This window comes from Clostridium saudiense, assembly GCF_000577815.1.
Lineage (GTDB): Bacteria > Bacillota > Clostridia > Clostridiales > Clostridiaceae > Clostridium > Clostridium saudiense.
Map to the genome: position 1 here is coordinate 1 of NZ_CBYM010000012.1, position 57,671 is coordinate 57,671.

At 28.4% G+C, this 57,671-nt stretch carries 45 protein-coding genes and 1 other annotated feature (1 of these 46 running past the window's edge); of the genes, 8 read left to right on the plus strand and 37 right to left on the minus strand.

The annotated features are described in order from the left end of the window. Positions 1–86: 86 nt before the first annotated feature. The 7 genes from TY07_RS07795 to TY07_RS07825 form a co-directional block, all read right to left on the minus strand. Positions 87–1,541, minus strand: a complete 1,455-nt coding sequence (locus TY07_RS07795; RefSeq protein WP_042397727.1) for a glycoside hydrolase family 1 protein — start codon at positions 1,539–1,541, stop codon at positions 87–89. 252 nt (positions 1,542–1,793) lie between these two features. Further along, complete coding sequence (locus TY07_RS07800; RefSeq protein WP_042397730.1) at positions 1,794–2,531, minus strand: DeoR/GlpR family DNA-binding transcription regulator; 738 nt, start codon at positions 2,529–2,531, stop codon at positions 1,794–1,796. A gap of 259 nt (positions 2,532–2,790) precedes the next feature. Then, the gene (locus tag TY07_RS07805) at positions 2,791–3,105 is read right to left on the minus strand and encodes a PTS sugar transporter subunit IIA (protein WP_042397734.1); all 315 of its coding nucleotides are present in this window, start codon (positions 3,103–3,105) and stop codon (positions 2,791–2,793) included. Between the two features lie 24 nt (positions 3,106–3,129). Further along, the gene (locus TY07_RS07810) at positions 3,130–3,432 is read right to left on the minus strand and encodes a PTS sugar transporter subunit IIB (RefSeq protein ID WP_042397737.1); all 303 of its coding nucleotides are present in this window, start codon (positions 3,430–3,432) and stop codon (positions 3,130–3,132) included. Positions 3,433–3,459: 27 nt separating this feature from the next. Continuing rightward, positions 3,460–4,776 carry a PTS sugar transporter subunit IIC gene (locus TY07_RS07815; RefSeq protein WP_042397740.1) on the minus strand — a complete coding sequence of 439 codons (1,317 nt, stop codon included), beginning with the start codon at positions 4,774–4,776 and terminating at the stop codon, positions 3,460–3,462. A 32-nt stretch (positions 4,777–4,808) separates the two neighbouring features. Continuing rightward, positions 4,809–7,139: a family 78 glycoside hydrolase catalytic domain gene (locus TY07_RS07820; protein ID WP_042397742.1), complete on the minus strand. Its 2,331-nt coding sequence runs from the start codon at positions 7,137–7,139 to the stop codon at positions 4,809–4,811. 227 nt (positions 7,140–7,366) lie between these two features. Then, positions 7,367–9,145 (minus strand): CE1 family esterase, encoded by a 1,779-nt coding sequence (locus tag TY07_RS07825; RefSeq protein ID WP_052330647.1) that lies wholly within the window; start codon positions 9,143–9,145, stop codon positions 7,367–7,369. Between the two features lie 249 nt (positions 9,146–9,394). Between TY07_RS07825 and TY07_RS07830 the strand changes: the two genes are divergently transcribed. Then, complete coding sequence (locus tag TY07_RS07830) at positions 9,395–10,453, plus strand: AraC family transcriptional regulator (protein ID WP_052330648.1); 1,059 nt, start codon at positions 9,395–9,397, stop codon at positions 10,451–10,453. 90 nt (positions 10,454–10,543) lie between these two features. Here TY07_RS07830 and TY07_RS07835 read toward each other — a convergent pair whose 3' ends face one another. The 5 genes from TY07_RS07835 to TY07_RS07855 form a co-directional block, all read right to left on the minus strand. Then, positions 10,544–11,158, minus strand: coding sequence for a sugar O-acetyltransferase (locus TY07_RS07835; protein ID WP_042397745.1), 615 nt, complete (start codon positions 11,156–11,158; stop codon positions 10,544–10,546). A gap of 218 nt (positions 11,159–11,376) precedes the next feature. After that, positions 11,377–13,143, minus strand: coding sequence for a 1-deoxy-D-xylulose-5-phosphate synthase (locus TY07_RS07840; protein WP_042397748.1), 1,767 nt, complete (start codon positions 13,141–13,143; stop codon positions 11,377–11,379). 342 nt (positions 13,144–13,485) lie between these two features. Then, a complete protein-coding gene (locus TY07_RS07845) occupies positions 13,486–14,370 on the minus strand; it encodes a carbohydrate ABC transporter permease (protein WP_042397752.1) in 885 nt (294 codons plus the stop codon). Next, positions 14,370–15,233 carry a carbohydrate ABC transporter permease gene (locus TY07_RS07850; protein ID WP_042397755.1) on the minus strand — a complete coding sequence of 288 codons (864 nt, stop codon included), beginning with the start codon at positions 15,231–15,233 and terminating at the stop codon, positions 14,370–14,372. The genes TY07_RS07845 and TY07_RS07850 overlap by 1 nt, the downstream gene beginning before the upstream one ends. Before the next feature lie 19 nt (positions 15,234–15,252). After that, complete coding sequence (locus TY07_RS07855) at positions 15,253–16,506, minus strand: ABC transporter substrate-binding protein (protein ID WP_042397758.1); 1,254 nt, start codon at positions 16,504–16,506, stop codon at positions 15,253–15,255. Positions 16,507–16,727: 221 nt separating this feature from the next. Between TY07_RS07855 and TY07_RS07860 the strand changes: the two genes are divergently transcribed. Next, a complete protein-coding gene (locus TY07_RS07860; RefSeq protein WP_042397761.1) occupies positions 16,728–17,585 on the plus strand; it encodes an AraC family transcriptional regulator in 858 nt (285 codons plus the stop codon). A 64-nt stretch (positions 17,586–17,649) separates the two neighbouring features. On the opposite strand, the gene TY07_RS07865 is transcribed toward TY07_RS07860, so the two are convergent. From TY07_RS07865 to TY07_RS07875, 4 genes are all read right to left on the minus strand, one after another. Further along, positions 17,650–19,008: an MFS transporter gene (locus TY07_RS07865; RefSeq protein WP_042397764.1), complete on the minus strand. Its 1,359-nt coding sequence runs from the start codon at positions 19,006–19,008 to the stop codon at positions 17,650–17,652. 223 nt (positions 19,009–19,231) lie between these two features. Beyond that, positions 19,232–21,421: an alpha-galactosidase gene (locus TY07_RS07870; protein ID WP_042397767.1), complete on the minus strand. Its 2,190-nt coding sequence runs from the start codon at positions 21,419–21,421 to the stop codon at positions 19,232–19,234. A 261-nt stretch (positions 21,422–21,682) separates the two neighbouring features. Further along, complete coding sequence (locus TY07_RS18875) at positions 21,683–21,757, minus strand: hypothetical protein (protein ID WP_242858424.1); 75 nt, start codon at positions 21,755–21,757, stop codon at positions 21,683–21,685. A 153-nt stretch (positions 21,758–21,910) separates the two neighbouring features. Further along, on the minus strand, positions 21,911–24,697 hold the full coding sequence (locus TY07_RS07875) for a glycoside hydrolase family 3 protein (protein WP_042397771.1): 2,787 nt from the start codon (positions 24,695–24,697) through the stop codon (positions 21,911–21,913). Positions 24,698–24,892: 195 nt separating this feature from the next. On the opposite strand from TY07_RS07875, the gene TY07_RS07880 reads away from it, so the two are divergent. Beyond that, positions 24,893–25,849: a carbohydrate kinase family protein gene (locus TY07_RS07880; protein WP_042397774.1), complete on the plus strand. Its 957-nt coding sequence runs from the start codon at positions 24,893–24,895 to the stop codon at positions 25,847–25,849. Between the two features lie 22 nt (positions 25,850–25,871). Further along, the gene (gene gtfA / locus TY07_RS07885) at positions 25,872–27,335 is read left to right on the plus strand and encodes a sucrose phosphorylase (protein WP_042397777.1); all 1,464 of its coding nucleotides are present in this window, start codon (positions 25,872–25,874) and stop codon (positions 27,333–27,335) included. Positions 27,336–27,493: 158 nt separating this feature from the next. Here gtfA and TY07_RS07890 read toward each other — a convergent pair whose 3' ends face one another. The 9 genes from TY07_RS07890 to TY07_RS07930 all read right to left on the minus strand — a co-directional run bounded on the left by TY07_RS07890 (position 27,494) and on the right by TY07_RS07930 (position 37,915). Further along, on the minus strand, positions 27,494–28,480 hold the full coding sequence (locus tag TY07_RS07890; RefSeq protein ID WP_042397781.1) for a LacI family DNA-binding transcriptional regulator: 987 nt from the start codon (positions 28,478–28,480) through the stop codon (positions 27,494–27,496). Positions 28,481–28,685: 205 nt separating this feature from the next. Beyond that, positions 28,686–29,843, minus strand: a complete 1,158-nt coding sequence (locus TY07_RS07895) for an alpha/beta hydrolase (protein ID WP_042397783.1) — start codon at positions 29,841–29,843, stop codon at positions 28,686–28,688. A 128-nt stretch (positions 29,844–29,971) separates the two neighbouring features. Beyond that, positions 29,972–31,138, minus strand: a complete 1,167-nt coding sequence (locus TY07_RS07900; protein ID WP_042397786.1) for an aminotransferase class I/II-fold pyridoxal phosphate-dependent enzyme — start codon at positions 31,136–31,138, stop codon at positions 29,972–29,974. Next, the gene (locus tag TY07_RS07905) at positions 31,135–31,617 is read right to left on the minus strand and encodes an Lrp/AsnC family transcriptional regulator (RefSeq protein ID WP_042397789.1); all 483 of its coding nucleotides are present in this window, start codon (positions 31,615–31,617) and stop codon (positions 31,135–31,137) included. The genes TY07_RS07900 and TY07_RS07905 overlap by 4 nt, the downstream gene beginning before the upstream one ends. A 169-nt stretch (positions 31,618–31,786) precedes the next feature. After that, positions 31,787–32,128: a binding site (T-box leader), on the minus strand. A gap of 199 nt (positions 32,129–32,327) precedes the next feature. After that, positions 32,328–33,935 carry a family 20 glycosylhydrolase gene (locus tag TY07_RS07910; RefSeq protein ID WP_042397916.1) on the minus strand — a complete coding sequence of 536 codons (1,608 nt, stop codon included), beginning with the start codon at positions 33,933–33,935 and terminating at the stop codon, positions 32,328–32,330. 255 nt (positions 33,936–34,190) lie between these two features. After that, a complete protein-coding gene (fliB, locus tag TY07_RS07915; RefSeq protein WP_042397791.1) occupies positions 34,191–35,438 on the minus strand; it encodes a flagellin lysine-N-methylase in 1,248 nt (415 codons plus the stop codon). A gap of 221 nt (positions 35,439–35,659) precedes the next feature. Then, positions 35,660–36,139 (minus strand): NUDIX hydrolase, encoded by a 480-nt coding sequence (locus TY07_RS07920; RefSeq protein WP_042397794.1) that lies wholly within the window; start codon positions 36,137–36,139, stop codon positions 35,660–35,662. A 92-nt stretch (positions 36,140–36,231) separates the two neighbouring features. Next, positions 36,232–36,879, minus strand: coding sequence for a YeeE/YedE thiosulfate transporter family protein (locus TY07_RS07925; RefSeq protein ID WP_341349575.1), 648 nt, complete (start codon positions 36,877–36,879; stop codon positions 36,232–36,234). A 220-nt stretch (positions 36,880–37,099) separates the two neighbouring features. Beyond that, positions 37,100–37,915 (minus strand): 4Fe-4S binding protein, encoded by an 816-nt coding sequence (locus TY07_RS07930; RefSeq protein ID WP_078061311.1) that lies wholly within the window; start codon positions 37,913–37,915, stop codon positions 37,100–37,102. A 175-nt stretch (positions 37,916–38,090) separates the two neighbouring features. Between TY07_RS07930 and TY07_RS07935 the strand changes: the two genes are divergently transcribed. From TY07_RS07935 to TY07_RS07945, 3 genes are all read left to right on the plus strand, one after another. After that, positions 38,091–38,762: a Crp/Fnr family transcriptional regulator gene (locus TY07_RS07935; RefSeq protein ID WP_042397800.1), complete on the plus strand. Its 672-nt coding sequence runs from the start codon at positions 38,091–38,093 to the stop codon at positions 38,760–38,762. 91 nt (positions 38,763–38,853) lie between these two features. Then, positions 38,854–39,174, plus strand: a complete 321-nt coding sequence (locus TY07_RS07940) for a rhodanese-like domain-containing protein (RefSeq protein ID WP_042397803.1) — start codon at positions 38,854–38,856, stop codon at positions 39,172–39,174. A 76-nt stretch (positions 39,175–39,250) separates the two neighbouring features. After that, a complete protein-coding gene (locus tag TY07_RS07945; RefSeq protein ID WP_042397807.1) occupies positions 39,251–40,951 on the plus strand; it encodes an FAD-dependent oxidoreductase in 1,701 nt (566 codons plus the stop codon). Positions 40,952–41,018: 67 nt separating this feature from the next. On the opposite strand, the gene TY07_RS07950 is transcribed toward TY07_RS07945, so the two are convergent. Both TY07_RS07950 and TY07_RS07955 read right to left on the minus strand, forming a co-directional pair. Further along, complete coding sequence (locus tag TY07_RS07950; RefSeq protein WP_042397808.1) at positions 41,019–42,458, minus strand: PTS transporter subunit EIIC; 1,440 nt, start codon at positions 42,456–42,458, stop codon at positions 41,019–41,021. Positions 42,459–42,471: 13 nt separating this feature from the next. Then, positions 42,472–44,658 carry an alpha-galactosidase gene (locus TY07_RS07955; RefSeq protein WP_042397812.1) on the minus strand — a complete coding sequence of 729 codons (2,187 nt, stop codon included), beginning with the start codon at positions 44,656–44,658 and terminating at the stop codon, positions 42,472–42,474. Positions 44,659–44,790: 132 nt separating this feature from the next. On the opposite strand from TY07_RS07955, the gene TY07_RS07960 reads away from it, so the two are divergent. Continuing rightward, positions 44,791–45,618 (plus strand): AraC family transcriptional regulator, encoded by an 828-nt coding sequence (locus TY07_RS07960; protein ID WP_042397814.1) that lies wholly within the window; start codon positions 44,791–44,793, stop codon positions 45,616–45,618. Positions 45,619–45,766: 148 nt separating this feature from the next. Here the strand turns inward: TY07_RS07960 and TY07_RS07965 are convergent, their stop codons facing one another. From TY07_RS07965 to TY07_RS08010, 10 genes are all read right to left on the minus strand, one after another. Beyond that, positions 45,767–46,669 carry a GNAT family N-acetyltransferase gene (locus TY07_RS07965; protein WP_042397816.1) on the minus strand — a complete coding sequence of 301 codons (903 nt, stop codon included), beginning with the start codon at positions 46,667–46,669 and terminating at the stop codon, positions 45,767–45,769. 141 nt (positions 46,670–46,810) lie between these two features. Then, positions 46,811–47,299: a hypothetical protein gene (locus TY07_RS07970; RefSeq protein ID WP_042397818.1), complete on the minus strand. Its 489-nt coding sequence runs from the start codon at positions 47,297–47,299 to the stop codon at positions 46,811–46,813. Positions 47,300–47,452: 153 nt separating this feature from the next. Then, on the minus strand, positions 47,453–48,457 hold the full coding sequence (locus TY07_RS07975; RefSeq protein WP_052330649.1) for a putative ABC transporter permease: 1,005 nt from the start codon (positions 48,455–48,457) through the stop codon (positions 47,453–47,455). Positions 48,458–48,583: 126 nt separating this feature from the next. Then, positions 48,584–50,212: a glycoside hydrolase family 13 protein gene (locus TY07_RS07980; RefSeq protein ID WP_042397822.1), complete on the minus strand. Its 1,629-nt coding sequence runs from the start codon at positions 50,210–50,212 to the stop codon at positions 48,584–48,586. Between the two features lie 395 nt (positions 50,213–50,607). After that, on the minus strand, positions 50,608–51,474 hold the full coding sequence (locus TY07_RS07985; RefSeq protein WP_042397824.1) for an EamA family transporter: 867 nt from the start codon (positions 51,472–51,474) through the stop codon (positions 50,608–50,610). A gap of 116 nt (positions 51,475–51,590) precedes the next feature. After that, entirely contained in the window at positions 51,591–53,267 is a 1,677-nt protein-coding gene (locus TY07_RS07990) for a GH3 auxin-responsive promoter family protein (RefSeq protein WP_156327333.1), read from the minus strand. Between the two features lie 101 nt (positions 53,268–53,368). Then, a complete protein-coding gene (gene nhaA / locus TY07_RS07995; RefSeq protein ID WP_042397827.1) occupies positions 53,369–54,535 on the minus strand; it encodes a Na+/H+ antiporter NhaA in 1,167 nt (388 codons plus the stop codon). A gap of 164 nt (positions 54,536–54,699) precedes the next feature. Next, positions 54,700–56,631 carry a PTS fructose transporter subunit IIABC gene (locus TY07_RS08000; protein WP_042397829.1) on the minus strand — a complete coding sequence of 644 codons (1,932 nt, stop codon included), beginning with the start codon at positions 56,629–56,631 and terminating at the stop codon, positions 54,700–54,702. Between the two features lie 20 nt (positions 56,632–56,651). Beyond that, positions 56,652–57,557, minus strand: coding sequence for a 1-phosphofructokinase (gene pfkB, locus TY07_RS08005; RefSeq protein ID WP_042397831.1), 906 nt, complete (start codon positions 57,555–57,557; stop codon positions 56,652–56,654). After that, a protein-coding gene (locus TY07_RS08010) for a DeoR/GlpR family DNA-binding transcription regulator (protein ID WP_042397834.1) crosses the window boundary here: on the minus strand, positions 57,557–57,671 show its 3' end. 638 nt of this gene lie beyond the right edge of the window; 115 of the gene's 753 nt are visible here — the last part of the coding sequence; its start codon lies off the right edge, out of view; the stop codon is at positions 57,557–57,559. Before TY07_RS08010 ends, pfkB begins: the two co-directional genes overlap by 1 nt.

Consider the following 57,671-nt stretch of genomic DNA (forward strand, 5'->3'; position numbering starts at 1 on the left):
AATTTAACACCTAATGAATATAGAAAAAAGTATGCAAAATAAGCAGCTAAAAATAGCTGCTTATCTTATCAAAACCAATTTATCTTTTATAATTCTTCACCATTGCTGCCAATTACTTTTTTGTACCAATAGAAACTCTTCTTTCTTGATCTATCTAAAGTTCCAGTACCATCATTATTCTTATCAACATAGATAAATCCATATCTCTTTTTCATTTCTCCAGTTCCTGCACTTACTAAATCAATGCATCCCCATGGAGTGTATCCCCATAATTCAACCCCATCTCCAATTGCTTCCTTCATTTGTTCAATATGAGCTTTTAAGTAATTAATTCTATAATCATCATTAATAGAACCATCAGCTTCTACTGTATCTACTGCACCTAATCCATTTTCAACAACCATCATTGGAATTTGATATCTGTTATAAATTTCATTTAAAGTAGTTCTTAATCCTACTGGGTCAATTTGCCATCCCCAATCACTAGCTTCTAAGTATGGATTCTTTAATCCCATTGATAAATTTCCACCTGTAGTTTCAACATCTGGATTGTTACTTACACAGTTTGTCATATAGTAACTAAATGTATAGAAGTCTACTGTTCCATTTTTAAGAGTTTCTAAATCGCCTTCTTCCATTTTAATTTCTACATTATTTTCTCTAAAGAAACGTTTAGCAAATCCTGAATATGCACCTCTAACTTGTACATCTCCACATAAGTAATTTGAAAACTCTTCTTGTTGTTGTGCTAATAAAACATCTTCAGGACTACAAGTATATGGATATAATTTTCCAAATGCAATCATACATCCTATTTTAAAATCTGGATTTATTGAATGTCCTAATTGAACAGCTTTAGCACTTGCAACAAATTGATGATGTAAAGCTTGGAAGCATTCTTGATAGTGATTATTTTCAGATGCGCCAAATTTTAATTCTCTTATATCATCAAACATTACTCCAGCACCCATAAATGCTGCTGCAGGTCCATGAGTTAAAATATTTATTTCATTAAATGTTAACCAATACTTAACTACATCCTTATATCTATTAAATATAGTTTCACAATATCTTAAATAGCAATCTATACTTTCTCTTCCTAACCATCCATTCCATTTTTTTGTTAATCCAAATGGTGTTTCATAATGTGATATTGTTACTAATGGTTCTATATTATATTTTTTTAATTCAGCAAATACATCATCATAGAATTTTAAGCCTTCTTCATTTGGTTCTAATTCATCTCCATTAGGGAATATTCTTGTCCAATTTATAGATAATCTAAAAGTCTTGAATCCCATTTCTGCAAATAGTGCTATATCTTCTTTATATCTATGATAAAAATCAATTGCCTCATGGCTTGGATAATATGTTCCTTCTTCAAGTTCAGGAGTTATTCTTCTTGCTGTAGTATGTGTTCCTCCTGTCATAACGTCAGATGTACTTAAACCTTTTCCACCTTCTCTATATCCACCTTCAAATTGGTTTGCAGCAGTAGCTCCTCCCCATAAAAAGTTTTCTGGAAATTTAATATTACTCATAAATAATTCCTCCCTTTATTCCACTCATTAATTAATTTATTTATTCTCTATGATCTTATTTTATTCATATATTGAACTTTTGTCAATACAATAATTCACATTCAGTTCATAATAAGAATCATTTCCACACTTAGAATTCAAATGGTTCATTCTGAATTCTGAATTTATCTATACCTTATTCCCGCTAAAAAACTTATATTTCTCATATTTTTTGCACAAAAAAAAGCTGATAAATCAGCTTTTCATATTTATCTAATATATTATTTTTGCTTTTCCTTCTTCAAACTTAATTTCTGAATTTGTTATAATTGTAGCTTCTGTAAAATCACCATAGGTGTAGAATTTTCTTACATTGAACTTTGATTTATCAGCTAATATATAGCACTTATCTGATGATTTTATAACTGCCTTTTTAACTTCTCCGTCTTCTAACATCATTGTAGTAAATCCACTTCTTGCATCTATTCCCATAGTCCCTAAAAAGGCTTTATCAAAGTTCATAACACTTATCTTATTTATCATATCTTCGCCCATAATTAAGTTCTTTTCTGGCTTTGCATAACCACCTAAAATATAAGTATTTATCCCTTTTGCCATAAGCTTTTGAATATGCATTATTCCATTTGTAACAACTGTTATCTCTTTAGCTTTTATATAATCAATCATATAAAAACATGTTGATCCTGAATCTATAAATATTACATCATTATCTTGTATTAAACTTGCTGCTTTTTTAGCAATTATTATTTTATCTTCCTTATTTGCATTAAATACTTCTTGAAAATCCATTGGAAGTATTGCATCTACTTCTTCTATTGCCTCAGCTCCACCACGAACTCTCTTTAATAGCTTTTTTTCTTCCATAGCTATTAAAGTACGTCTTACTGTAGATCTTGATAATTGAAATTTTTCCATTATTTCATCTATTGAAGCATATTTTTTTTCTTTTACAAACTCTGAAATTTCTATCCATCTATCTATAAGTACCATTTTATTCACCTTACTTATTTTTTATTCAAACTGTTCACTATATGAACAAAATGGTAACATTCTTTCATTTAGATGTCAATACACTTATTGTCTATGATTTTTTAACTACTTAATAAGTACATTATACCATAGCCTTATCTTTTCAAACTTCATACTTTTGTCCTTTTAAATTAATTATTTAAATATTATTCTCTATCATATCTTAAAGATAATATAAAAATACTGCCCACATTTTATAACCGTGAACAGTATTTTATAGCTATTTACTACTTAAATCCTCATGCATCTCTATAATCTCAATAGCTAAATCCTTTATAGTTTCAGCACTAATTAATTGATCCTCAGCATGCATAATTATTAAAGAAAATTCTAATTTTTCTCCAGCTGCTTCTTTTTGTATTAAGCTTGTATGACTATGATGTCCTTGTAATAAAAACTCTTTTGCTTCTTCAATTTTTTTATTAGCCTCTTCATAATTACCTTTTCTAGCTTCTCTAATAGCTTCAATGGCCAATGATTTTCCCATTCCTACGTTACTTATTATTTCAAATGCTACTAATTCTAAACTTTCCATTTAAACTCCACTCCATTACTATAATTATTTAATTAATTCTAAAGCACTTTCAAGAACTCCTTTTCCATTCATAGTTCCATAAAATCTCATATCAATAACCTCTACTGGAATTCTTCCATTAGCCATTGCTTCTATTTGTGGCTTTTGGAATCTAACTTGTGGCCCAAGTAAAACTATATCCACTGTATCTATTACATTTTTACATTCTGCAACTGGTAAAGCTTTAATATTAACTTCCACTCCCATTCCCTTTGCTGCCTCATTCATTTTATTAACTAAAAAACTTGTTGACATTCCTGCATTACATACTAATAATATATTTTTCATTTTCAATTCCTCCATTTATCTATCAATTTAATTTAAAACCTTTTCAGCTTCAAAAGCTGCTTCTTCTTTACATAATCCTCTATCAGCCATCTTAACAAATGGTATCCATATTAAAGTTACTGTAACCAATAAAACTAATTGTAATAATGCCCCTCTAATGCTACCTGTAACTAAATACCCACTTATTATAGGTGGAGTTGTCCAAGGTAATTGTGCTAAACCTGTTGGCAGTGGTACAAGGTTTGTTACAAATGCAAAGTATGCAATAATAGTTGATACAGCTGGCGTTATTACTAATGGTATAAAATATATTGGATTTAACATAAGTGGAATACCAAATAATGTTGGCTCTCCTATATTAAACGCATATGGTACTGCTGCTATTTTACCAACTTCTCTATACTGCTTACTTTTTGCTACTATTACCAATGCTATTATTGCTCCAATAACACCAATAGATGCAAATGAATTTCTAAAACTTAAACTTATTATATTTGGAGGAACTTCTCCTGCTATTGATGCTACTCTATTTGCATCTTCTAAAACTGTCCAAATTGGATTCATAGCTCCTTGTGATACAATCGCTCCCCCATGAATTCCAAAGAACCATAAAAGTTGTTCAAATAATAATGCTATTACCATTCCTGGTAAAGTTCCACCTAATAGTAATAGTGGTTTACCTACAATTGTATTTATTACTGTAAACAAATCTGAACTCATTGTAATTTCAAGTATTAATCTAACTATATAAAATAACGTTATAGATATAAATGCTGGAATAATTGATGCAAATGGCTTTGCCACTGCTGGTGGAACTGCTGCTGGCATCTTTATAACTATTCCTTTTTGTTCTATTTTTCTATATACCTCTACTGAAACTATAGAAACAATAATTGCTAAAAACATTGCTTGTGCTCCAACTTTAGTCATTGGAATATTTCCACCATTATCCCCGAATACATATGGTGTTACTACTAAAAATGCTGCAAGCGATGTAAGTGTAGCTTGTAATTTATCAGTATTATAATATTTAGCTAAACTATACGTTGCTGCAATTAAAACATATAATGCTCCAACATCCATTGTTGCATTAGAAACATAAATAAGCTTACCTTGCCATACTCCTGCATTTTCAACATTTAATATACTAGTTATAAAATTTTCATATGCTGGAATTGGTATATATGCAATAATTAAAAATACAGATGCTATTATAGTAAATGGAACATATGCTAACATTCCGTCTTTCACTGCAGCTAAATGTCTCTGCTTACCTATTTTATCAGCTACAGGCATTAATTTACTTTCAAGAACTTCTGAAAACTTTCTAAAAAACTCTTTCATTTTATTTCCCCACTTTCCTTTTTTTGTTTAATTTATTTATTTTTTAAAATCATATAAAAGTCTCCATTGTTTCCTTCTATATAATTCGTTTGTAAAGTAATATACTTATCTGAAACTATTACTTGGCAGTTATCTACCCCTTTTGGTATACTAAAACACCATCTTATTTCATCTTTTTCTCTACTCCAACTACTTTTTATTTCTCCACTATATGATTTAAAACTGCATTCATATCTATCTATTAATTCTGAAAAATAAGGATTTAGAATTATTTTATTTGACTTTTTTGCTTCATCAAGAACCCTAATACCACCTAACCCTTCATAATACCAAGATGTATAACTAGATAGCATCGCATGATTATATGAACAGTTTTTCATATTAAATTGTTCTGAAAGTGCTGTTTTGCCACATTTAATCATATATCCTATACTCGGAAAATCATCTTTAAACAACCATTTTTCTATAACTTCGTTATATCCATATTTATTTAATACATCATAAGTCATCATTAATCCAAAAATCCCTGATGTTAAGTGATAATCATTTTTCTTTATGTTTTCTACAAACAGCCTACTTAACTTTTCTGGATTTTCGCAAATTCCCGAAAAAATAGCAAATGCATATCCACTTTGTGTTTTATCTCCATAAGTTCCATCTTGATTCCTGAACTTATCATCAATAATTTTTTTTAATTTAATTAATTCTTCTTCATATTTTTCATAAATCAAATCATCCATTAATTTTGCAAAATATATATTGTATTTTAAGAATAAAACATAAGTACAATGTGCAATTAATTTTTTATCTGGTGTTCCTACCTTAAAATTTTCATAAGTTTCAGGACTACCATGATCCCCTAAACATTTATCTTCTAAACCATCTATCCCAATATTAATTAAATAGTTCATTTGCTTTTTTAAATATTCATATTCATTAACTAATAATTCTTTATCTCCATAATATTGATAACATTTATATACTATATAAGGATAAACAAACTGCCATAATATTGGACCTTCCCCTTGTCCTGTTCCATTAGACTGAATTCCCATATAAGGTGCAGTTTCAGGTATTCCACCATTTTCAGTTTGATCCTGCCTAAAATCTAACATTATCTTTTTATAAAGATCTCTTAAGTCAAACATATATAAATTAGATGGTGCCAATGCAACTATATCACCACCATAACCTAATCTTTCCCTTGCACAATCTTCAAATATTGAATGAATATTATTTAACTTAGTTTTTTGCGCAATATCATATAAGGTATTTAGCCATTCACTTGATGTATTTATATCACCTATAATCTCTACATCTGAATAAACATAAGTTGCTTCAATATCTATTAAATCTTCTTTTGATAATCCACTTATTTCAACATATCTAAATGAATGATAAGTAAATTTATTAGTATATTGATTTAGTCCAGATATAGCTATTATTTCGTCTTGTTGAGCTGCCATTTTAGGTGCTCCAGCTCCACCAGTAAATGTTATATCTGCTTCTTTTAAATACATACCAACATGTCCAACTAATGTAGAAGTACAATCAACCTCATTGCTATCGTTTACATCTTCAGCATAAATAAGTTTAATATGTTTTCCTTCTATGCCTTTAAATGCTATATTAATGACTCCTGATAAAGTTTCTGTAAAATCAACTAGTAAATTTCCTCTACAATTTTCTATAATGCTTGTGGGTTTTAACGTTCTTTTTCTTTTTATTTTAGGAATATGACTTAAAACTAATTCACCCTTTTTGCTATTATCTATAATTGCTTGAGTCCAATCATCATCATCGAAATCAACTAAATTCCAATTTTCTTTGTATAGTCTATTATCTATTCTTTCTCCTAAATATAAGTTATTAAATATTAATGGGCCATCTCCAACCTTCCAACTTTCATCAGTTGATACTATAATTTCATCTTCATTATTTTGTATGTTGGCTATTATTTTGGGTTCACCAATTCCTCTTAGTTTATCTCTCAAATTATATTTTCCAAATAACTTTAATGGTGATGGATTATACATTCCATTCCCTAACTCAATTGCTATTATATTATCTCCATTAGTTAATAAATCTGTAACGTCATACTTATCGTAATATATTGTTTTATTATATTGTGTCCAGTCTGAATTCAATTCATAATCACCAACACGCTTTCCATTAATGTATGATATATAATAACCAAGACATCCAATATTTAAATAATATCTTTTATTTTCTTTATTAAGTTTAAAAACTTTTCTTATTAATGTATTGGGATTATCTTCATAATAATCTGACGTATCTTCTTTGTATTTTCTAGGTACCTTTGAAATCCAGTCTCCTTGAAAATAAGTCTTCTCCTGCCTCATTAAATTCCTCCCATTATATACTTATTTAAAATTAAATTTCTAAATAATTTATATTTTATTTCTCTGTTCATTTATATAATATTACATATTTTACTAGTTAACTATGCTTATAAATGTCACACTAAAGGAACCATTTCTGACATATGTTATACGTTTACTATAATTCTATTTATTTTATAAAAAATAAAAGAGCATGATAAACTCTTGCTCTTTTACTCATATACCTATTATTTAAATATAAGCTCTCCATTCTCAATATTTCTTTCGTAATTTTTAAAGAAATTCCAAATATATTCTGCTTCGGGCTTGTAATTCCAATGTGCTAAATCCTTAACTGCTGCTAATTCCATTACTACTCCATTTTCATTTGATAATGTACCTGTATACATATCCTTATCCCCTAATTTGGTCCATTGCTGATTATCCAGTCCAATTCCATAATATTCATTTTTACTCATATCCATTTCAGTTACTTCTAAACCATTTATCTTTTGGTATGCTTGTAATGAACTAAAAATATGAGTATTTTCATCCTCATCCCAAACTTGATCTCCATATAAATATTGAGTTCCATATTGGCTACTTCCATCTACAGGTATCATTTGGAAGAAATCATGATCTCCACATATATATAATAGAGGTACTTCCCCACCAGTATAATTTTCTGAGATTTCTGCTACTTTCTCTGCAAATACATTAACACCTGATACAATTCCTACAGCTGCAAAAACATCACTATATTTTGCACCTAATAAAAATGATTCTGCTCCACCAATTGAAAGTCCTGTTAAATATATTCTTGAAGGATCTATTTGAGGGTATTTAACCTTTAAATCCTTAATCAAATTCATAACACCTTCCTCACCTAATCCATCACATCCAAAAAAGTTCACTTCTTTGTCTTGCCATTCAGGAGCTACCATAATAAAGTTTTCTTTAGCAGCTAATTCTGGCCAACCTGTTGAATCACCTTGTAATCTTGGGTCATTTTGATTACCATGTAAATTTACTATTAGTGGGACTGATTCATTTTCACTTTCATTTATAGAATTAGGAACATACTCAAACCATGTATATTTGCCACTCATTCCAGTAACACTTTCATCAATCATTTGATTATAAGATATATCTAAATCCTCAAATATAGGAATTTCTATTAAATCATAGCTATCAGTTACATCTCTTGCACTAAGATTATAAAATTCAGATATATCATTATGTTGACGATAATTTTGTGAAAAAATACTTTCCCATGCATTATTAAAGGCTTCAGATAAATCCTCCTCTTTACTTGATACTGCTACAGCTTGAAGTGAATTATCTTTATTTCTATAAATAGTATATTTATCACTATTTTCTTCTTCTGTCGCCTCATTTATATGCTTATAAAATGCTTGAACATTCTCATTTGAATTACTTAAATATGCTGGAACTACATCATTTTTTTCTAAATTTTCATTTATCTCTCCACCATAAAGCATCATTCCAGCTACAAAATAACATGATTGTGATATATAATTATTCACAAAAGTACTACCTTCATCTATACCAATTACTTTTACATTTTTAACTCCTATACCTACTAAATCAATAAATGCTTCCTTGTCATCATTTCCATATCCTTCTTCATTTAATGGATTTACTACATAAACTTGTGCACCCCATTGTTCTAAATTATTTATCATATTTAGTTCTTCCACAATTTTATTTGCTTCCTCTTGAGTTTTACTTCCTGCAAAAATATAATAAGTAGGTATAACTACATCTGCCCTTGTAGGTGTAAATCCATCTTCATATGCATTGTAATAATAATAGTTAGTATCTGTTCCATCCTCATTCTTTGCTAACTTTAATTTACTTCCATCATTTAATACCTGAGCCTGCTCACTACTCTCAATATTGTTTCCACTAGTATTAGTAACACTATTCCCACAACTGATTAACCCCATAGTTGTACTTGTTATAGTTGCCAATAGAATTGAAATTTTAATCCACTTTTTTATCATTTTCCTCAAACTCCCTTTATTCTAAAATTGAATTACTTAGTTTATACCCACAAAACTTTTTCACTTTTTTATATAATTAAGCATTCATTAAATTTATAATATTACATAAGAAGATAACACTCTATATTTATAACCGTCATAAAGCACAAACCTTTTCTGACATATTTTTGTAAACATTTTAATGACAAGCCTGTAAAATATATGTATTATATTTATATAATCTTAAATTTTATAAAAGGGTGATTTGGTATGAATTTAAAAGATATAAATTATTATTTACCATTAAATAATATTGAGCTTACATATAAAGATATTTTTTTTAATAATCCTAATTTTGAATTTGATAAACCTAAAATTCCCCAAACCATTGATTCATTTTTAGAAAAACTAAATTTAGATGTAAGTAAATTGAAAGATCCAATTAAAATCTCCTCTAAAAAAGAATCTATGACTGAAACTTTATTTCCTAAAGAAAATGATGTTATTATTAGTAAGCACCTTAGATACAGTCCTTGTTTCATTCATTCACATAGTTTCTTTGAAATTATATTCGTGTTAAACGGTTTCTGCAGTAATGATATAGGAAATTATAATCTAAAGCTAAAAAAGGGTGATGTATGTATAATAGCCCCTAATACTACTCATGCTCTTAGTATTTTTACTGATGATTGTATAGTTTTAAATTTACTAGTTAGGTCAAGCACTTTTGAAAAGTCATTTTTTGAACTAATTAAATCTAATGATATATTATCAGCATTTTTTTCTCACTGCTTATATTCTAGCAAATCAGAATCTTATTTATTATTTACTAATCAAGATGACATACATAGTATTAATTATGCTTTAGAAATGTATGAAGAGTTTACTAATGATTTGAGATATTGTGATAGAATGTTAACATCTATGATGTCTTCATTTTTTATAAGACTTCTTAGAACTGATCCTAAAAATATAATAGTTCCAAATCCTGTTGGAACCCATACTGATAGAAATGTAATGTATATTTTAAATTATATATTAAGTAATTATAAAGAAATATCTTTAAAGCAACTTTCAATTAAGTTTAATTATAGTGAGAGACAAATGGCACGTATATTAAAAGAGTACACTGGTAAAACATTTATAAATATAATTCAAGATATTAAGCTTCAAAATGCATGTGCTCTTTTGAAAAATCCTGATATTTCAATTAATAAAATTATTGATTCCGTAGGTTATTCTAATAGTACTCACTTCTATAAAATTTTTAAGAAGTCTTATGGAGTTACTCCTATTGATTACAGAAATAATAATATTAATTTCAATTAAAAATAAATGGATATACATCTATTATTGTATATCCATTTATAATTACACAAATTTCACAAACTTTTAATAACATTTTTTTATATTCCATTGTCATATGTTTTTATACTTTTTTTCAAATGATTTAAGCCCTCTATAGTGTTTATCTATAGTTTTAATTAACTTTGCTGGAACTCCACCAACAACAGTATTAGAATCAACATCCTTAGTAACTACCGATCCTGCTGCGATAATCGCATTCTCCCCAATAGTTACCCCTGGAACAACTGTCACACTAGCACCAATCCACACATTTTTCCCAATAATAACTGGTGCCGGTTTCATACCACTACGTAGTTCTGGTTCAAAATTATGATTAAGAGTTGTAATTACAACATTATGCCCTATTAATGTACCATCTCCAATACGAATTCCCCCCTGATCTTGGAATCTACATCCTGAGTTAATAAATACATTTTTACCAATATTAATATTCTTTCCACAATCAGTATAGAAAGGTGGAAACATAGCAAAACTATGATCCACCTGTTTACCTATTAATTTAGAAAACAATCTACGGATTTCTTGTGGTTCATGATAAGAATTGTTTAATTCACATGTAACCTTCATAGCTTCTTGACTAAGCTCTATCATATATTTATGAACTTCCGATCCACCCTCTATATTTAATCCACTATTCATATAATTTAAAAATTCATTAAGTTTCATATTTTAACTTGTAAAAATTCTATTTTTAACAATAAAATTTCTACAATGCCTCCTTATTCATTCTACTTCATCTATACACATATATTATATGACTCAACACTTATATATAACTAATACTTATATCAAATACCTATATATACTTTAATGATTATAAAATAGGTAGTAACTTTTGAACCTATTTCTATAACCGCTTTTAATATATTATTTAATTATTGTTACTATTTTAATGCATTTTTAATATCTTCAACAATTAACTCTTCTGTTAAATGATATCTTTCATATAATTCTTCCATTGATACTCTATCTGTAAATTCTTTTGTAGCACCAAAATTTAATACCTTCATATCTTTATCACCATAGAATCTAGAAATTTTTTCTCCGAAACCACCATCAAGAACTCCATCTTCTAAAGTAATTACTAATTTGTGACTCTCTAATAAATCCGTTAACATCTCCTTATCAATGCCTGTAATAAATCTAGGATTTATTAACGTTGCATTTATTCCAGTATCTACCTTTAACTTTTCTTGAACCTTTCTTCCAAGGTCATGGAATGATCCAAGTCCAATAATTGCAACTTCATTTCCTTGTATAGTTTTTTCATAAACATTTAAATCACCAAAATCAGGTTCAACACTTACTCCAGTTGTTATAACATTCCCATTTGGTACACGTATAGCTACTGGGTGATCTTTTTGTTCTATACCCCATTCAATCATTGCAAGATACTCTTCTTTATTTGTTGGTGCAAGATATACTATATTAGGTATATTAGATATTAATGGTATATCGAATATTCCTAAATGTGTAACATCTCCACCAGTTATTCCTGCCCAAGAAACCATAATAAGCGCAGGATTATTATTTATTGCAAGGTCTTGTGATAATTGATCATAAGTTCTTTGAACAAATGAACTTAAAATTGATACTACTGGCTTTCCACCTTGTGAAGCTATTCCTGATGCAAGGGCTATTGCATGTTCTTCTGCTATCCCAACATCTACATATTGTTCCTTAAGGCTTTCTTCTTGTCTGAAATAATTTAATCCAGCTGGCCCTGGAGTTGCCGCTGTTATTGCTACGATTTTTTTATCTTCTTTAGCTTTTTCGACCAAAAATTTCCCTAAAATATCTGTGTAACCTTCTGGAAATTCAATTTTATTTGATTCTTTATTTTCTAAATCAAATGGCATTACCCAATGAAAAGCTTCTTTATTTGCTTCTGCTTCTTCAAATCCTTTACCTTTAATTGTATGGATATGAACTACTACTGGATGATTAGTATCTTTAACTTTATTAAATGCTTCTATAAGATTTTCAACATTATTTCCTTCTTCTACATAAAAATATTCAAATCCTAGAGACTTAAAGAAATTATCTTCTGCAGTTCCATTAGTTTCTCTAAGTTTTGCTAAATTTTTATATAATCCACCATGGTTTTCTGCAATTGACATGTTATTATCATTTACTACTATTATTATATTTTTTCCTGATTCTGCAGCATTGTTTAAACCTTCATAGGCTTCTCCACCACTTAAAGAAACATCACCAATTACAGCTATAATATTTTCATTTTGTCCTTTAACATCTCTAGCTTTAGCTAATCCACATGCTAAACTAATTGAAGTTGAAGTATGACCTACAGTAAAGAAATCATGCTCACTTTCATGTTGTGATGTATATCCTGTAATATCAGCAAACTTTTCTGGATTAATAAAACTTTCTTTTCTTCCAGTTAAAATTTTATGTGGATATGATTGATGTGAAACATCATATACTATTTTATCTATTGGTGAATTAAAAACATAATGCATTGCAATAGTTGCTTCAATCATCCCTAAATTAGGTCCAAAATGACCACCTGTTTTACTTACTTTCTTTATTAATACATCTCTTATTTCTTGAGCTAATATATTTAATTCCTCTCCACTAAGAACTTTTAAATCTTTTGGTTCATTGACTTTACTTAAAATATTGTTACTCATAATCTTTCCTCCACTACCTTTAACTTTTTCTTATATCTCTATGTTAAATTCTGGAGTTAACTTCAAGTCAATACTTTTTTCTAAATTTTATTCAAAAATGAAAAGTTAAATTCTCGATTGCAATACTAAATTCACTTTAAAAAAGTTTAGAATTGCACTAATAGTCAATTCTAATAATATATAATAGATTTCTCTCAAAAGGAGGATTTTGATTTCTATAAAAAATTTTTAATACAACTATAACTTCTTTCATCTTTAGGTTGTTATCAATACTCAATTAATACAAAAAGGATAATTTCCTTTTCATCAGAAATTATCCTCTATACATTTCTATTTTTATAATTATTTTATTGCCCCTTTTGTTACACCATTTATAATCCATTTTTGAGCAAATAAATAGAATACTAATAATGGTAATAAAGCTAAAAGATATGAAGCAAATGCTACATTATAGTTTGTCCCAAATTTTGATTGGAATATATATTGTGCTAATGGTAATGTTGCTGAACTTTGCTCACTTAGTATTACAAGTGGCATCATTACATCATTCCATGCCCAAAGAGCTGTCATTATTCCAACTGTTGCATGCATCGGCTTTAACAAAGGGAATATAATCTTCCAAAATACAGTCCATTGTTTAGCACCATCAACATAAGCCGCCTCTTCTAATTCAAGAGGAATGTTCTTCAAATATCCAACATAAAGCAATGTATTCATTGATATACCAAATACCATATAAAGAATTATCATACCAACTTTATTATCTAAGTTAAAGAAACTTACTTGCTTAACAAGTGGTAACATTAACATTGAAAATGGTACAAACATTGCACTTACAAAATAAAAATATACAAATTTATAAAACTTTTTATGCATATTTCTTGCAATAGCATATGCAACTAATGAATTTGTAACAATAGTTACCACTACAGCTCCCGCTGTTATAAATAAACTATTCATTATTGTATGAAAGAAATTAGTCATCTCAATAGCTTGCTTAAAATTACTAAAACTCCATGACTTCGGAAGTGATAATATATTCCCCATCATTTCTGATGGTTGCTTAAATGCAATAACAATAGTTATATAAAGTGGAAATAATATTGTTAATGAACAAATAATAAGTAATATAGTAATTGGCAAATTAACTTTTCCATCTTCCTTCTTTATAAAAGATATTTTTTTTACTTTACTTCTATTATTAGATTTTAAACCTACCTCAGCCATTATAATTGAACCTCCCTCTTCTCTAATACTTTAATTTGGAATAATGATATAGCTACAATAACTATAAAATATACAACTGAATTTGCTGATTGATATCCAAATTGACTTCCACCAAATCCTGCTTTATATATAAGCATAGAAATTGATTCTGTCGATTGAGCAGGTCCCCCACCAGTTAAGGACATTATTTGATCAAATACCATTAAGAAGTTTTTCATGCATAAAACCATATTTATTGTAAAGAATGGTGCTATTAAAGGGAATGTAATCTTTCTAAATTGTAGCCATTTCCCTGCTCCATCAATTCCACTTGCTTCATAAACATCATCTGGAATTGTTTGAAGCCCCGAAATGTAAATTATAGTATTAAACGCTATCGATTGCCACGAAACTACAATTACAACAGCTATCCAGGCTAAGCTTGTACTACCAAGTATGCTTTTACTAAGAACTTCACTCCCCATAACTTCACCTAACTTTGGAAGTATAAATGTAAAAATATAATTAAATATATATCCTACAATTAATCCACCTAAAATATTAGGTAAAAAATATAATCCTCTTAATGTAGTTTTAAATTTTATTTTTGAATTTAACGCTAATGCTAATGTTAAACTTATTAAATTTACTATTATTGTTGTAACTATAGCAAATTTAAAGGTAAACATATATGAATTTAGCACCCTTGAATCAGTAAATAAATCTTTAAAATTCATTAATCCAATAAAATCAAAATCTCCAAATCCTCTAAAATTAGTAAAACTATACATTACCCCTTTTAATAACGGGAATGTGTGAAATAAGAAAAATACAACTATCATTGGTATTATTGTACACAAGAAAAATCTATCTCTTTTTTTCATTTCTATTCACCCCTTCATACTATTCTTTAATATACTGTCTATTTGCCTTTAACCATTCCTTTTGAAAATTATTTAAGAACTTGTTCTTATCCCCATCTAAAAGATATGTTTGTATCATATCAGATGCTGGTAATTCTGCTGGATAATAATGATCTTGGAAGTCAACAACCCTTGAATTTTCAAAGAATTCATCAAATACTTCAAATTTTGAATCTTCTTGCACTACCCCCTTAACTGCTGAGAATGCACTTTGTTCATCTATATAAGTTTTCGCATTTTCTTCTTCTAATAAAAAGTTTATAAACCTTATACTTTCCTCTTTATTCTTAGAATCTTTAGTAATAGCAAAATATACATCTACACCAGAAACTAATTTATTTTCCTCTTCATTATTAGATGCAGGTAACGGAAACATTCCTAGATTTAAATCTGGATTTACAGTTAAAATTGCAGGAATTGCATAACTACCTTGTAAATACATTGCAGACTCCCCGTTAGCAAATGCTGTATTACCATCATTATAACCAACACCAAAGTTGTCAGAATGTCCATATTTCATTAACTTCATAATCTTATCTGTTGTTTCAGAATAAATTTCATTAAATGTAGTTTCCTTACTATTTACCTTCTTAAAAGAATCACTACTAACTAAAGTACTTGCTATAGTGTTCCATGCAGGTAAAGAAGTCCATGACTCCTTTAATGTAAAGTAAAACGGTGTTATACCATTATCTTGTACAGTTTGAGCTAGCCCTAAAAATTCATCCCATGTTTTAGGTATTGATAACCCTAATTCCTCAAATATATCTTTATTATATATAACTCCACTTGCATTTAATGCATATGGCACACCGTAAATTCCATCTACACTTTCAATTTCCAACTCCTTTAGCATTTGATTATAAATCGGATCAATAACACTAAAATCTATTTTCCCACTTAAATCTTCTAATATATTAGCATCTACAAAATCTGCAAAACTTCTATCTGCTGATAGTGAAATAATATCTGGTGCATCACCTTTTACTAATCTAGTCTTTAATACAGTTGTTGCATCTGGTGGTGCACTAACAACTACATCTATATCTGGATTTTCGGCTTCAAATTTTTCTACAAGTTTATTATAGGTATCTACAGCTTCTATCTTATTACTAAAGAACACTATCTGCTTTTTACTATTACCAATCCTAATACTACTTGTACAACCTGTTAATAATGTTGTTGCCATTGATATTGATACTAAAATTGTTGCTATCACCTTTTTCTTTCCCATTATCTCATTCCCCTCTTTTTATATCGTTTACATAATTATATTTTAAAACTTTTTATAATAATTCTAAATAGATTAATGTAATTAAAACATGTCTAAATGTTAGTTTTATTATTTGAAGTATATCTTTTAATTAATATATATTGCAATATATATCCTTCTAATTTAAAATTTATATATCGGTTTAATAAGCACATGTCTAAATGTTAGATTTAGGAGGATTTATGTTAGATATATACTTTTTAGAAAATACTAATCGAAGTTTTAATGATTTATATCTCTGTTACTGCGGATTAGAAAAATGTGTTCCTTTATATTCATTTGGTCCAGCTGTTCGCCCAAATTATTTAATTCATTATGTATTGGATGGAGAAGGCTATTATTATGTAAATGACAATAAATATAAAGTTAGAAAAAATCAAGGTTTCTTAATCGAACCTAATGTTGTTACATTTTATCAAGCTGATAAAGATAATCCTTGGACATATCTTTGGATTGGTATCGATGGTGATAAAGCTAAACTTTATCTCAATTCTGTTGGATTAGATTCTGAACATTTAATTTTTACTTATGAAAAAGATGATGCTTTAAAAGAATATGTATTAGAAATGTTAAAACATCATACAATGTCTGATTCTGATGCTTTTAAAATTGAAGGATTATTATACTTATTCTTCTCAAAACTGTGTGAAGATCATAAAGAAATCTCATCATTAACAAGGGAGGAAAATACTAATAATTACATAAATAAAGCAATTGAATTTATTCAAAATAATTATCATAACTCTATAAAGGTAACAGACATTGCTGATTATATTTGTTTAAATAGAAGTTATTTAACTTCCATTTTTCAAAGCAATTTAAATATGTCTCCTCAAAAATTCTTAATGAAATTTAGAATAACTAAAGCTGCTGAATTATTATATAATACTGACCTTCCAATTGCTAATATAGCATACTCCTGTGGCTATAGTGACCCTCTAGCCTTTTCTAAAACATTTAAAAAAATTAAAGGAGTTAGCCCTAAACAATATAGAGATACAAAAAAAGAAACAACTAAAAAATTTCTTTTATCTCAATAAAACAAAACTGGTTTGTATTTTTTTATTACAAACCAGTTTTTATTTATATTTACATTTTTATAAATTATGCTGTTTCTAAAGGCTCATCTTTATTTAAATCTTCAAGTATCGCTTCATATTCTTTTTCAGTTAAGTTATATCTTCTTAAAGATATAATACTACATACCGCAATTATTCCTGGTATTATTGAATACATTATATGTATTCCATTTAATGTATTTACGGTTTGTGCTACATTTGCTTCATATCCAACAAATGCTAATACATATCCACATAAAGCCCCACCTATTGCACTTGCAAGTTTTGTTTTAAATATATTTGAAGAGAATATCATTCCCTCTGATCTTTTACCTGTTTTCCATTCCCCATATTCAACACAATCTGCAACCATTGATGCTAAAGATATATTAGCTGCCCCTTCAGCAAGCCCCATAAAAGCATTTATCACTAACATCATTTTTAAGTTTGAATATTTTAATAAAAATATTGATAAAAAGCCAATAGCATTAATTGCTATTCCAAATAAGGCTGTTTTTCTTTTTCCCAGTATTTTTGTTATACTAGGTGTACAAATTCCACCAAGCATTCCTGTTGTTATACTAATTCCATTTACTAAAGGAATATATAATTCTGCATTGAAATTATACTTTATATAATATATTGAAAACCCATTTCTTAGAGCATAAGTTATTTCTAACATTAACATAGATATTAATACAATTCTTAAAGGTCTATTTGTTTTAAAAAGTTCTTTTAATTGCTTAATTCCTTGTTTTTGTGGCTTTCTATTTGTATTTATTTCTCTAACTCCCCATACAGTAACCCAAGTACAAATTGCAGCTGTTATAGAATATACTATTGCTACTATCGTCCAATTTCCAAACTTAGCTACTAAGGGAAGAGTAAATACTGAAACAACTAAACTCCCTCCAAAGGCAATGGTTCTAGCTGATGTTATAATTTTAGTTCTTCCTTGTGCTGATTGAGTTATATTAGCAGATAATGACCAATAAGGTGTATCCATAGCTGTAAAACATATACCCCATAGTATATAAGATATATATACCCAAACTATTTTTCCTGTATCACTTAAATTTGGTGATGAAAAACACATTATCGTCGCTATTCCCATGAATATTGGAACAAATAAAAGATATGGTCTACTCTTCCCCATCTTAGACTTTGTATTATCAACAATCATTCCCATAATAGGATCTGTAATTGCATCGATTATTCTTGCAACCAAAAACAATGTACCTACAGCAGCTGCACTTATCCCAAAGCTATCCGTTAAATAAATTGTTAAATATGTACCTATCATTGCACATATAATATTATTGCCTAAACTCCCCATTCCAAAAGAAATTAACGTTTTCATAGAAACGTCACTTTCATTCCTATTTACTTTCTCTAATACTTCCATATTTAATACCTCTCTTTTTATTACTTTTTTTTGCTACAATTGTTTTATTATCACTATTATGTTTGTTTCTACATTTTAATTATAATCATCGCTATTGCTCTCGAAAACGTATTAATGTTTTTAAAATATGGTTAAATGTTAGATATACTATTAAAATTCTAAAAAAGATAGCATAAAACTACTATTTAAATTTATGCTATCTTAATATTTATATTATAAATTTTTAATCAACTTTTCTTAAAGTCCAGTTCTTAGCTTGATAGTCTCCCATAAGTTCTCCAATTTCAAGCCCTATATACATAAGTTCATCTCCACCAAATACTTCTCCAGTTTCAATTACTTCATATAATGAATTTTCATCTAAAGCCTTAACTTTTAATCTTCTTGGTATTACATTAGCTTCAGCATACTTCTTAACATAACTTACTACTACTTCTTTGCCGTCTTTAGATAAATTCATCCAAGCTGCTTCATTACTATCAAATGAGCTTTTCAATCTATACAAATCTCCAAATTGAACAGTACTTCTAATATTTTTATAAAACTCAACTTGCTTTTTAACTTCTTCTTTTTCTTCTTCATTCATTTTAGTTACATCTAATTCATAACCAAAGCTTCCTGCCATTGCTACTACTCCCCTTGTATTAAGTGGTGTAATTCTATGAACTTGATGATTCGGTACAGCGGATACATGGCTTCCCATCGAACTGGTTGGATATACTAATGACGTTCCCTCTTGAATCATTAATCTTTCTATTGCATCTGTATCATCACTTGTCCAAGTTTGTGGCATATAGTATAACATTCCACCATCAAATCTTCCACCGCCACCAGAGCAACTTTCGAATAGTATATTAGGGAAATTAGAAGTTATATTTTCTAATATTTTATATAAACCTAACATGTATCTATGAGCAATTTCCTTTTGTTTTTTTGCAGGCCATGCTGTTGATCCTATTTCTGTCATATTTCTATTCATATCCCATTTAACATATGATATAGGTGCTGATTTCAACACATCTGTAAGCATTTTTATTACAGCTTCACAAACTTCATCTCTAGATAAATCTAATATAAGCTGTTTTCTTGCTTCGGATCTTATTCTTCCATCAATATGAATACACCAATCTGGATGTTCTTCATATAACTTACTTTTTGGTGAAATCATTTCTGGTTCAAACCATAAACCAAATTGCATTCCCATTTTATTAATATCTGTAGCTAAAGAATTTAATCCTCCTTTAAGCTTTTCCTCGTTTACAAACCAATCTCCAAGTGAGCAATCATCATTATTTCTTTCTCCAAACCAACCATCATCTAAAACAAATAATTCTATCCCAAGCTTACTAGATTCCTTAGCAATCTCTTTAATTTTTTCATTATTAAAATCAAAATATGTTGCTTCCCAATTATTTATAAGTATTGGTCTTTCCTTATCTCTATGAGCTCCTCTACATAATCTTTCTCTATATAAATCATGATAAATATGAGACATTCCTGTTAATCCATTAGGTGAATATACCATAACAACTTCTGGTGTTTGGAATGATTGTCCTGATTCTAAATTCCAAGTAAAATCAAATGGATTTATACCAATTTGTGTTCTTGCATTACTATGCATATCTACTTCAACACTAGCTAAAAAGTTTCCACTATAAATTAAATTAAATCCATAAACCTCTCCTTTATCTTCTGTTGCATCTTTACTTACTAATGCTATAAATGGATTTTGAGCATGACTACTTGCTCCTCTTCTACTTTCAATACATTGTCCACCACTTCTTAAAGCTGTTCTTACTATATGTCTTTCCCTAGCCCAAGAACCTGATAATTGAATTAAATCAAACTCACTATGTGTAAAATCAACATTCGCACTTAAAGCTCTTAATATATCAACTTCATCATTACTATCATTTATAACTTTACAACTTCTTGTTATTGAATCATAATTTTCAAATACAGTATAAGATAATATAACTCTTAAGTTAGCTACTTCATCTTTTAATGTTATTTCTAAACTCTCTACTTCATCTTCTTTTTCAGCATAAGTTGCAGGTAATCCTTCAAGTTTTTTCTTTCCTCTGTAAATTTCATGACTCTCATACCTAAAATCTGTTACTGTAGTTCCATTTGCTAGCTTTACTTGAATTGCAGGTGAACGCAAATCTGGATTTCCATAGCTTGGATATTCTTGTGCTATAACTTCTAAGTGCAATGCATCTATATTGTCTAAATCCGCTAAAAAGCTTCCACACGCCCTCTTTTTAACTACATAATTTATTTTATTAGAATTAATTTTTCTTCCCCAATATAGATTAATTAAATGTCCTGTTTCTAAAACACTTAAAATATAACTAGTCCTTTTTGATTGAATGTGAAATAATTTATTATCTTCATTAAATACAATTCCCATATTATCCTCCTACTTATATATGTTTCCATTTCTATACAACGTTTTCATGCTATAGTTATATTATACTTTTAGATATAATTTAAAACTATGACCATATGTCATTAATATATGTCTAAATGTTGTATAATAAAAATATAGTATGATGAGCATACTTAGGGATAGTTAATAAAGATATAGTTGTAGATATTTATTTTAGCAAAAATTTATTTAGAAAATATAAAAATATCTTTTTCCAGTATAGAATTAGCTTGTATACTCAATTCACAAAAAATGGTTTCTATAATCACTTATTTCTACTTCAATAGAAGCAAAAGGCTCATGTGCAACTAGTCTCATTCCATAAGAATTATATATTAATGTATATAAAGCAATTCCAGTTTCCCCCTATAAGCCTTAGAAACCCAACTATCTATGACCACAAATTACCTTCAAGGTCAAGTTAAATATTTAATTGACCCTAAAGGTAACTACACTTTTCTTATCTTTTTTTTAAAATGGTAACTTTCCTTTACCAACAAATTTAATAACTACTTTATCAATATCTAGTCCACTTGCTCCAAAGTATAATTTAATATAATGATTTACCCCAAAAACAAATCCAAGCTCCCTACTTTCAGTAACCCATTTACCTTCCGTTCCTCTAATAGTAATAGTTTCCTTTAATGCATTATCATAATAAATAGAAAGCGGTAACTGTGCTAATGGACCTTGTTCTGATTTCATTGTTACTTCAATGTTATAAAGTCCAAGTTCATTTAAAGTTATTCCAAACACTTCTGAATTACCTTTTTTATTATTAAAACTGCTTGCATCTATAATAATATCATTGCTATCCTTATCTGCATAATAATAAACAATATCCCCTAGTGAAATATTCCCATCATCATCTTGTGCATTAATTTCTTCTAAATCTTCTTTACTTATTAAATTTAGCTCATGTAACATTGCTTGTGATTTCATAATAAATTTTAATATATTTTTAGCATTTCTTTGCAAATCACTTCTTGTAACTTCTCCAGCTTCAAACCTTTCCTTAACATTGTCATTTTCAGGATTTTCTAATGAATTTGATACACACATATATAAATCATTTTGTGCTAGCACCATAGGAGCTTTATTTCCTCTTGTAGACTTTTCACCTTCAGTATTTGCTTCTGCCCACCAATCTGTCATTACTATACCATCAAATCCCCATTCTTTTCGTAAAATAGTAGTACATAAATCATAACTTCCTGCTGTCCATATCCCATTTACAGGGTTATAAGTAGTCATAACAGAGCGTGCTTTACCTTCTTTAACTGCAATTTCAAATCCTTTTAAATAAATTTCACGAAGTGCTCTTTCTGATACTATTGAATCTACAAAACGCCTTGAAGCCTCTTGATTATTGGCACAAAAATGTTTAATTGTTGCTGTAGATCCAGCTTCTTGAATACCAATAACTTGAGCTGCACCTATCTTTCCAGTTAGTATTGGATCTTCTGATACGTACTCAAAGTTTCTTCCATTTAATGGGTTTCTATGAATATTCATTCCAGGTCCTAAAAGAGAATCTATCCTATTTCTACATAACTCTATTCCAGTCATTTTATAAAGTTTTTTAACTAAATCAACATTAAACGTACATCCTAATGCTGTCCCATTTGGCAGTGAAAATGCCTTTGTTCCACAATCCATTCTTATACCTGATGGACCATCAGCACAACATGCAACAGGTATTCCAAAGTTTCTTAATGATTTAGTAATTCCACCAAATGCAGCTGCTGTTCCTGGAGTAACCTTAGGACTACACATTCCCTCTCCTCTAAACATACAAATTAAATCATTGTAACTTAACTGTGCTACAAAATCATCTAACTTTACTTTATTTTCAAATACATCAGCAAGCTTATAGCCTCTATCCCCTGTATAAATTATTTCTTCATCACGATTTTTAAACATTCTCTCTTTAGGATTTATTCTTCTCACAGGAACTTCTTCATTTTCTATATTAAATTTATTATTTTCATCTAATACAGGCTTAATTCTTTTAAAATAAACTATTGGTGCACAAGCCTCTTCTAAACTTTCTACTATTGTAAATTTTTCATCGTATTGCCCTGATTCTTCAGCATTTCTAACATCTGATCCTATATAAATCTTATATAAACCTTCTTCTAAGACATAACAAGATTTATATCCGTCTACACCCCTATCATCATAAGATGCTATATAACTTTTAGGTATATTTATTATTAACTTTTCACATTCACCGGGTTTAATAATACCTGTCTTCTTAAATCCGACAAGAGCTCTTACTGGCTTTCCAAGTTTACCTTGTGGCGCTTCTATATAAACTTGTACAACTTCTTTCCCTGACATATTGCCATTGTTAGTTACATTTGCTTCAACAACTATTTCCTCATGTGTTGATTCAAGTAATTTCCCCTTAATATCAAAACTTGTATATGATAATCCATATCCAAAAGGATACATAACCTTTTCTTTTGCAAAAGTTTCAAAATATCTATACCCTACATAAATATCCTCTTCATAATAATTTCTCTCTGGATCTCCGAAATTTTTAGTAGATGGATAATCTTCTATATTTTTTGCAATAGTATCAGTTAACTTTCCACATGGATTTACTCTTCCAGTTAAAACATCAACAACTCCATTTCCCCCTTCTTGCCCACCTTGCCAAGCATAAAGTACTGCTGATGGGTTATACTCATCTACCCATTTCATATCTATAATATTACCAACATTTAAAACTACTACAGTTCTCTTAAATGCTTGGCTCACTTTTTTTATCATATCTTTTTCAACATCTGTTAAAAGATAACTTCCAGCCTCATTTTTACTATCTTGATCCTCACCTGCAGTACGGCCTATCATAACTAATGCAATATCATTTTCCTTAGCTACTCTTACTATATAATCTTCTAATTTCATTTCTTTTTGAGACCAAGGTACAGTTCCCCATCCATGTCCTTCATCATATGGATTTTCTTTAATCCACTCACTATATATTTCTAATAAATCTTCATCTAAAACAATATCCTTTTCATTCCTTAAAGCATCTAATATACTTACTACATATCTTGTATTTACAAGTCCTCCAGAACCTAATCCACTTTTATAATAATTAAAAGCACTTCGACCAAAAACTGCTACCTTATCTCCTTTTTTTAGTGGAAGTGTATTATTATCATTTTTTAATAATACACAGCTTTCAGCTGCAACTTCTCTAGCAAGCCTTGCATATTCCTTTAAATCTAAGCTATATTTCCCCATAATATCCTCCTTAAATTATTCTCACCCTTTATCATTCATATATATTTTTATTATCTCCTTATATTATACCATCTATGTTTTTGTAAAATTATCCATATTTTTAAACTTAAAAAAATTAATTTTATATGTCAAGCGATTGACATATTAGTAAATAATATCTATACTCTAGTTATAGAAAACTATTTGGAGGTAACAATGTTTAATTTTAGTAATACTATACAATTCCAAGATAAAATAAATGACGTATTTACAATTGGGGAAATTTTAGTAGATATGATTTCTGATGATTATGATACTAATTTCAACTCCAATAAATATTCAAGATTTTTTGGTGGTTCACCGGCTAATATAACTATGAATATAAAAAGACTTGGTGGTAATCCTATTATAACAGCTTGCGTTGGAAATGACGGATTAGGTAAGTTTTTAATTAATCACTTAAAAAACAATAACATTGACACAAACTTAATTAACTCAGTAAATCATTCTACAAGTATGGTACTTGTAACTAAGAGCAAAGAAACTCCACTACCAATTTTCTATCGTAGTGCAGATTACAACTTAGAATATAATTCAGACATAGATTCAACATTAAAAAATAGTAAAATAGTTCATTTTTCTTGCTGGCCTATTTCTCAATCAAAATCAAGAAAAATGATTGAAAGGGTTATTGAAGAAGCTAGAAAAAATAATGTTCTTATAGGATTTGATCCAAATTATCACGAAATGATTTGGGAAGAAGGACATGATGGAATAGAATATATAAAAAACCTTATAGGTAAAGTAGATATTATAAAGCCTTCTGAAGTTGATGCTGAAAGAATTTTTGGACCTGATACTCCTGAAAATCATGTAAACAAATTTATAGAGTGTGGTGCAAAGCTTGTAATAATGACCTTAGGTAAATATGGTGCAATAGTTTCTGACGGAACTAAAACTATCAAATTCAATACTTTAGCTACTGAAGTTATTGATACAACTGGTGCTGGAGATGCTTTCTGGGGTGGATTCTACACAGCTATAACTAGCAATTACACTTTAAAAGAAGCTTTAAATATAGGTTTTGCAACAAGTGCCTTCAAACTTAAACATGTAGGAGCAATTGCTAAATTGCCTTCAATAGAAGAATTAAAAACAATTTATAATATATAATTAATTAAGAGGAGATATAAAAATGGCAGTTAAAAATAAAGTTCAACTTATAACTTATCCTGATTCTCTTGGTGGAGATTTAAAAACATTAAATAATGTTCTTACAAAATATTTTCCAAAAACATTTAAAGGTGGTATTCATATACTTCCTCCATTCCCATCATCAGGAGATAGGGGATTCGCGCCACTAACTTACTTAGAAATAGAACCTCAATTTGGTACTTGGGAAGATATTCGTAAATTAGCTGAAAACTATGATATCCTTCTTGATCTAATGGTTAATCATATTTCTAAAAACTCTGTATTTTTCCAAGATTTCTTAAAGAATGGGCGAGATTCAAAATATGCAAATTTATTTATAACATTAGATAAAATATGGTCCGATGGCAAACCAGTTCAGGAAGATATAAATAAGATGTTCTTACGTAGACAAGTTCCTTATTCAACATTTAATATAAAAGGTGAAGAAGTTTCTGTTTGGACTACTTTTGGTAAAGAAACACCTTCAGAACAAATTGATTTAGACATAAATTCTGAAGCTGTACGAGCCTTATTAAAGGAATTCTTTGAAAACTTCCACAAAAACAATGTTAAAATTGTAAGACTTGATGCTGTTGGATATGTAATAAAGAAACTTGGAACTAGTTGTTTCTTCGTTGAACCTGAAATATATAAGTTCTTAGACTGGGTATCTGATTTAGCTAAATCTTTAGATATTGATTTATTACCTGAAGTTCATTCCCACTATACTACTCAATATAAGTTAGCTAAATACGGTAACTATATATATGACTTTATATTACCATATACTATACTTAGCACATTAGTTAACAAATCAAGTTCAGCACTTACTGACTACTTAAAAAACAGACCAACTAATCAATTTACAATGTTAGATTGCCATGATGGTATTCCTGTAAAACCTGATCTTGATGATTTAGTATCTACAGCTGATGCTAGAAAGATTGTTGATCATTGCTTAAATCATGGTGCAAATTTAAGCTTAGTTCATTCTGATGCTCATAAGAGTCCAGATGGATTTGATGTTCATCAAATAAGATGTTCTTACTATTCAGTTTTAGGATGCAATGATGATGCATACTTAAGCGCAAGAGCAATTCAATTCTTTGCCCCTGGTATTCCACAAGTTTATTATGTTGGGTTATTAGCTGGCGAAAATGATGTTGAAAATGTTACTCGTACTGGAGAAGGTCGTGAAATTAATAGACATAACTTTACTTTAGAAGAAATTGATAAAGCATATAGTCAAGAGGTAGTTCAAAGATTACTTAAGCTAATTGACTTTAGAAATGATTATCCTGCATTTGATGGAGACTTCACTGTTGAACCTTCAAGTGATACTGAAATCATCCTAACATGGAAAAAAGATAATAAATATTGTACTTTAAATGTTGATTTAACTACTAGCAAATCTACAATTAAATATATAAATGATGATGGTATTGTTGAAAGATACACTATTTAATGATATGGTATTTTAACTTAATAATAATAGATAATTCTATTCATTCTCTTAAGTTTAAATATATAAATAATGAACGATACATCATAGCACACTTAAAACTCCCCCTGGTAAATCCACCTGGGGTAGTTTTTTTATATTAAAATACTCCATAGATAATTTTATTTATTCACTGTACTCTCTCTAATAATTAACTTAATTGGTAATATAGTTTTTTCATTTACCTCTATATTATTATATTTAGCATCAATTAATTCAATTGAAAGCCTTGCCATTTCTTTGATTGGCTGATGTACAGTAGTTATCCTCGGTGTTGTTAATTGTGATATATCAACATCATCAAAGCCAACTAATTTAATATCTTCCGGTATCCTAATTTTTATTTCATTACAAACTTGAATAACCTGTGCAGCTATTAAATCACTACTTGCAAATATTCCATCAACACCTTCTATTTCATTTAGTGCTGCTTTTATATAATCGTAATAATTCATTTGATTATATGTATCTATATCATATTTCTTTATAAAATACTCAATCTCATTTTTACTACATACATCTATAAAAGCTTTTTCTCTATTATCAGCAGGCATTTCTTCATCTATTACTCCACTAAGGTGTAATATTTTTTTGCATCCACATTCTATTAAATGCTCTGTTGCAAGCTTTCCACCTTGATAATTATCACATTGAATTCCAAGCTTACCTTCTTCAAAATTTTTCTCTAATAATACTACTGGAATACCTCCTGTATTAATCTTATTAGATTCAACATTTCCACTACATATAATTATCCCTGCAACTCTATTACTTTTACACATATCTAAATATTGCTTTTCTTTTTCAGCTTTTTCTTTACTATTACATAATATTATCTTGTAATCTTTTTTAGCTGCTTCATTTTCTAAATTACTTATTAATTTTGCAAAGTATGGGTGAGATATATGAGGTACTATAACTCCAATTGTATTACTTTTTTGTTTTGTTAAGGAACGTGCTATTTCATTAGGCTGATATCCCAGTTCATCCATAGCTTCATGAACCCTTTTCTTTGTTTTTTCACTAATATATCCTCTATTATTAATAACACGTGATACAGTGGTTGGAGTAACACCTGCTAACCTTGCAACATCTACTATCGTAGCCATCTATTTATTCACCTATCTCATTAAAATATTGTTTATAAATCATTTATTAAATCAACTTTAAGTATATCATATTTATATACCATATATTAATAGTAAGCAAATATATTATTTATCATATCAACATAAATTACTAAAAAAAAATTAACTGTATTGAAACTATTTGTAATTTCTTTATTTCAATACAGTTCATATATCTTTTTATACCTTATAAATTTTTTATCGCATCTGATATTACATCAGCTAAATCTTCAGCCTGAGGAACAAATCCTAACTTATCAATAAATGCATGAGTCATACCTTTATATCTATAGCAAGTAACATCAACGCCGGCATCTTGAAGCTGCTTTGCATAAAATTCTGTTTGAATACGAAGTCCATCAAATTCTGCACCTACTAAAATTGCTTTTGGTAAGTTAGCATGTGATTTTGCCATCATAGGACTCACGTATGGATCATTAACTAAATCAAAGCTAGGTAAATAGCTTGCCAACATTGGATCACTTAAGTCTTTGCTAGGTCTTCCTAAACCAGTCAATGGTCTCACCTTTTCTTCTAATTCTGTAGCAATCTCTATCATATCTTCTGACCACTTATATCCTTGAACACATGCATTTCCTATTGCTACTGCTGGATAAATTAAGACTTGTAATGCAATCATAGGTACTTCTTCATCTCTTGCTTTTAATGATATGGCTGCAGTATAGTTACCACCAGCACTATCCCCTGCTACTGCAATTTTACTTTTATCTATTCTATATTTTTCAGCATTATCATATATATGCTTTACTGCATAATAATTATCATTTAATCCATTTGGATATGGCTTTTCTGGAGCTAGTGAATAATCTACATTAAAGACTACACAGTTAGCTTTTTCTGCAATCAATTTGCAGAAATTTTCTACTACATATGTAGTTCCTCCAATCCATCCACCACCATGGAAAAACACTAATGCTTTATTATTTTTATTTCTATCTAAATTTCTTGGATAGTAACGCCATAATCCTACTTCATTTCCACTATCAGTAATAGTTTCAAACTTTGTATAAATTTCAACTGTATTTAAGTTATAATTAGGGAATCCCATACTATCTCTAATCGTCGAAATTACCATATCTAATGTAGTCATTTCATCATTTTCCATAGATTTATCTACATTTTCTTTTACATCTTTCTGATTCTCTTCTTTATCATTGCTTTTACTTGCCCAATGTCCATCCATTATTTCCTTTTCACATGGATCTAAGTAACCATCTCTTTTTTCTCCAGGGCTTGGTTTAAATATTATCTTAACCCCATTACTCTCTATTATATTTACTTCATTTTTTAACACTTCTAAATATTTTTCTGGATATTTTCTCATAAATACTCCCTCCTACCTTTATCACTTTTATTATACCATTAACGTTTACATAGTTCTAAATATTTATATTTTAACAATATAGTTTATATATGTAAAAAAACTGGACCACAAAGGTCCAGTGTACTACATTATCTAACTTCATTTAAGAATTTTTCAATTCTCTTTAAAGCTTCCATTATATTTTCCATAGATGATGCATAGCATGCTCTAATAAATCCTTCACCACATTCACCAAATGCATTACCTGGAACTGCTAGTACTTTTTCTTGTAGCAATAACTTTTCACAGAACTCATCAGATGTCATTCCTGTTGACTTAATACATGGGAATACATAAAAAGCTCCTAATGGTTCAAAACAATCTAATCCAAGTTTTCTAAATCCATCAACCAAGACCCTTCTTCTTCTATTATATTCCTTCACCATCTTACTAACACTTTCATCGCCATTCTTTAATGCTTCGATTGCTGCAAATTGTGCTGTTGTTGGTGAACACATTATTGCATATTGATGAATTTTCTTCATAGCATCTAAAAGAATGTGATGTCCACATACATATCCCAGTCTCCATCCTGTCATAGCATAAGATTTTGAAAATCCATTTATAACAAGTGTTTTATCCTTAATTTCTGGGAAACTTGCTATAGATACATGTGGCTTATCATAAGATAATTCTGCATAAATTTCATCAGAAATAACTATTACATCCTTATCTTTTAATACTTCCACTAACGGAGCTAATTCTTCTCTTGTCATTATTGCCCCTGTTGGATTATTGGGGAATGGAATTATAACTACCTTTGTTTTTTCAGTAATTGCCTCTTCTAATTCTTGTGCTGTTAACTTAAAGTCATTTTCTGCTTTAAGATTTATTATCTTTGCAGTTGCTCCAGTAAATGCAGTACATCCTTTATATGCAACAAAGCTTGGTTCTGGAATAATTACTTCATCTCCAGGTCCTGTTAATGCTCTTAATGCAATATCAATACCTTCACTACCACCAACAGTAACTAAAATCTCATCCTTAGGATTATACTTTAAATCAAATTTTCTATATAAATACTTAGCTATTTCTTCTCTAAGTTCTATAAATCCAGCATTAGAAGAATATTGAGTATCACCTTGCTCTAAAGAATATATTCCCGCTTCTCTAACATTCCAAGGTGTAACAAAATCTGGCTCTCCTACCCCTAAAGATATTACATCTTCCATTTCATTTACTATGTCAAAATATTTTCTTATACCTGAAGGAGGCATTTCTCTAACTTCCTTTCTTATCATATTTTCTAGCATCATATAAATATTACCTCCCTATTAGAAGCTTTCTTTTCTTTAAATATAGTTCCATGATCTTTATATTTCTTTAATACAAAATGAGTTGCTGTACCTATTACATTATCTTGAACTGCTAATTTTTCTGATACAAACATTGCAACTTCTTTCATTGTTTTTCCTTCTACTATAACCGTTAAATCAAATCCTCCTGAAGACATTAAATAACAGGCTTTAACTTGATCAAAGTTATATATTCTTTCAGCTACCTTATCAAATCCTTCTCCTCTTTGAGGCGTTATCTTAACTTCAATTAATGCAGTAACTGTTTCTTTTCCTGTATTTTCCCAGTTTATTAATGTTGTATATCCCGCAATTATGCTTTTTTCTTCATAATCTCTAATTGCTTCTCTAACTTCTTCTACTGTTTTACCTGCCATAACAGCTATTTGTTCATCAGTATATCTACTGTTTTGCTCTAAAATCTCTAAAATTTCTTCCATGATAAACCCTCCTTAAATAGTTAGTAATTTAGAGTTATTAGTTAATGTTAAAACTCCTTAAAAAGTTTTTTAATATATTTTAAAATCTGCATTAGCTGATTTTATTCCTTTACTTCTAACTATTAATTATTAACTCATAACTAAAAAAAGCCTCGTCCTTCTATAAAATAGAAGGGACGAAGCTATAAAATTCCGCGGTACCACCCTAATAAGTAAATTGCTTTACTCACTCAGTAAAATATAAATTAATTAAGCTCTTTTCTATCAATAAGTGAGCTGTACATTCGTCTTGCCAAATTTCATATATAACTTTCAGTAAAACTTGGAGACACATTCATATTTTATTCCTTATAACGTTAGGAAATACGACTTTGCCTACATTAAGAAAATTCTTAGTTCTCAACAAAGCGATTCAAAGGCTGCTTCTTAAAAGTATTATTACTAAGTTTCACCATACCTTAGCTCTCTAAAAATAATAGCTTAAAATACTCTTCCTTATCATAATCTTTAACTCTAATATTAAATAATATTTTACTAAAAGTTTAAGAACTTCTTAAAGAAAATCAAGAATTCTCAATTTAAGAAATTAAATTTTCTCTTTTATCTAAAATATTAAGATGTTTCTTTATAATATTATCTATTATATCCTTTTTTAAGTCAATAATAAAACTCTATAATTCACTTTAAATTTTACCATTTACTAACTTCCCCTAACTTTCTTTATAATAGTTCACCCCTTCATATCCTAGTCTTTCTTCTTGCATTTCTAATCTCATTTTATATTCTTCCCAATTTCTATTTTCTTTAGGAGTCCAACCTATTTCTGCATATCCAAGAAGTCTTGGATATATCATATAGTCCATTTGTTCTTGTGTAGAAATTGTTTCAGTCCATAAAGGTGCTTCTAATCCTAAAGCCAAATTCTTTGGTGCATAATCTGTTACATCCCATTTATATGCTGTTTCTACTGGAATATACCCTGCCCAATCAAGTCCATATGGTGTTTTTTCATTATATTTCATATCTAAATAAGCTTTACTTGCAATTGATACTATTATTTTCATATTCTTTTTTACAGCTTCTTCATTAGAATCTTTCCAATTTTGTAGTATTACACTTGAATTTATTTCTGGGGATGTATCTATTGGATCCCAACCTATTGGTATCTTCCCATACTTTTGAGCTATTTTAGCAACTCTTCCTACAAAATAATCATAATCTTCTTTTTTAGTATTAAGTGCTTCATCTCCACCTATTTGAATATATTTAGAAGGTGAAATTTGAACAACTTCTTTTATTACATCCTCTATAAATTCATAAGTTTTTTCACTATGCGCCATAAATGAGCTAAATCCTACATCAGTTCCTGTATATAAAGGAGCCTTTTTACCATTAGGATTTAAAAATCCATAAGAAGCTAGCGCTGCATTAGTATGTCCTGGCATATCAAACTCAGGAACTATTTCAACATATCTTTGCATAGCATAACTAACAATATCCTTAAATTGTTCTTGTGTATAATATCCTCCTGGACCTCCACCAACTTCTGTACTTCCACCTATAAGGGTTAATTCTGGATATTTTTTAATTTCTAATCTCCATCCTTGATCATCACTTAAATGTAAATGTACTCTATTTATCTTATATTGTGCTGCTAAATCTATCTGTCTCTTAATTTCATCTACAGTAAAAAAGTGCCTTGCTACATCAATCATTAAGCCCCTATAGCTATACACTGGCTTATCATTAATAATTGATGCTGGAACAGTCCATTCTACATTATTAACTACTGTACTATTAGCAATTTGTGCTGGTAGCATTTGTCTTAATGTTTGTACTCCTCTTGCTATTCCCTCTGGTTTATATGCTGATATTTTAACTATTTTAGGAGTGGATAATATATTATATCCCTCTATTCCTAGTTCAGGATTTGTATTAATTGTAGTTAAGTAAATACTACCTTCTGGTGGCTTATCCCCTTTTATAATATTTAACTCAAACCCAGTAGCTGCACTTAACTTTTCTCTAAGAAAATCAGCTATCCATCGTATCTCTTCTGTTTCTTCATCAGTAATTCCCTTGACATAAATTGAAGTATCATTAGTTAAAATAAATCTTCCTTCATTAGTTTCAATACTTATTGGTTTTGGAATAATACTAATTTTACCTTCACTTCCTTCTGCATTAAATGTCTCTTTAACTAAATATTTTTCATTATCTAAATCTTCTTCCATTTTCATTGTACCAAAAGTGGTAACTGTTATTATTACTATAAGAACTAATGCAATATAAAAATGAGGAATTTTTTTTCTTTTCATCATTTGTTCACATCCTTAAATAAAATTCTAAATTTCACCAAAAGGAACATATTTAATTTAGTTTATCAAAACTATTTAAAGTCTTTAATTTATCTAGTTTAATTTACATTCAATGTACTTCTTGGAAGAATATTAGAATAGTTTTCTTTTAATTAATAGCTTTCATAAATTTTATTATTTGCCATTTTTTTAATATTAATTCTTATAACTAAAAAAAACTGCTAATATCATATTAAATATTAGCAGTCTCTTAGTCTATAACAGATTTTTTGCAAATTCCATGTTATTAAATTCATTTCTCTTTATATATGCTAAAGCATCAATTAAAAATACTTTATGATGTTCTATAGTCTTTGAAAACACTTGTATAAACCCAACTATTTTCTCTTTATTATTATCCTCCCCATTTAAATATAATCCTACTAAATAAAATTTGATAAAAGCTACTCTCATCAATAACATTATATAACTATCAAATGGTGTTAATACCTCATTAAATGGGAACATATTATTATAAATAAAATTAACTAAGTAATTTTCAAATATATAATTATATTCATTTTCTATAATTTCCTCATATTCATCAAAAGCTTTTATATATAAAAGTGCATTTTCATTTATGGATTTATCACTTTCAATCTTATATCCTTCTAGCATTTCTTTTGTATACTTTTTAAATGTAATACTTTCAACTTCTTTATCTACCTTTAAAATCTTAAGCATCTTTATAAAGAAATTCATTTGTATAATATAATTCATATTATCATTTCCTAGTAGTGAATTTATATCATCACTTGAATATTCTTTAGCTGCTCTCTTAATATCATATGTACTTATAAATTTAGCTATGTCCCCTAAATTACTATTAAACTTATCTTCAAGCTTATTTATAAAATCCCCTAAAATATATAATCTTTCATTTAGCTTAAAATCTCTATTTTGAATTATATCTATACAAAAATCTCTTATTTCTCTAAAATATCTTAAAGGTGAATTTTGAACTTCTTTAATTTTGCTATCTATTTGTGCTGATATTATATGTTTGCCAATCGATTCTTCTTTACTAACAAATTTTATGCCTTCTTTATTTAATAAAATAAGTCTTGCTGCCTCTGGACATGCTACATCAAGAGACATTTCATAAGTATCATCTATTTTATTAGTTACTCTTGGAAAACATGTGCAAACATTTGAAAGATAATCTTCACCTAAATTTGAATGAATGACACAATAATTTTCTTCATCTAAAAACGGACATCTCTTATCTTTTTTCAATTTAACTATTCCATAATCAATATCTTCACTACTACATCTTTCATTGTTTTGAACATTCTTTTGAAACATTCTCTTCATTTCTGGATCTTTAACTTTAAAATATTTTTTAAATGTTATTTTATCTATATCAATATTCCAACCAATACAGCAACTATCCTCACATTTTCCTCCTATACATTTGAACTCTTCAAAATATCTTGGATATATTTTTTTAATATTTTTCACCATTGTTTACTTCCTTTAAACTTTCTCTATAATAATCTCGTTATAAAGTTAATTAATATTTTCTTACATGCTTTTTTATTATTAATTAAGTTATTTCCAATATTAACACCATTATATCAAACTTTTTATAGTTATCTATAAATTATCCTAACCTAACATTTATCTTATAATAAAAAGGAGTGCATAACTTATACTTTAAATTACACACCCATTAAATTTATTAATTAAATATATTCATCCCTATAAATTTCATAAGGCCTTGATGAATATACCCTGTAAACTACTTGTCCATCAAAATCTATCATATCCTTAGCCCTTTCCTTTATCCAAGGCTCCCTTATCATATCTATAACTATATCTTTACTAAACCACCCAACCTCAGTACTTTCTTCACTTTCTCTCAATTCTCCTGAAACCTTTACTGCCAAAAAATCAAATATCACCTTAGTAGGTACAAATGTTTTATTATCCCACCCTATATATGATTTTGTGTTAGAATAAACCCCAGCAAGCTTCTTAACACTAATTTTTATTCCTGATTCTTCAAATACCTCTCTAGTTATGCCTTCAATTAAATCTTCTCCATTTTCAACTTGTCCACCTGGGAACTCCCATCCCCTATGTGGATTCTTGACCAATAAAACCTCATCCTTTTCATTAGTAACCAATGCTCCTGCTGCTACTATATGTGTTGGAAATACCATTCCCTATACCTCCATATTGTTTAATTTTATTAATAACCTAATAAATCATTAAAATTTTATTATCTTTTATAAATATATTATATAACTACTAACTAAAATATTTTTGTACAAAATTTATACAATATCTTTTTTACTATTATCGCTGTTGGTATTGCTGTTGCAAAAACAGCAGCTGCAAATACATAACCACTAACACTACCTTGCATCATTCCACTCATCATATGTCCACTAGTACATCCATCAGCCATTCTAGCACCATAAAGTAATATAAATCCTCCAATAAATCTTGGAGCATATTTACCTAGAAATCCTTTTTTATTATCATCTAGTGTACAATATTCTATATCTCTACTAGCATCTTCTTCACCATTTTTCCTTTTGTTTTTAGATAACATATACCCTAATAGTCCACCGATTGGTATAGATAATACAAATATAAAGTCGTAGTTTATAGGATTTTTTATAGCTTTAGCTAATTTTCCTTCTGATTTATCATAATATGCATTTGAACTTGCGTAACCACTTTCTCTATTTGAATCTTCAACTATTACATCACTATCTATTGTGCTATGTATAATTCCTGACAATACAGAAAATTGAGTTGATACTCCTATTGGTTTTACAAGAAAAATGGCTATAAAAAATGATAACCCTAATATCATTGCACCTTTTATCCAATTATTTTTATTCATCTTATATTCCTCCAAAAATTTTATTTCTAATTCGTTTATACTATACAATTAAAAACAAATATTTAAAGTGATATAATCACATAATAAAAATCTTAAATTTACATATATATTATATATTTTGTATTTAATGAAATATTATGTCATTACTTAAAAATATAATTACTTATTATTTTGCTTTATCAAAAAAAATAGTAAATAAGCTAGTATAAAACAATTATATGAAATCATTTTATACTAGCTTTCTTATTTTAAAACATATATGATTTTACTATTTATTTTTAATTATTGAAATGCCTTGAGTCATTGTACCCATAGGACAATATACACACCAAGAATTAGGCTTACAAAAAATCATAGTAATAACCCCTAAAAGAGTTGATGTTAACATCATACTATAAAATCCAAATGCAAATTGTACAACCCATTGAGTTACATAAGAATAATCTATAAAATTCCATGGAAGTTTAAATATCCAAAATAATGTTATAACTTCTCGTAAGCTATTTGTATTATTAAATACTAAGTAAGTAATAAATAACATATTTAAAAACATAGCTAAGAAAAATATTAAAAATCCAACTCTAAAATATTTATCTTTTAAAAATTTAGGCATTGACTTATTTCTTGATAACTTAAACTTATTTCCTAATATATTTAATATCTGTCCCCTACCACAATATTTATTGCAATATTTTTTTCCCCCTCCAAAGATTGAAATAAGTAATGGAATTAAAAAGCATAATAAACCAAGCCATGCAAATAAAATATTAAATAGTCCAAGAACTAAATATAATGTAGAAACTATCCACATATAATCTGACCAATGCTTCTTATTTTTTATTTTCTTTTTCACATTAATTTTATTTTTGCTATCACTCACTTCTATAGGTTTAATTTCTATCGCATTTGCAGGACATGCCTTTGCACATTTACCACACCCTACACACTTATTAATATCTACTTTTGAAATAATACCTTTATAAATAGATATTGCACTAAATGGACATTCTTTCTCACATCTTCCACAAGCAACACAATATCTTTCATCAACATTAGCCTTTTTCTTTATTATTTTATTTTCCACCTCATTAATCCTCCATTAAATAATAACTAACTTTAACTACAGTATATATACTGAATTCGTAACTGTACGTGACTTAATCACCCAAAATTTGTATTATGTGACTAAGTCACTTAAAATATATAATAATCATATAAAATATTAGATAAGATAATTATTATAAAACTGGAGGATTTAAATGAAAGTTATTAATAATAGAAATTATTATATAAAAGAACTTTATAAAGCTTATCCAATTTTGGAGCAAATAGATAATTATAATAAAGGTGCTTTAGTTGAAAGAGCTCTATTTAAGGAATTGTTAGCAGATGAATTGCTAAATACTACTGAAGATAAATGTGTAGGATTTCTATTTGTTATAAGTGGAACTATAAAAATTCAAAAGATTAATGAAAAAGGTGAAGAAACTAATCTTTATAACATAGAAAAAGGACAAATATGTCATGAAGCATTAAGTTGTTTTCTAAATTGCACTTCATTAAATATTATAGGAAGAGCTATGCAAAATTCTAAAATATGTATCATTCCTTTTGATATTGTGAATACTTATTTGCTTAATAATACTTTATTTTTACAATATATATACAAAGATTTATATAGTAAATTTAATGTAATAATCAATGTTAAAGAAGAAGTTAAGCATGAACCATTAACAAATAGATTAATTAAATTACTTATATCTAAAAACAGTAAAAATATTTATGTAACTCATAATGATTTGGCATTTGAATTAGATTCAGCTAGGGAAGTAATTAGTAGAAAATTAAAGCAGCTAGAAAAAATGGGATATTTAAAACTAAGCCGAGGAAAAATACAGATAGAAAAAGATTTAAATGAGTTGTTAAAGTGATATAGTCACAAACTAAATTAACCTTAACAGCTATTATATAAGCATAAAGTAATTATAAATTTAAATGTTTTTAAATTTAATGGAGGATAATATGTTTGGATTTTTTAATAAAAATAATGGCAAAGTAATTAATGTTAATGATATTGATAATTTAATAGGTAAAATTGAACTAATAGATATAAGAGAAGTTAATGAATATAATAGAGGTTCTATAAAAAGCGCAAAAAATATACCGATGCAAACACTTTTAGGTAATCCTGATAAATACCTAAAAAAAGATAAAGAATATTATCTAGTATGTCAATCTGGTGGAAGAAGTTCTATGGCTTGTAATAGTCTTAGACAAAAAGGCTTTAATGTAATAAATGTTGCAGGTGGCGTTGGCTCTTATTTAGGTAAACATAGAAGTTAAAATTAACTGTAACAATTTAATCATTAGATATTGAAATCTTAATAATTAACTATATCCAAATGAGGTGTATAAATTTATGAAAAAAAGAGTTTTAATTGTTGGTGGAGTTGCTGGTGGTGCATCAGCTGCTGCAAGACTTAGAAGAAATAGCGAAGAATATGAAATTGTAATGTTTGAAAAAGGTCCACATGTGTCATTTTCAAACTGTGCGCTTCCATATCGTTTAAGTGGAACAATACAAAGTGCAAATAGATTAGTATTAATGAGTACTGAAAAATTCAAATCGCAATACAATATAGAAGCAAGAGTTAGTAGTGAAGTTTTATCAATAGATAAATATAATAAAGAAGTTAAAGTTAAAAATTTATTAACTGGTGAAATTTACAAAGAAAAATATGATAAACTTATTCTTTCTCCAGGGGCAAGACCTATTATTCCTAATATTCCTGGTATAGAAAACGTTAATGTTTTTACTATAAGAAATGTTGTTGATATAGATAATTTAAATAAATTTATACAGAAATTGCAAGCTAAAGATATTGCCGTTATTGGTGGTGGATTTATTGGAGTTGAAGCAGCAGAAAATTTAATTGAAGGTGGATATAATACTTCTTTAATAGAAGCTACACCTCAAATATTAAAACCTTTTGATTATGATATGGTTCAAATACTTCATAAAGAAATGACAGATCACGATGTTAATTTAATTGTAGATGATAAAGTTACTAAATTTGAAAAAGACACAGTAGTTTTAGCCTCCGGCACAAAAATTAAAGCTAATGCTGTTGTTATGGCAATAGGAGTAACACCTGAAATAGAACTTGCAAAAAATGCAGGCCTTGAAATTGGTCAAACTGGGGCTATAAAAGTTGACGGTAACTATAAAACTAGTGATAATGATATTTATGCTGTTGGAGATGCTATTGAAGTATATAATGCATTAACTCATAGTTTTACTAAATTATCGTTAGCAGGTCCTGCTCAAAAAGCAGCAAGAAGTGTTGCTGATAATATAAGTGGACAGGTAACTACAAATAAAGGTTATATTGGATCAAGTGCAATTAAAGTATTTGATTATAATGCAGCATCAACAGGTTTAAACGAATCTTTAATTAATTCATTAGGAATGAATATTAACTATGATATAGTGAGAATCTCAACAAATGATAAAGTTGGTATAATGCCAAATTCTGCACCTTTACACTTTAAACTTCTATTTGAAGTTCCAACCGGAAAAGTTTTGGGCGCACAAGCTATTGGTAAAGGTGATGCAGTTAAAAGAATTGATGTAATTGCAACTGCTATTAAGTTTGGAGCTACTGCTTACGATTTAAAAGACTTGGAATTATGTTATGCACCACCATTTGGAACTGCTAAAGATGTAGTAAATTATGCTGGCTATGTTGCTTCGAATCTTTTAAATGGTTCATTTAAACAAATTAACGTTGATAAAGTAAGAGAATTAGTTGAATCTGGTGCTTATATAGTAGATGTAAGAGAAAGAGCAGAATTTGAAAATGGTCATATTAAAGGTGCTATTAATATTCCTTTAAGTGAGCTAAGGGAAAGAGTAAATGAAATTCCAAAGGATAAAACAGTTTATCTTCATTGTAGAACTGGGCAAAGAAGCTATAATGCAGTCCTAGCATTACAACATTTAGGCTTTAATAATGTAGTAAATATAACTGGAAGCTTTTTAGGTTTATCCTTCTATGAAGCTTATAATGATAAATTAAAAAATAGAGAAAGTATATTAACAAATTATAATTTTAAATAATAATATTATTATTTCTAAACCTAAAAATGCTGAATCATAAATTAAAATATGATTCAGCATTTTATAGTTATTTACTAGTTTTAACCTTAACTCTTCCCCACATCATAGTTAGTAATATACCACCTAAAACTGCAATTAAATGAGCTATTATATAATTAACATATCCATTATTAGCTGAATTAACTATTGCAAATCCTGGTACTGCAGTTGTACCAAATCCTATTGCAGTTAACTTACTTATATAAATATATCCTCCTGCTAATGCAGCTGCTAGACATCCGCAAACTAATGGATACTTATTTCTTAAAGTAACACCAAAAATAGCCGGTTCTGATATACCAAATAACGTTGATGTAAATGCTGGAATACACATTTCTCTTGCCTTTACATTATTCCAATGTAATGCTAAATATCCTAGAACTGCTCCACCTTGAGCAACAACAGCTACTGAGAATATCGGATTTAAGAAGTTCACTCCTGTATCAACTAATAATTGACTTTCTATAGCTCCAAATATATGATGTAATCCTGTTATTACAATAATTTGGTGTAATCCTGCAAACACCATATATCCAAAAATCCCTAAGTTTGTAGTAGTCCAAACTAATGTTGTAGTGATTAAACTTGCTAATGTACGACCAATAGGTCCAATTATAGTAAATAATAATAATGCAGAAATAAATACTGTAAGCATTGGAGAAACTAATAATTTAACACTGTTTGCAACCTTCTTTTCAAATAATTTATCAAAATAAGCTACAACAGCTCCCATCATTAATGCAATAATAACTCCACCTTGAAATCCAACTAATTGTATTTTTAATCCTAACACACTAATTGTTTCTGGTATAATAGTTCCTTGTGCTGCTGAATAAGCATCTGTTAATTTTGAATTAAGCATTATAGCACCTATAACAAGTCCTAATACTGGTCTACCACCATATCTTTTAGTCGCTGAGTAAACAACTATTAATGGTAAAATATCAAATACACTTGATGATACTATTGATATAAATCTATTTATTCCTTCAAGCCAAGGCCACATTTCAACTACAGATTGATCACCAAAGATACCTTGTTGTCCTAACAGACCTGATAATCCTAATAATAAAGCAGCTGCAAGAATTGCCGGCATTATTTCTATAAATACATCTGAAATTGATTTAATTCCTTTTTGAAATATATTTTGCTTTTCGGCCGATTTAGTCTTTATATCTGCAAGGGACATATTTTGCATATTAGTAACTTTTGCAAACACCTCATATACTTCATTAACTAATCCTGCTCCAAAAATTATTTGAAGTTGATCTCCAACCATAAATACTCCCTTAGCCATATCTACTTCATCTAAAGCCTTCATATTTATTTTACTATCATCATCTAAAACAATTCTAAGCCTTGTTGCACAATGTGCTACCCCTTTAATATTCTCTTTACCACCAATATTTTTAATAATTTCACTAGTTATATTTATATATCTTTCATTTTTATTAATAACCTTACTCATTACAAATTCCCCCTTAACTAATAACCCTAAATATCCATTTTTTACTATAGAAATCTTGCTTTACTCTTTCAATTGTTATCCCAACATTCATAAGCTCATCACCAGCAAATATCTCATCAGTTTCAACATCCTTATATAAATATTCTGGATTTAATCCCTTAAATTTTATAGTTCTAATTTGAGCTGCTGGCAAAGATAAAACCCTTACGTATGTAGCAACAAACTGTTTCTTATCTTTTGAAACAATATTCCATGCTGATTCATTTCCATCAAAAGGATTAAATATTCTATATAAATCACCAAATTGAATTATTTCTCTTATATCCTTATATTCTTTTATTTGATCTTTAACTATTTCCTTTTCTTCTTCAGTTAATTTAGTTAAATCTAATTCATATCCAAAATTTCCAGCCATAGCTACATTTCCTCTTGTTTCAAGTGGTGTTATTCTACCAACCTGATGATTGGCTACTGTTGATACATGGCATCCCATAGTTATTGGCGGATATGCTAAACTAGTCCCATATTGTATTTTAGTTCTGCAAATAGCATCAGTATTATCACTTACCCATGTTTGTGGCATATAATAAAGCATTCCTGGATCGAATCTTCCTCCTCCACTTGAGCAACTTTCAAATAATATCTCAGGAAATCTACTAGTTATTCTCTCCATAACCTCATATAATCCTAACATGTATCTATGACTTGTTTCTTCTTGTCTTTCTGCCGGTAATAATGCCGAACCTATATCCGTAATATGTCTATTCATATCCCATTTAACATAAGTTATAGGTGCTGAATCCAATATCTTGCATACTGATTCAACTATATAATCACAAACATCTTTTCTAGATAAATCTAAAACTAACTGTCCTCTTCCCATTGTATATGGTCTATTTGGCACATGAATACACCAATCCGGATTCTCTTTATATAAATTGCTTTCAATAGAAATCATTTCTGGCTCAAACCATAATCCAAACTCCATTCCCATATCTACAATCTTATTTGCAATACCTTCTATTCCATTAGGTAATTTTCTTTTATCTACTATCCAATCTCCTAAAGAAGTATTATCATCATCTCTTTTTTCAAACCATCCATCATCAAGAACAAAAAGTTCCATTCCAAGTTTTTTACCCTCTTCTGCTATTTTAATAATCTTATCTTCATTAAAATCAAAATAAGTAGCTTCCCAATTATTTATCAATATAGGCCTAACCTTATGCTTAAAATTTCCTCTACATAAGTTTTCTATATATAGATTATGGAACTTTCTTGACATTTCTCCTATTCCTTTATTGGAGTAAATCATCACAACCTCTGGTGTTTGAAATTCCTCACCTTGTTTTAATAACCAAGAAAAATCAAATGGATTAATTCCCATAGCGACTCTTGTATTTCTATATTGGTCAACTTGTACCTGTGCGGTAAAGTTCCCACTATATACAAAGTTAAATGCATAAACCTCTCCAGTGTCCTCATTGGTATCTTTTCTAACTAATGCCACAAATGGAGCTTGATGAGGACTACTTGCTCCTCTAGTACTCTCTACCATTTGAATTCCTGATACTATTTTTCTTCTTTCAATATTTTTCTCATTATTATGAGCACCATATAAAGTAATCATTTCAAAATCATCATCTCTAAAATCAATACTCATACTTAATGCTCTTAAAAGTCTTAAATCTTCTGCTCCTTCATTAATGAATTTAACACTTCTTGTTATTACATCTAACTCATTAAATACAGAATAAGTTAATATTACTTTCAATCCTATTATTTTATCTTCTAAATATATTTCTAAAGTATCACACTCATCATCATTCCCATAAGTTGACGGCAATCCCACTAATCCCCTTTTACCTTTAAACACTTTATATCCCGAATACCTTAAATCTGAAATCCTTGTCCCATTTTCTAGCTTAACTTGATATGCTGGAACTCTAAAATCACCATTCCCAAATCCCTGATACTCTTGTGGTATTGTATCTAAAGAAAAAGTTCTATCTTTATCATATGGATTTGGTGAAAACCCCCTATCTAAGTAAATAATCTTATTACTTCCTCTATATTCGTTTACCCTTGAACCATAATATAAGTGAGCTAAATATCCACCTTCTAAAACTTGCATAATGTAGCTTGTATTTTTCCCTTGTATATGGAATAAATATTTTTTATCATCTATCTTAATCCCCATACCTTCCCTCTTTCTTCATATCTTATTTTTTTCCACGAACTTATTGTAAACCTTTTTAAAATATATTAATATGGAATTATGTTGACAAAACCTATGATTTTTGTGACTAAATATTTGATTCTGGAGGATATTATGACCTTTAATTTTTCCTATAGAAACCCTTACGATAATATTGAATTAAATCTTTATACTTGTGGGCATGAAGCTTGTAAAAGCTTGCATTCATATGGACCTGCTATACGAAGTGGTCATTTAATTCATATAGTTTTAAGCGGTAAGGGAACTTATAAAATTAATAACACTGTATATACATTATCTGCTAGAGATGCTTTTTTAATCTATCCTAATGAACTTATATATTATGAGGCTGATAAAGATGATCCATGGGAATATATTTGGGTTGGACTTGTTGGTACTAAGGTTTGTGATTATTTAAATAAAACATCAATCTCTAAGTCAAATCCTATATTTACTTTAAGAGATGATAGTTTATTGGTAAATTCCATTAATTCTATAATTGATAGTACTAAAATTGATACTAATAAAAATTTGAAAATATTATCCACACTATATAATTTTCTTTTTGAGTTATTAAATGAATTTCCTAATACAGCAAATAATAATAAAAATACTCAACAAACTTATTTAGAGGAAGCATTACTATATATTCAATTAAATTTTCAGGATAATATTTCTATTATTGATATTGCAACTCATCTATCTATTGATAGATCTTATTTGCATAGGATTTTTAAAAAGAATTTAAATATATCTCCACAAGAATATATTTTAAACTTAAGATTAGAAAAAGCTGCTGAATTATTATCAACAACTTCTTTAACTATAGGAGATATATCACGTTCTGTAGGCTATAATGATACTATGCTATTTTCTAAAACGTTTAAAAAACATAATGGCTGTACACCTTCTTTATATAGAAAATTTAACAATCATATCTAGAGTATTTCTACTAGCTATGATTGTTAAATTAAATATTTAATGAAATTGTAAAATACTAAAATAAATTACGTATTGAACACACTCTTCCTTGTAACTCAACTAGAATATTAATTCTTAATATTGCTTCTAAATTAGTACTCATTTCATTTTATGCATGAGATAATACTGGAAACATTAGATAATTCTCTCTAAAAATATTTTCTGTATCCTTCAAAATAAATAAAGTATTATTATCATCAGTCAATATACTTTTCTCATATCCATTTGTATCAATAGGTGTAAATCCTAAATTTACTTTTTTAGTTTTACTGTCCATTAAAACATTTATTACTTTATCTAAATCAAAATTTCTATCACAAAATATACCATTAATATTTAATACATCCTCTTCATACTCACAAATAGCAACTGAGTTATATTCTTTAATATAATAAATACATTCTTTTAAAAATCCTAAACAGTAAAACATAATTAAATTCTTATTATCTTCAACATAAAGCTTTGAATTTACTATACTGTTATCAAGAATACTTTCTAATATTTTTTTATCTTCTTTATTATCTATATTTAATTTTCTCTTCTTAATATTAGTAGCTTCTTTAATTTTACTTATTGAATACTTATATTCATTAACTTTTTCAAATCCAAACTTAGGATAAAAATTTAATACTGTATCATTTGCTGATAAATAAATACAACCACTCTTTTCTTTATATTCACTAATTATTTTTTCAATTAAATATCTTGATAAACCTTTATTTCTATACTCATTATCAGTCATTACTGTTCCTATTTGAATATAGTTTTTCTTTTTACCTAAAACATTCATTTTCATAATACTTACAGATGCATTTGCTATTAATTTATCTCCATCTAATAATGAATATGGAATATATACTTCTTCCCAATAACCAGCTTCATACCATTCTTTAAAGTTAAATCCATAGGTTTTATCAGTTAAATCATTTAATCTTGTTCTTAAGTTTTTATCATCTCTATAATCTTTTACAAAAGTATATTCTTTATTATTAATTAATACTTTCTCATTCATTTTCTCACTCCCCTAACATATCCCCTATAAGTATTTTATTTTAATATTATTCATAAGCATATCTATATTACTTTTAATAATATAAGTTGAGCCATAAACTTAATCATTATTCAACCTTATCACTATATTATATATTCTTCTTTAAAATGCTTTAAAAATACTGCTTGTCTTATCTGATATTGATACCTTTTCAATCTTATATCCTTTTTCATCAAGTACATTAAAAGCCATATAATCTTTCATATCAACAGTTTCACCATTAAGTTCTAGTTTATATGAAACCTCATACTCAAAATGAATATATCCATCATTTTCTGTTTCACTAGTTTTTGTAAAATTAATATCTGTAACAGCACTTGCTTCTGATATAACACTGCTATATCTAGTAAATATTCTATTAGCCATTAATAAATCAAAAGCATCATCAGTAATATATTCACCAAATATTGATTTACAATCTTCAATGAATCGTCCTGACTCTTCAAGACTTGATATATCTTTATAAGTATCATATGATACTAACTTTCTAATAAAACTTTCTACATTTTGCTCTTTTGACGAATTAGTACATCCCACTAATAATCCTATTGTTACAATACATAAAAATAAATATTTAATTCTTTTTCTCATTTTTCTCCTACCCCCAATATAGTATTTCATCTATAATTTTTATTCTAAAAAAATCGAGCCATAAACTCCATTATGACTCAAAATTATATCCTATCTAATTGATTTAGCTTAATTCAGTATTATATTATATTATATTATATTATATATCTTTCTTTATTTATCATTTAATTCCTTATCTAAATTTTTAACTTCATTCATTGCTTCTTCATACTTCTTTGCCTTAGCATTTGGATTTCTTCGTAATATTTTTATTGATTTTATATACACATTATTTTCAGTATTATGAATTCTACTTTCATGCATTCTTAATTTATTAATATACTCTTTAAATTCTAACTTTAAATGCTCAGTATCTTCTGAACCCCTGAAAGGCACACCCTCAAGTTTATCCATATACAATGATATTTTTTCAGATAAGCCTCTGATTTTTTCTTCAGTTATAGATAAATTCTTTCTTATAATAGCTTCTATATGCATTGCTTTTTTTGTCTTTTTCTCACTCTTCCTTTCTTGTTGGATTTCAAGTTTATCAAGTATTCTTCCTTGTAAATCCTTGATATCTTCATTAATAAAAGCTTCAACAATTTCTAATCTCTTTTTTATAACACTTACAGTTTCATTTCTTTCAGTTATTTTAACTAATACATTCTTTAAATTAATTGCTTCATTAAATGATTGGACTGCATCAACGGTAATAAAAATAGTAGCTAGATAAGCTATTATCTCAGAAACTTGATTTGGTATCATTACAACTAAATTAGCTATTTTAGGATTAGCTATCTTTACTAAAAGCACCGAAAATATTCCCCAAGCCAAAGATGATAATAAACATATATGTCCATTAATATTAAATGGCTTATCACTATAATCCCAATATCTAACATGGAATATCCTTTCCATTAACTCTCCAGTAATATACTCTAATATAGTTGCTGCAATCATTCCTATAATAAATATTAAAAAAGTATTATTTTGCACCATTATAGTTGAAACTAATACGACTATTGCTCCTGAACCATAAATAGGTAGTAGAGGGCCTTTTAAAAAACCTCTATTTATCCATTTACGCTTTTTTAATGAAACATAGCATGATTCCCATATCCATCCTGCAAAGCAATATAAATAAAATAATAAAAGCCATTGGTGTATTGTATACAATATGCCTCCTCCTCTTTCCTTTTTATACCATATTAACATATATTGTATTATATTAAAAATAAAAAAATTGCCTATAGTATAAATCTAACTCTTTAGTTTATACTATAGGCATTTAAAAAACTTATATTACTTAATTCTATACATTATAGCTTCATATGGTCTCAAAGTTAAATTTTCTAATAAAGTACTTGAATCCTTGTAATTGCTTAATAAGATTTCAGAATGATTGAAATCTCCCTCAAAATTAAAATCAACTTCTTTATCATAGAAATTGCAAACAACTAATATTTTATCACCATTTAATTCTCTAACATATGCAAATATATTATTATCATCCTCACATAATAAAGTGTAATCTCCGTAGATTATAGTATCATTATGCTTTCTTATATTTATAAGCTTTCTATAATGATGGAAAATTGAATTTTCATCTTCTAGGCATTGTTTTGCATTTATAACTTCATAATTTTCATTTATAGAAAGCCAAGGCTTTCCTGTTGTAAATCCAGCATTTTCTGAATTATCCCACTGCATTGGAGTTCTTGCATTATCTCTTCCCTTAGCATAAATAGACTCCATTATTTCTTCATGAGTATATCCCTTTGAAATTCTATCTTTATACATATTTAAAGATTCAATGTCATTATACTCATTAATATCTTCAAATCTTACATTAGTCATTCCTAGTTCTTCACCTTGATATATATAAGGAGTTCCTTTCATTCCATGAAGAAGTGTAGCAAGCATTTTAGCACTTAGAACTCTATATTCCTTATCATTTCCCCACCTTGAAACTATTCTAGGAAGGTCATGATTATTCCAGAAAAGACTGTTCCAACCTTGTCCTTCAAGTTCTGTTTGCCACTTAGATAAAACTTTCTTTAATTCAAGTAATTCTAATGGTTTAAGATCCCACTTTTCTTTTCCTTCAATTTGATCTAATCCTATATGTTCAAATTGGAATACCATACTTAATTCATGTCTCTCTGGATTTGAGTACAGCTTTGCAACTTCTGGAGTAGCTCCCCATGTTTCCCCTACAGTTAACAAATCATTACCTTCTAAAGCTGCTTTATTCATTTCTTGTAGATAATCATGAAGTTTTGGTCCATTTCCTGTTATCATCTTATCTGGAACTTTACCTATAAGATCTATAACATCCATTCTAAATCCACCAATTCCTTTATCAACCCAGAAATTCATCATTTTATAAACTTCATTTCTTACTTTTTCATTTTCCCAATTTAAATCAGGTTGCTTCTTACTGAATAAATGTAAATAGTATTGACCTGTTGTTTCATCATATTGCCATGCACTTCCACTAAAACAAGATCCTAATTCATTTGGCTCATGTCCTTCTACTGGATCTCTCCATATATAATAATCTCTATATTCATTATCTTTAGATTTTTTTGCTTCAATAAACCATTTGTGCTCATCAGAAGTATGGTTAACAACTAAATCCATAAGAATCTTTATTCCTTTTTCATTAGCTTCTTTTAAAAGGTTGTCCATATCTTCCATTGTTCCAAATTCATCCATGATATCACAATAATCACTTATATCATACCCATTATCATCATTTGGAGATTTATAAACTGGACTAAGCCAAATAACATCTATACCAAGTTCCTTTAGATAATCTAATTTTTCTCTAATCCCATTGATATCACCTATTCCATCACCGTTACTATCGTTAAAGCTTCTTGGATATATTTGATACACTACTGAGCTATGCCACCATTGTCTTTCCATATTTGTTACCTCCACATTATAAAAACTCAATTCTTTTTCTTACATATTAATTTATCTAATAGCTAGCCATTGTAATATTCCCACCTCATTTAATTAAAAGATAACAACTTGCAAGCCTTTAGATACCAAATTCTAACTTAATGTGTAAATAACATCAATATTAAGCTAAGAATTCAGTTTATAATGTGATTATACATAATAATATTACTATTTTTCTTGCAAAATATAGGCTTTTTTTAACACAATAATGCTATTTACTTCATCTTCTCTTTCTTTTCCAACATTTCTATAACCTTCTCTAATCTTTTCTTTTTTGTATCTTCTTTGTTATTAAATTAAATTTTTTCATTTGTTAATTACCTCACTAAAATAAGTTTATCTAAAAAGGTTATTTACTAAATCTTTATTAATAATATCAATGTTCCAACTACAATTAATACTAACCCAACTATTGATTTTTTTGATAATTTTTCTTTTAAAAACACATAAGCAAATAATATAGTTACTAAAATACTAAGCTTATCTATTGGAACAACTATAGAAGCTAGTCCATCTTGTAATGCCTTATAATAACATAACCATGATGCTCCTGTTGCTATTCCTGACAATATTAAAAATAACAAACTTTTCTTATCTATCTTTTTTACATCACTTTGTTTTTTAGTAGCAAAAACAATAATCCATGCCATTATAAGTACGACTATTGTCCTAATTGCCGTTCCTAAATTTGACTCTACATTTTCTATCCCAACTTTACCTAATATAGAAGTTAATGAAGCAAATATAGCCGATAATAATGCATATACTAACCAAGCTTTTCCTTTAACTACTTTTTCTATGCTTTCTTTTTTTTGAATCATCAAATAAGTACCAATACCTATACCAATCATCCCAACTACCATGTTTATAGTTATATTTTCCCCTAGAAAAATAAAAGCTAATACCATTGTTAAGATTGTACTACTTTTATCAATAGGTACTACCTTATTTACATCACCCAATTGCAATGCTTTAAAATAACATAACCATGATGCTCCTGTTGCAAATCCCGATAATATTAAGAATGTCAATGTTTTTCCACTTATATTTCCTATAGTTCCTTGTGATCCTACTATAAATACCATAATCCATGAAAAAATCAATACTACTATAGTTCTTATTGCGGTAGCAACATGAGAATCAATATCCTTAACCCCTATCTTAGCTAAAATTGATGTTGCACCAGCAAAAAATGCAGATCCAAATGCATATAATATCCACATATTTTTTTATTTCCTTTCTTTGCATAATTCTTATTATAACATTACATTAATCTTATTCTTAACTAAAATTAAAAGAAGTGATATGAAAATTTAACTATACCACCTCTTTACTTTATTTATATTCTATTATCATTTAAAATTCTTAAAATATCTTTCTTATTAGTTGCCACTCTTGGAATTTTAATTTGACTTTTTGAAACTCCTTTTGAGATTAAAAATTTCTTTATATTATCAAATGTATTCTTTCTAACAATATTAATGCTTATACATGATAATTTATTATTCTTTCTAAATCTTCCATAAGCTAAATTAGCTTTTTGAAGTTCTAAATCTAAAACCCTTTCAATCTCTTTTATCTTATCTTTAGATATTTCTTTATTTAATTCAAAATAAAAAACATATCTCCCAGGTGTTATTGTATTATCTGCCAATGTTGTATAATCAATTAATGATAACTTAAGTTCTTTCATAGTTTTATCTATTGAAGATATTAAATGTTCTTCTGTTGTTTTTTCAGAAACCATATTAATAACTTGATTTTTTCTATATAAAAATTCAATTTCCGGTGAATTATTATAATAATCAACTACCTTTATTACATCACCTAATCTATATCTATAAAGTCCAGCATAGTTAGTTACTATAACCTCATACATTTCATCTACCTTTAATTCATCTATACAATAAGTTTTAGGATTGTCTTTATTACCTTCTCCTATTGGCATAAATTCATAAAATACTGTATCTGGTATTACTACATATCTTATTTTAGATATATAAGGATTAACTCCTATCATAGCTTCAGTAGCTGCATATGCTGGAGAATAAATTGGTAATGATTCAGTATAATAATCTACCATATCATCATATATTGAAAAATTAGCACCTGTTACAGCTGCGATATAAGTTATCTTTGGCCAAAGCCTCCTACATATCCCTCTAAACCCCTTTGAAAATTCTTTTTCTATTTCATCAGCTCTTCCTGCATTTGCTTTTAAATAACTATTTAAATTTTTTCTTGTTTCATCATCAATATTTAAATTCCTATTAATGCTTCCCCTTCTAATATCTTTTACCAATAACTCATTTTTATCTTCTAGAATCCTTAATGCATCTAAAACATTTGAAATAAATACACCACTTATATAAGTTAAATTTCTATCTTCAAGAGCAAATAATAGATGTAAATATAATGCTGCATTTTTATCTTTTATTTTCATTACTTCATATGGAGAAGTATATATCTTAGGCAGTATATTTTTTATTGATTCCATCCCACCTGACGTTGCAGAACATATAGGTACCCCTCCATCAGAGTAAGTAGTCATAACAGTATCTGCTAACATCAACCCTCGTCCATAATTCCATTGTTTTTTTAGATTATTATAGGCAAACCTTTCTATTAAAAGAGCCATATACTTACTTCCAACTTCTCTTGATTTTTTAGTGACAGGTATTAATTTTTGTTTACCTGTTGTTCCTGATGTATGTCCAAAATATTCAACCTCATCACTAATCAATATATTTTTTTCTCCCTTTAACATTTCATTTATATATTGCTCATAAGCTGAGTAATCTGTAATTGGCACTTTTTCTTTATATTCATTTATAGATTTTATTGAACTAAAATTATATTTTTCTCCATATTTACACTTCTTATTTTTATTTATTATTTTAAATAATACTTCTTCATTTACACTTTTTGAGTTTAATGTATATTTATTAAACTTTTTTTCTAGAATTCCTCCTGCTGAAATCATAGTACGATATAACACTTTACTTATTATGCTCATAATAAAGCACTTCCTATATATTTTTGTCATAAATAATATATGAAAGTGCTTTATAAATTGCTTATATATTTCAAACTCATTTTATTATTATATAATTTAAACTACTTTTTATGCTTAACTCTATCTCCAACAAATGTTAAAATACTTGCTAATATTATTGAAACAACAGCAGCAATTAAAACTGAAATCTTTGATACACTTAGCTCAATTTCTCTTCCTTTAAATGCTATCTCTGATACAAATAAGGACATTGTAAATCCTATTCCTGCAAGTATTGAAACCTCCAATACATCATACCAAGATGCATCTGTAGGCTTTTTAGTTATGCCTATTAAGCTTCCTAAATATCCAAAAATCATAATTCCTAATGGTTTTCCAATAACCAATCCTAATATTATTCCAATCATTAAAGGGTAATCCTTTGCTAAATTCAAACTTCCTCCTAGAGTTATCCCTGTATTAGCAAAAGCAAATAAAGGAAGTATTACAAAATTTGAAAACGGCTCAAACTTATGCTCAATCTTATAACTTAAATCCTTATCCCTATCCTTTTCATGTAAAACAGGTATACTAAATGCTAATATTACTCCGCTTAAAGTAGAATGAATTCCACTATAAAATATAGCTATCCATAATGCTAATCCTAATATTAGATATGGATATAATCTATTTCTTTTATTAAAAAATCTAACACAAAATAAAGCTGCTATTAAAATCAATGAAATAATTATTCCAGAAATTCTTATATGAGAAGAATAAAAAACACCTATTATAACTATTGATAGCAAATCATCTACTACAGCTAAGGTAAGCAAAAATAATTTTAGTGAAAACTTCAGCTTACTTTCAAGAATTGAAAAAATACCTATTGCAAATGCTATATCTGTTGATAGTGGTATCCCTGCCCCAATTTCAAATCCACTTTTAAAATTAAATAAAGTAAATATTAATGCAGGTACGAGCATCCCCCCTATAGCAGCTAACACTGGAAATGATGCTTCTTTTATATTTGAAAGTTTTCCATATACAATCTCTCTTTTAATTTCACATCCTACAACTAAGAAAAATATAGCCATTAAAAAATCATTTATGAAAACATGTAAATTAAATTCTTCTCCAATTTTCAAATCATATAAAATATAATTATAATATCTATCTAATTCAGTATTTGCTAATATTAATGCTAATATTGTAGCTCCTAATAGCAATATTCCTGGAAATGCTTCTGAACTTACTATACTTTTATAATCTTTTTTACTATCTTCCATAACTGTGCTCCTAATACATTCTTATTTTTCCTTACTGTTATATTTTGCACAGTTCTTTTCTTTTTATCCTTTGCGTAACACTTGTGATTGTGATATTGGATATGATTAAATAAAAAAAGTCTGAAACATTAATTAAATTCAATTAATGTTTCAGACTTTTAAAATTATTCTACTACTTTTTTCTTTAATACTGCTAACATTGCCATTCCTACTACAGAACCTATTACAACTGCTGCTAAGAATCCAAATGGATTTCCGATTACAGGTAATACGAATATTCCACCATGAGGAGCTCTTAATTGACAGTCAAAGAACATTGTAAGTGCTCCTGCTGTTGCAGAACCTATTACACATGAAGGTATAACTCTTAATGGATCTGCTGCTGCAAAAGGAATTGCTCCTTCTGTTATGAATGATAATCCCATAATATAGTTTGTAAGAGCTGATTGTCTTTCTCTCTTAGTAAACTTATTCTTAAAGAATGTTGATGCTAAAGCTATAGCAAGTGGTGGAACCATACCACCAGCCATTACAGCTGCCATTACTTCATAGTTTCCAGATGCAAGTGATGCTGTACCAAATACATATGCTGCTTTATTGAAAGGACCACCCATATCAATTGACATCATACCTGCAACAACAATACCTAATAATACTTTACTTGTTCCACCCATTGAGTTAAGGAAATGTGTGATTGCTTCATTTATTCCACCAAAGAAAGGATTTACGAATATCATGATTGCTCCCATTAAACCTATACCTATTAGTGGATATAATAAAGTTGGTTTTAAACCTTCTAATGCTTGTGGTAATTTATCAAATATCTTCTTTAATCCTAATACTAAGTAACCACCAACAAAACCTGCAAATAATGCTCCTAAGAATCCTCCGCTAATAACAGATACTGAAGAATCAAATGCACTTGCATAAGTTGTACCTAAGTTAGCTAACATACCACCAACAAAACCAACTGCAAGACCTGGTCTATCTGCAATACTCATTGAAATATATCCTGCAAGTACTGGTAACATAAATCCAAATGATGTTTCACCTATAGTTTTTATAAATGCTGCGATTGGTGTATTCTTACCAAAGTTAGATGGATCTATACTATAATTATCTAGTAAGAATGCTATAGCTATTAATATACCTCCACCTATAACAAATGGTAACATATGAGATACACCATTCATTAAGTGCTTATATATTTGTCTTCCAAAGCTTTCTCCTTCATCTGATGATGAGCCTTCGCTATCACTTCCACCTGCATGATGATATACTGGAGCATCACCATTAGTAGCTCTAGTTAATAATTCTTCTGTTTTATGAATTCCATTTGCAACCTTAGTTTGAATAACTTTCTTTCCTTCAAATCTAGCCATTTCAACCTTCTTATCAGCTGCAACTATTATACAATCTGCATTAGCTATTTCTTCATCAGTTAAAACATTTTTAGCTCCACCTGAACCATTAGTTTCAACCTTTATTGTAATTCCCATGTCTTTAGCTTTATTTTCTAAAGCTTCTGCTGCCATAAATGTATGAGCAATTCCTGTAGGACATGCTGTAACTGCTAATACTCTATATCCACTAGCTTGTGCTTTTTGAGCTTCTTCTTTATCACTTTCAGCCTTTAACTTATCATTTTCTTTAGAATCAATAAGTTCTAAGAATTCATTAACACTCTTAGCATTAATTAATTGATCTTTAAATTCAGGATCCATTAACATCATAGATAATCTTGCTAACACATCTAAATGAAGATTATTTTCTCCTTCTGGTGCAGCAATCATAAAGAATAATTTTGCCGGTTCACCATCTAATGAATCATAATCAATACCATTAGTAAGTACCATTGCACTAAGACCAGCTTCTTTTACTGCAGTTGTCTTAGCATGAGGAATTGCTATATTATCTCCGATTCCCGTTGTGCTTAAGCTTTCTCTTGCTAATACTGCTTCTTTATAAGCTTCCTTATCATTTAATCTTCCTGTTTCATTCATTAAATCAACAAGTTTATTAATAGCTTCTTCCTTTGTTTTTACATTAGGATTAAGTGCTATACCATTCTTTTTTAATAAATCTGTTATTTTCACTTTTTAGTCCTCCTTTAAATTTAATTGATTTGATTTAATAATTCATAAACATAATCTTTTGTTGCTAAACCTTCTGAAAAAGCAGAAGCACTTCCTGTTGCTACTCCTAATTTAAATCCTTTTTCTACTTCGTTTGCTTCTAAATATCCTGCAATAAATCCTGCTACCATTGAATCACCGGCTCCAACAGAATTTTTAACCTCACCTTTTGGAACATTACTTGTAATAACATCCCCATTTTCTTTAATTAGAATTGCTCCATCACCAGCCATAGATATAAGTACATTTCTTGCCCCCATATCTTTAAGCTTCTTAGCATATTCTATAATTTCATCATTTCCTTTAAGTTTTACATTAAATAAATCTCCAAGTTCATGATGATTTGGTTTTATTAAAAATGGTTTATATTTTAAAACCTTTAATAACGATTCCCCAGTTGTATCTACAATACATTTGACTCTCTTATCTTGAAGAGACTCCATAATTCTTTCATAAATATCTACTGGCATTGTTTTTGGTATACTCCCAGCTAATACTAAAATATCCCCTTCAGATAATTTATCTAACTTTCCATAAAGCTCATGTAATGCTTCATCTGAAATTTCTGGTCCTCCACCATTTATTTCACTTTCAACATCAGCCTTTATCTTAACATTTATTCTAGACATTCCATTTTTTAATTTAATAAAATCTGTATCACAGCCAAATTCTCTTACTTCTCTTTCGATTTCTTCACCTGTAAATCCAGCAATAAATCCTAAGGCTTTACTTTTAACTCCTAAATTATTTAAGACAATAGAAACATTAATTCCTTTACCACCTGCATAAACATTCTCACAAGTACTTCTATTAACATGACCTAAATTAAAATCATCCATTTTTACTATATAATCTAATGCTGGGTTAAATGTAATAGTATATATCATTATTTTTCTACCTCCAAAATTTCAGCTTCTTGTCTATATCTATTATTCTCCAAAACTGTAGTTATTATTTTAGCTTCTTTAATATCTGCAAAAGTTACAGAACTTATTTCGTCA

What these genes read in the sequence shown, in the direction of transcription:
- TY07_RS07795 (WP_042397727.1), bottom strand. Translation starts at nt 1,541, where the DNA reads ATGAGTAATATTAAATTTCCAGAAAACTTTTTATGGGGAGGAGCTACT.
- TY07_RS07800 (WP_042397730.1), bottom strand. Translation starts at nt 2,531, where the DNA reads ATGGTACTTATAGATAGATGGATAGAAATTTCAGAGTTTGTAAAAGAA.
- TY07_RS07805 (WP_042397734.1), bottom strand. Translation starts at nt 3,105, where the DNA reads ATGGAAAGTTTAGAATTAGTAGCATTTGAAATAATAAGTAACGTAGGA.
- TY07_RS07810 (WP_042397737.1), bottom strand. Translation starts at nt 3,432, where the DNA reads ATGAAAAATATATTATTAGTATGTAATGCAGGAATGTCAACAAGTTTT.
- TY07_RS07815 (WP_042397740.1), bottom strand. Translation starts at nt 4,776, where the DNA reads ATGAAAGAGTTTTTTAGAAAGTTTTCAGAAGTTCTTGAAAGTAAATTA.
- TY07_RS07820 (WP_042397742.1), bottom strand. Translation starts at nt 7,139, where the DNA reads ATGAGGCAGGAGAAGACTTATTTTCAAGGAGACTGGATTTCAAAGGTA.
- TY07_RS07825 (WP_052330647.1), bottom strand. Translation starts at nt 9,145, where the DNA reads ATGATAAAAAAGTGGATTAAAATTTCAATTCTATTGGCAACTATAACA.
- TY07_RS07830 (WP_052330648.1), top strand. Translation starts at nt 9,395, where the DNA reads ATGAATTTAAAAGATATAAATTATTATTTACCATTAAATAATATTGAG.
- TY07_RS07835 (WP_042397745.1), bottom strand. Translation starts at nt 11,158, where the DNA reads ATGAAACTTAATGAATTTTTAAATTATATGAATAGTGGATTAAATATA.
- TY07_RS07840 (WP_042397748.1), bottom strand. Translation starts at nt 13,143, where the DNA reads ATGAGTAACAATATTTTAAGTAAAGTCAATGAACCAAAAGATTTAAAA.
- TY07_RS07845 (WP_042397752.1), bottom strand. Translation starts at nt 14,370, where the DNA reads ATGGCTGAGGTAGGTTTAAAATCTAATAATAGAAGTAAAGTAAAAAAA.
- TY07_RS07850 (WP_042397755.1), bottom strand. Translation starts at nt 15,233, where the DNA reads ATGAAAAAAAGAGATAGATTTTTCTTGTGTACAATAATACCAATGATA.
- TY07_RS07855 (WP_042397758.1), bottom strand. Translation starts at nt 16,506, where the DNA reads ATGGGAAAGAAAAAGGTGATAGCAACAATTTTAGTATCAATATCAATG.
- TY07_RS07860 (WP_042397761.1), top strand. Translation starts at nt 16,728, where the DNA reads ATGTTAGATATATACTTTTTAGAAAATACTAATCGAAGTTTTAATGAT.
- TY07_RS07865 (WP_042397764.1), bottom strand. Translation starts at nt 19,008, where the DNA reads ATGGAAGTATTAGAGAAAGTAAATAGGAATGAAAGTGACGTTTCTATG.
- TY07_RS07870 (WP_042397767.1), bottom strand. Translation starts at nt 21,421, where the DNA reads ATGGGAATTGTATTTAATGAAGATAATAAATTATTTCACATTCAATCA.
- TY07_RS07875 (WP_042397771.1), bottom strand. Translation starts at nt 24,697, where the DNA reads ATGGGGAAATATAGCTTAGATTTAAAGGAATATGCAAGGCTTGCTAGA.
- TY07_RS07880 (WP_042397774.1), top strand. Translation starts at nt 24,893, where the DNA reads ATGTTTAATTTTAGTAATACTATACAATTCCAAGATAAAATAAATGAC.
- gtfA (WP_042397777.1), top strand. Translation starts at nt 25,872, where the DNA reads ATGGCAGTTAAAAATAAAGTTCAACTTATAACTTATCCTGATTCTCTT.
- TY07_RS07890 (WP_042397781.1), bottom strand. Translation starts at nt 28,480, where the DNA reads ATGGCTACGATAGTAGATGTTGCAAGGTTAGCAGGTGTTACTCCAACC.
- TY07_RS07895 (WP_042397783.1), bottom strand. Translation starts at nt 29,843, where the DNA reads ATGAGAAAATATCCAGAAAAATATTTAGAAGTGTTAAAAAATGAAGTA.
- TY07_RS07900 (WP_042397786.1), bottom strand. Translation starts at nt 31,138, where the DNA reads ATGATGCTAGAAAATATGATAAGAAAGGAAGTTAGAGAAATGCCTCCT.
- TY07_RS07905 (WP_042397789.1), bottom strand. Translation starts at nt 31,617, where the DNA reads ATGGAAGAAATTTTAGAGATTTTAGAGCAAAACAGTAGATATACTGAT.
- TY07_RS07910 (WP_042397916.1), bottom strand. Translation starts at nt 33,935, where the DNA reads ATGAAAAGAAAAAAAATTCCTCATTTTTATATTGCATTAGTTCTTATA.
- fliB (WP_042397791.1), bottom strand. Translation starts at nt 35,438, where the DNA reads ATGGTGAAAAATATTAAAAAAATATATCCAAGATATTTTGAAGAGTTC.
- TY07_RS07920 (WP_042397794.1), bottom strand. Translation starts at nt 36,139, where the DNA reads ATGGTATTTCCAACACATATAGTAGCAGCAGGAGCATTGGTTACTAAT.
- TY07_RS07935 (WP_042397800.1), top strand. Translation starts at nt 38,091, where the DNA reads ATGAAAGTTATTAATAATAGAAATTATTATATAAAAGAACTTTATAAA.
- TY07_RS07940 (WP_042397803.1), top strand. Translation starts at nt 38,854, where the DNA reads ATGTTTGGATTTTTTAATAAAAATAATGGCAAAGTAATTAATGTTAAT.
- TY07_RS07945 (WP_042397807.1), top strand. Translation starts at nt 39,251, where the DNA reads ATGAAAAAAAGAGTTTTAATTGTTGGTGGAGTTGCTGGTGGTGCATCA.
- TY07_RS07950 (WP_042397808.1), bottom strand. Translation starts at nt 42,458, where the DNA reads ATGAGTAAGGTTATTAATAAAAATGAAAGATATATAAATATAACTAGT.
- TY07_RS07955 (WP_042397812.1), bottom strand. Translation starts at nt 44,658, where the DNA reads ATGGGGATTAAGATAGATGATAAAAAATATTTATTCCATATACAAGGG.
- TY07_RS07960 (WP_042397814.1), top strand. Translation starts at nt 44,791, where the DNA reads ATGACCTTTAATTTTTCCTATAGAAACCCTTACGATAATATTGAATTA.
- TY07_RS07965 (WP_042397816.1), bottom strand. Translation starts at nt 46,669, where the DNA reads ATGAATGAGAAAGTATTAATTAATAATAAAGAATATACTTTTGTAAAA.
- TY07_RS07970 (WP_042397818.1), bottom strand. Translation starts at nt 47,299, where the DNA reads ATGAGAAAAAGAATTAAATATTTATTTTTATGTATTGTAACAATAGGA.
- TY07_RS07980 (WP_042397822.1), bottom strand. Translation starts at nt 50,212, where the DNA reads ATGGAAAGACAATGGTGGCATAGCTCAGTAGTGTATCAAATATATCCA.
- TY07_RS07985 (WP_042397824.1), bottom strand. Translation starts at nt 51,474, where the DNA reads ATGTGGATATTATATGCATTTGGATCTGCATTTTTTGCTGGTGCAACA.
- TY07_RS07990 (WP_156327333.1), bottom strand. Translation starts at nt 53,267, where the DNA reads ATGAGCATAATAAGTAAAGTGTTATATCGTACTATGATTTCAGCAGGA.
- nhaA (WP_042397827.1), bottom strand. Translation starts at nt 54,535, where the DNA reads ATGGAAGATAGTAAAAAAGATTATAAAAGTATAGTAAGTTCAGAAGCA.
- pfkB (WP_042397831.1), bottom strand. Translation starts at nt 57,557, where the DNA reads ATGATATATACTATTACATTTAACCCAGCATTAGATTATATAGTAAAA.